Consider the following 55,896-nt stretch of genomic DNA (forward strand, 5'->3'; position numbering starts at 1 on the left):
TGGAGCGCTACCGCGAGGTCATGGACGCCTATCTGGCGGGCCTGGAGAAGGCCAAGGCGGCGGGCATCGGCCTCGCCACGATCCACTCCGTCGCCGGCGGTTCCATGGTGCTGGTTTCGCTCATGTGGAAGTGTTCACCCCGTCAACAAGATCCTTCTTTGCAGCCGGGGGATTCTAACCGGTCGCTCACGCGGGGACGGGAGCGGGTGACCTGTTCTCGCCCCCGGGCCCCTCTTCGGTCCGGACGGCCTCGTACTCCGGCGCCGGACGGGCGGAAAGGGGCCGCCTCTTCACAGGGGACTGCCCGCTCAGAGGTGCCTGTTGGAGGGGGACCGGGCGCGCCGCGGGCCGTTCCGGCGGAGGGGGCGCCTGTGACGTCACCGCGGCGACGGGTGCCGTCATCTTCGTCACCCCGCACGGCACCGCCCCCGTCGCGTACGGCAGTTGCAGGACCCCCTCCCTGGTCCACAGGCCCGTGCCCGCCAACCAGCCCTCCGGGGGTGGGAGATGGTGGACCTGGCGTTCTTCCGGCCGCCACACGCCCACCCAGCTGCCGGCCGGGCCGTCGATGCGCAGGGCCACCGCGCAGCGCTCCGGCGTCAGTACCTGCCCCGGCTGGATCGCGAACGGCGTCACCGCGCAGTCGGTGGCGCGCAGACAGTCGGGGAAGCGGATCGGCAGGGTGCTGCCGAGGACGCCCCAGCCGAGACGGTCGTGGCCCGGGGACGGCGCGTCGGAGCGGATCAGCAGCAGTCCGCTGTCGGCGTCCGCGAGCAGCAGCCGGTCGTCGCTGTCCTCGGCGATCTGCAGCAGTGGCGTTACTTCACCGCCGCGCCCCAGGTCGACGACCACCGTCTTGGTCCGGCCGTCCCGGCAGCGGTCCAGGGCCAGCAGGCGCCCCGTGCCGTCCAGCCAGACCCCGCCCGAACAGCGGCCCGGCACCTCGGCCAGGTGCTCGGGCCCGAAGGCCCCGCCCGCCACCAGCCACACCGCCGTGGAGTCCCGGCCCGTGGCGAGGGCGTACGCGTGCTCCCCGTCCGGCGCGGGCGGCAGCAGCCACAGCCGGGTGTCCTCGTCGTGGCACTCCACCGCGCCGAGAAGCAGCTCCCCGGTGCCGGGTCCGGTCGGATACAGCAGCGAGAACGTGTGCCGCCCGTCCGTGACGCGGTGGATCAGCACCCGCCCGTCGGTCATCGGCAGCACCTCGGTGCCGGGGTCCTCCGGCTGGTGGGACGGCAGCGGTACGGCGTAGGGCTCGGGGCCGTCCAGCGTCCAGCGCTCCGGGAACCAGCATTCGCCGTCGAGGGCGAGGCGGGCCGCGTAGGTTCCGTCCGCGGCGATCACACAGGTGGGGCGGGCGATCACATCTCTGGGGCGCGCGGTCGCATCCGCGGGGCGGGCGGGCACGTCTGCGGGGCCAGTGGCCCGCTCGTCCCCGGGTTCCGCCGCAGCTTCGGTGGCACAGACCGTCATCGTTCGGTCACCTCCGGCCACGAAGCTAGTTTTCGTACGCACAGACGTGGGACCGGCGGGCGGGCGCTTCACACATAAGGGTGGCCGTCCCGCGATTCGCCTGAGGGAACGGGGACGCGTGTGCTGAGCCGGGCGGGGAGAAGGCGGTGGGGCCCGGATCACCGGGCGCCGCCCGCCGCCGGGACCCCTGGCCGCGCACCCCGGGACCGGCCCGCGACCGGTGGGGCACCGGCCCAAGCCAGGTAGCCTTTTCCCCGTGCCCCGTCTGTCTGAAGTCATCGCCGCGCTCGACGCCCTCTGGCCCCCCGAGAGGGCCGAGGGATGGGACGCGGTCGGCACCGTGTGCGGCGAGCCCGACCAGGAGATCACCCGGGTCCTGTTCGCCGTCGACCCCGTTCGGGAAATCGTCGACGAAGCGGTGAAGCTGGGCGCGAACCTGCTGGTCACCCACCATCCGCTCTATCTGCGCGGGACGACGACGGTCGCGGCCGACACCTTCAAGGGCCGGGTCGTGCACACCCTCATCAAGAACGACATCGCGCTGCATGTCGCCCACACCAACGCCGACCGCGCCGACCCGGGAGTCAGCGACGCCCTCGCCGGGGCACTCGACCTCCGGGTCGTACGGCCGCTCGTGCCGGATCCCACCGACCCCGAGGGCCGCCGCGGCCTCGGCCGCGTCTGTGAGCTGGACCACCCGCTGACCGTCCGTGAACTCGCCGCGCGCGCCGCCGGGCGACTGCCCGCCACCGCGCAGGGCATCCGCGTCGCCGGTGACCTGGAGTCGGTCGTACGGACCGTCGCGGTCAGCGGCGGCTCCGGCGACAGCCTCTTCGACGACGTGCGCGCCTCCGGCGTCGACGCCTTCCTCACCGCGGACCTGCGCCACCACCCGGCATCGGAGGCCCGCGCCCACAGTCCTCTCGCGCTGCTCGACGCGGCGCACTGGGCCACCGAGTGGCCCTGGTGCGAGCTGGCCGCCGCCCAGCTCGACGAGATCTCCGACCGCAAGGGATGGGGCCTGCGGGTCCACGTCTCCAAGACGGTCACCGACCCCTGGACCGCCCACGCGGCGTCCACCGAAACACCTAACGCAATGGGAGCCCCCAACTGAACGCCGCGCCCGCCGACCAGATCCGACTTCTCGACGTCCAGGCCCTCGACGTACGCCTGCAGCAGCTCGCGCACAAGCGCAGGTCCCTTCCCGAGCACGCCGAGATCGAGTCGCTGAACAAGGACCTCACGCAGCTGCGCGACCTGCTCGTCGCCGCGCAGACAGAGGAGAGCGACTGCGCCCGCGAGCAGATCAAGGCCGAGCAGGACGTGGACCAGGTGCGCCAGCGCGCCAACCGCGACCAGCAGCGCCTGGACTCCGGTGCCGTCACCTCCCCCAAGGACCTGGAGAACCTCCAGCGCGAGATCACCTCCCTCGCCAAGCGGCAGGGCGACCTGGAGGACGTCGTCCTCGAGGTCATGGAGCGCCGTGAGTCCGCGCAGGAGCGGGTCGCCGAGCTGACCGGGCGGACCTCCTCCGTGCAGTCGAAGATCGACGACGCGACCGCCCGCCGGGACGCCGCCTTCGAGTCCCTCGACGGCGAGGCCGCCTCGGCGACGAAGGAGCGCGAGGTCGTCGCGGCCTCCGTCCCCGCCGACCTGCTGAAGCTCTACGACAAGCTGCGCCAGCAGCAGGGCGGCGTCGGCGCCGCGCGGCTCTACCAGCGCCGTTGCGAGGGCTGCCGCCTGGAGCTCAACATCACCGAGGTCAACGACGTGAAGGCGGCCTCCCCGGACACCGTGCTGCGCTGCGAGAACTGCCGCCGCATCCTGGTGCGTACGTCCGAGTCCGGTCTGTAAGGGGCGCGGGGCGTGCGGGAGTTCATCGTCGAGGCCGACGGCGGTTCCCGGGGCAACCCGGGGCCCGCGGGTTACGGCGCCGTGGTCATCGACGCGGCCACCGGGGAGACGCTGGCGGAGTGTGCCGAGTACATCGGCTTCGCCACCAACAACGTCGCCGAGTACCGGGGCCTGGTGGCGGGCCTGCGCGCCGCCCACGAACTGGACCCGGCCGCGCGCGTCCGGGTCCGGATGGACTCCAAGCTCGTCGTCGAGCAGTTGTCCGGCCGCTGGAAGATCAAGCACCCGGACATGAAGCCCCTGGCCGCGGAGGCGGCCCGCGTCTTCCCGCCGGACCGGATCACCTACGAGTGGATGCCGCGCGAACAGAACAAGCACGCGGACCGACTGGCCAACGAGGCGATGGACGCGGGCAAGCGGGGCGAGCAGTGGTCGCCGTCGACATCGACGGCGGAACTGGAGGCGCAGGGTTCGCGGGCGCCCCTTCAGGGGCGCGGGGAACTGCGCGACCAGCCCCCACAGCCCCGCACTCCTACGACTCCCGGCGGCGAAGCCGTGAAGGCCGACGCCGATGTGCGGGCCGCGCAGCACGTGGCCACCGCCCCGCAACCGACCGTAGGCTGGGGCGCGGCCCCCGACATGGGCGCCCCCGCCACCTTCGTGCTCCTGCGCCACGGCGAGACCCCCCTCACCCCCCAGAAGCGATTCTCCGGCAGCGGCGGCACCGACCCGTCGCTCTCGGACGTGGGCCGGGAACAGGCCGAGCGCGTCGCCGCCGCGCTGGCCGCGCGCGGCACCGTCGAGGCGATCGTGGCGTCGCCACTCACCCGTACCCGCCAGACCGCCGCCGTCGTCGCCGCCCGCCTGGGACTGGACGTCGCCATCGAGGACGGCCTGCGCGAGACGGACTTCGGTGCCTGGGAGGGACTCACCTTCGCCGAAGTGCAGGAGCGGTATCCCGACGACCTGAAGACCTGGCTCGCCTCCCCGAAGGCCGAACCGACCGGCGGCGGCGAGAGCTTCGCGGCGACCGCCCGCCGTATCGCCACCACCCGCGACAAGCTCATCGCCTCCTACGCGGGCCGCACCGTCCTGCTCGTCAGCCACGTCACCCCGATCAAGACCCTCGTACGGCTCGCGATCGGTGCTCCGCCGGAGTCCCTGTACCGGATGGAGCTGTCCGCGGCCTCCCTGTCGGCGGTGGCCTACTACGCGGACGGCAACGCCAGCCTGCGCCTCTTCAACGACACCTCTCACCTGCGCTGAGCGGCCCGGGTCCGGGGGTCACCTGCGCTGAGCGGCCCGGGTCCGGGGGGCACCTGCGCTGAGCGGCCCGGGTCCGGGGGTCACCTGCGCTGAGCGGCCCGGGTCCGGGGGTCACCTGCGCTGAGCGGCCCGGGCCCGGAGGATCTCGGCGGTCTCCCGGTCCGCCGGGAGGAAGGCCTCCAGGTGGAGCTCGGCGAGCGTCACGTCGACCGCGGTCGCGAACGACGTCAGCGTGGTGAGCAGTCTCAACTCACCCTCCGCGCACCGCAGTCGCAGCGGCACGGCGAAGCCGAGATAGTCGGCGCCGGGCTCACTCGCCGGTACGTAGTCCGCCAACTCATCGGCCAGGGAGCCGAGTCGGGGATCGGGACTGCGCACGGCACGGGCCCGCAGGTTCTCCACGATGTGCTGCCCCCACGCGTCCAGGTTCACCACCCGTGAGCCCATCCCGCGCGGATGCAGCGCGAGCCGCAGCACATTGACGGGCGGCGCGAGCAGCGCGGGGTCCGCGCCCTCGGTGAGCACGTCGAACGCCTGGTTCGCCGCGACGAGTTCACCCCGCGGCCCGGCCACCACCGCCGGATACGGCAGATGCCCTTCGAGGATGCTGTCCAGCGCCTCCCGTACGGGTTTCAGCGCGACCGCGTCGAGCGGTGACTCGGCGAACGCGGGCGCGTAACCGGCCGCCAGCAGAAGCGAGTTGCGCTCCCGCAGCGTCAGGCCGAGCGACTCGGCGAGCCGGATCACGATCTCCCTGCCGGGCACCGACCGTCCGCGCTCGATGAAACTGACGTACCGCTGGGTCGTCCCCGCCCGGGAGGCGAGCTCCAGCTGGCTGACCCGGCGGGCGGTGCGCCAGCGCAGCAACTCGCGGGCGAAGGGCGGTGGTTCGGTCACCGAGGCGGCCGCGGTGCTGATGGTCATGGCTCAGTTGTACGTCACGGGTACGACAGTCCCGCCATACCTCACCGGGAATTGAGCGGCCTACCCCGTCCGAGCAGCATGGACGTATCCACGGAGCACACCCCAGGGAGCCGACATGCGCGCCTACCACCTCGAAACGCCCGGCACCGTCGACGGCACCGCCGCGCGCGAGACGGACCGCCCCGGGCCCGGCCCCCGCGACATCCTCGTCCGCGTCCGCGCCGTCTCCCTCAACAAGCGCGATCTGCTGATCCTGAAGGGGACCTATCCGCTGAAGGCCGTGCCGGACGTGATCCCGGTGAGTGACGGCGCGGGCGAAGTCGTCGCGGTGGGTGCGGAGGTGGCCCGGTTCGCGGTCGGGGACCGGGTGGCGAGCACGTACTTCCCGAAGTGGACCGACGGCCGGATCACGCCCGCGCTGACCGACCAGCCCGGCGCCACCCTGCCCGGCATGCTCACCGAGTACGCGTGCCTCGACGAGAACGCGGCGGTGCGGGTGCCCGACCACCTGGGCTGGGAGGAGGCCGCCTGCCTGCCCTGCGCGGGCGTCACGGCCTGGCACGCGTTGACCGGCGGCGAGGCGGTGGTCCCCGGCGAGACGGTGCTGACACTCGGCACGGGCGCGCTCTCGCTGTTCGCCGTACAGTTCGCGAAGCTGCTGGGCGCCGAGGTCGTCGCCACGACATCGAGCCCGGAGAAGGCCGAGCGACTCAAGGCCCTGGGCGCCGACCACATCGTGCGGTACGCCGACCACCCCGCGTGGGGACAGACGGTCCGCGACCTCACGGGCGGGCGCGGCGTGGACCTCGTCGTCGAGACCGTGGGCCCGGAGACGATCGAGCAGTCGGTCCGCGTCTCGGCGCTCTACGGCAGGATCGTCCTGGTCAGCGCCAACAGCCCGCGCAAGGCCTCCCTGGAGATCACGACGGACGCGCTCGCGTCGAGCCTGGTGACGATGCGGCGGCTCTTCGTCGGTAGCCGTACTCACTTCGAGTCCATGAACCGGGCCCTCACCCTGCACGGCACCCGTCCGGTCATCGACCGGGCCTTCGGCTTCGACGAGGTCCACGAGGCGTTCCGCCACTACGAGTCAGGTGTGGCCTTCGGCAAGGTCGTCATCCGCGTGGCCTGAGCGCGGCCGCCTCGCGCGCCAGGCCCTCCACGCGCCCCCAGTCCTTCGCCGCGATCGCGTCCTCGGGAAGCATCCACGTCCCGCCCACGCAGCCGACGTTGGGGAGGGCGAGGTAGTCCGGCGCGTAGGTGGGGCCGATACCGCCCGTCGGGCAGAACCGGGCCTGCGGCAGCGGTCCGGCGAGCGACCTGAGGTACGCCGTGCCGCCCGCCGCCTGCGCCGGGAAGAACTTCATCTCCCGCACCCCGCGCTCCAGCAGCGCCACCACTTCCGAGGTCGTGGACACCCCCGGCAGGAACGGCACCCCGGACGCCTTCATGGCATCGAGCAGTACGTCGGTCCAGCCGGGACTGACCAGGAAACGGGCGCCCGCGGTCACGCACTCCGTCACCTGCGCCGGCGTGATGACGGTGCCCGCGCCGACCACCGCGCCCGGCACCCCGTCCGCGATCGCCCGGATGGCGTCGAGAGCGCAGGGCGTCCGCAGGGTCACCTCTATCGCGGGCAGCCCACCCGCGACGAGTGCCGCAGCCAGGGGTACGGCGTCCTCGACCTCGTTCACCACGACGACGGGAACCACGGGCGCGAGATCCAGCACGGAGGCGGCGGGAACCGAGGGCAGCGGTGAGCTCATGGGCTCATCGTGCCCTCGTCGTGCAACATGCGCAAAGAGCGTTGCGCATGTTGCAACCATGCCTATGGCGCACCTCTAGTGCACCTCGTTCACCAGCACATCCAGCGCCCAGGCCGTCCCCGCCCGCGCGGGCGGGGACACCTCCACCTCGTACCCGAGGTCCCGCAGTGCCTCCACGAGCTCCGCCGGACCGGCGGGCGCAGCGCCCGCTGCCAGCAGACTCCGCACGATCCGCCCCTTCGTCGCCTTGTTGAAGTGGCTGACCACCTTCCGGGTGGGCGCGTGCAGCACCCGGACCGTCGCCGTCCGCCCGGCGACCTCGCCCTTCGGCTTCCACGCGCCCGTGTACGCCGAGGACCGCAGGTCGAGCACCAGCCCGTCGCCGGCCGCCTCGGGGAGCGCGGCGGCCATCGGCGTACGCCAGTGCGCGCCCAGCGCCCCGAGCCCCGGCAGCCTGACTCCCATCGAGCAGCGGTACGACGGGATCTTGTCCGTGACCCGGACCGCGCCCCACAGCCCGGAGAAGACGAGCAGCGAGCGGCCCGCGCGCCGCTTGGCAGCCGTGTCCATCGAGGCCAGGTCCAGGGCGTCGTACAGCACTCCCGTGTAGATCTCCCCGGCCGGGCGCGCGCCCGAGGTGCGCAGCTCCGTGTTCTTGGCGATCTCGCCGCGCAGGCCCTCGCTCAGCCCGAGCACCTCGCGGGCCTTCTCCTCGTCACCCGCGCACAGCTCGGCCAGCTCGTCGAGGACCGCCTGACGTGCCTCGGTGAGCCCGGGCAGGGACAGCGACTCCAGCTTCAGCGCGGTTCCCCGGCCGGAGGGCGCCTTGCCCTCGGAAGGCGGCAGCAGCACGAGCACGGTGGTGTTCTCCTAACGGTGGGTATGGCCCGGCGCCAGCCTAAGGGGTCCTCCCGGACGTCGAACGCGCTCGGGGCGCTGCCCGTTTGTTCGGACGCTCGGGGCGCTGCCCGTTTGTTCGGATGCTCGGGGCGCTGCCCGTTTGTCCGGACGCTCGGGGCGCCGCCCGTATGTCCGCACGCTCGGGCGCCGCCCGGACGTCCGCACGCTCGGGGTGCCGCTCGCAGGCACGCGACCTACGCTCGACCCATGCCGTGCCGCCACATCCGCGCCATCTGCGTACCGGGGGCTCCTCTGCAGGCCGCCCTGTGCGCTCTGCGGACCGAGCTGGGTGTGCCCGCGAGCTTCCCGCCCGGCGTACTGGAGGAGGCCGCCCGGCCACCCCGCCTGCCTCCCCACGACGCGACGGACATCCCCTTGTTCACCATCGACCCGCCGACGTCCAGCGACCTCGACCAGGCGATGCACCTGTCCCGCCGTGAGAACGGCCGCGGCTACCGCGTCCGGTACGCGATCGCCGACGTCGCCGCCTTCCTCGCCCCCGGCGGCGCCCTCGACGCCGAGGCGCACCGCCGCGTGACGACCCTCTACTTCCCGGACGAGAAGGTCCCCCTCCATCCGGCCCGGCTCTCCGAAGGCACCGCCAGCCTCCTGCCGGACCAGACCTGCCCGGCCGTGCTCTGGACGATCGACCTGGACGCGGACGGCCGCACGGAGAGCGTCGGCGTACGCCGGGCCCTCGTCCGCAGCCGCGCCAAGCTCGACTACGCGCACGTACAGAAGTCGATCGACGGCGGCACGGCGGAGGAGCCGCTCGCCCTCCTCAAGGACATCGGGACGCTGCGCGAGCGCCTGGAGGTGGAGCGCGGCGGGATCTCCCTCAACGTCCCCGAGCAGGAGATCGTCGAGACGGACGGGACGTACGAACTCGTCTATCGCGCCCCGCTCCCCGCCGACGCCTGGAACGCGCAGATCTCCCTGCTCACCGGGATGGCGGCGGCCGACCTGATGCTCGCGCACGGCACCGGCGTCCTGCGCACGCTACCCGCCGCCCCCGATGGCGCGGTCGGCCGCCTTCGCCGCACGGCCAGGGCCCTGCACATCGACTGGCCGCACCACGTCTCGTACGCGCGGCTCGTCCGCTCCCTCGACCCGCATCTGCCGCGCCACGCCGCCTTCCTCCAGGAGTGCACGACGCTGCTGCGCGGCGCGGGCTACACGGTGTTCCGGGGTGGCGTCCTCCCCGACGTCACCTCCCACGCCGCCGTGGCCGCGCCCTACGCCCACTGCACGGCCCCCCTGCGCCGTCTCGTCGACCGCTACGCCTCGGAAATCTGCCTGGCCGCCGCCGCGGACGAACCGCCCCCCGACTGGGTTCTCGCCGCCCTCGACACCCTTCCCAAGGAGATGGCCGAGGGCTCCCGACGCGCCGGCGTCGTGGAACGCGAGTGCGTCGACATCGTCGAGGCCGCGCTCCTCAAGGACCGGGTCGGGGACATCTTCGACGGGAGTGTGGTGGATGTGATGGATCGTCGACCCACGGTCGGCACAGTTCAGTTGGAGTCACCCGCGGTCGTCGCCCGCATCGAGGGCGGCACGGTGACGCTGCCGCTGGGGGAGCGGTTGCGGGTCCGCCTCACCCAGGCAGACCCGGGCACGGCGAAGGTGCAGTTCGCGCCCGCGTGAGGGCCCGTACGAGTTCGTCGGGGTCGTCCGCGTGCAGCCGCACGAGACGGACCCGACGCTCCCTGCCCAGGAAGCTGAAGTGCGTTACGGGGGCGGCCAGTTCGATGGTCACGTCGGTCTGGGCGCCCACGGCGAGGTTCAGTTCGCCCTCGGCGTGCTCGTGCGTGGTGCGCAGCTCGCGGCGCACCACCGCGATGTCCGCCACGGGTATCCGCAGATCCACGTGCGCGCCGTCGCGGACGCGCAGGTACGTGGAGTCGAGGATGTGCGGGCGCGTCACGCAGGCCGCGTGTATGCCGACGACCATCAGCACGGTGTAGACGTCGAGGAGGAGAACGACCGCGTGTACGACCGGCCATCCGCGCAGCAGCACCGCCATCCCGGCCGTCTCGACGACGCACACGAAGGCGAGCCCCCACATCATGGTGCCCTGGCCCCGCGCGTGACCGAAGGGGCGCCCGTCGCGCGTGCCGTGCGTCCGCAGGGTCACCCACAGCAACAGGCTCGCGAACAAGCGCAGTTCATGCCGTACGAGGGCGCGCACGATCCTCATCGCCCGCGCTCCGTGAACATCCGCATCGCCCGCCGGATCGCCTCCGCCTGGGCCGGGGCGACGTCGGCGTAGAGGGCGCGCAGAAAGCTGTCGTCGAGGCCGGGAGCGAGGTCGGCCTCCTGGAGCAGGGAATCGGGCAGGCAGCCGGCGAGTACCCGGGCCGCCTCGTCCACGCGCGGGTCGGCAGGGTCGTCCGGGTCGGCGTCGGCGAGCGCGTCGAGGAGCGCGTACACCTCGTGCGCCCGCGCCACGGCGGCGGGCGTTTCGAAGGCGCTGCCCAGCGCTGCCATCAGCCGCTTCCGGTTCTCGGGCGAGGCCACGGTGTCGATCAGAGCGAGCACCTCGCGGTCCCTGGCGGCCATGGGGGACTCGGGGCCGTGCGCCATCCCCGTGAGCAGCGCGGCCAGTTCGGGGGAGACGGGGCCCTCGGCGGGCAGGTTCCCGTCCCGGTCCAGCAGGGCGCGCAGCCGCTCCCGCCGCTCCCGGATCGCCGCCTCCTGACGGGCGAGATCGGCGTCGAGCTCCTCGAGCACTTCGGCGAGATCGCGCCCCGCGTCGTCCGCGAGCACGTCCCGCACCTCGGCGAGCCCCAGTCCCAGCTCGGTCAGCCGCCGGATCCGGGCGAGCACGACGGCGTGCCGCAGCGTGTAGTCCCGGTAGCCGTTGGGGCGCCGCTCGGGCTCCGGCAACAGCCCGAGATGGTGGTAGTGCCGCACCGTCCGCGTGGTGACACCTACGGCGACGGCGAGTTCTCCGATTCGCATGCCCTCAGTAGAAACGTTGACGTTGCGGCAGGGTCAAGCGAGGAGATCCTCGGCGGCATGGAAACGCGGGCCGGCGGCGTTGCACTCCTGACGAGACCGACCGGGGAGGCGGCCATGAGTGCACGACGTGAAGAGGCCCGCTGGACCCGGGCCACTCTCGGCCGTGACGGTCCGCCCCTCGACCTGCTGACCGCACACTTCGACCAGCACCGCTACGCACCGCACGCCCACGACGAGTACACCATCGGAGTCTGCGTCGGCGGCTCCGAGATCATCGACTACCGGGGCGGCCGCATCCGCACCGGCCCCGGCTCGATCGTCGTCCTGGCTCCGGGCGAGATGCACACCGGCGGCCCGGCCGCTTCCGACGGCTACGCCTACCGGGCCCTGTACGCCGAGCCTTCCCTGCTCACCGAGGGCGTTCTGGGCAGCCCCCCGCACTTCCGGGATCCCGTCCTCGACGACCCCGAACTGGCCGCCGCCCTGCGCACCGCCCACACGGACCTGAGCGCCTGCCCCGACCCACTGGAGGCCGAGTCCCGCCTCCCCTGGCTGCTGGCCGCCCTCGCCCGCCGCCACTCCACGGCCCGCCCGGCGTGCGACACGGTCCCGGGAGCGGCCCACATAGCCCACGCCGTACGCGACCGCCTCGCCGACGAACTCCTGGCACCCCCGTCACTCGCCTCCCTCGCCACCGACCTGGGCCTCTCCCGCTACCAGCTCCTGCGCGCCTTCCGTACGACGATGGGGATACCGCCCTACGCCTGGCTCGCCCAGCACCGGGTGAACCGGGCCCGCGCCCTGCTGGAGAGCGGCCTGCGCCCCGCCGAGGTCGCCCCGCTCGTGGGCTTCGCGGACCAGGCGCACCTGACGCGCTGGTTCCGCAGGGTGCTCGGGGTGACCCCGGCGGCGTACCGGACAAGCGTGTCGCCGACGGCGTAGCGCAACAGCGTTCAAGACAGCTGACCGCCGGGCGGCCGAAACTCCCCCCATGACTGCACGCGGCTGGTTCCTGTTCTCCCTGATGGGAGTGGTCTGGGGCATCCCCTACCTGATGATCAAAGTGGCGGTGGACGGCGTGTCCCCGTCGACGGTGGTGTTCACTCGCTGCGCGGTGGGCGCAGCGCTGCTGCTCCCCTTCGCGATCCGCCAAGGGGGCCTTACCGGTTTTGGCCGGACCATACGAACCCACTGGCGCCCCATGCTGGCCTTCGCGTGCATCGAGATCATGGTCCCGTGGTGGACCCTCACGGACGCCGAGCGCCACCTCTCCAGCTCCACGGCGGGCCTGCTGATCGCCGGGGTGCCGATCGTCGGCGTGGCCGCGGCCCGCCTCTTCGGCGACACGGAACGCCTCGGCGCCCGCAGGACGACCGGCCTGGCCCTCGGCCTGTCCGGCGTCGCGGTCCTCACCGTCCCACACCTGACCGGCGGCGACGCCCGCTCGCTCGCCGAGGTACTGCTGACGGTGATCGGGTACGCCACCGCCCCCGTCATAGCCGCCCGCCACCTCAAGAACGTCCCCTCGCTCCACCTCACGGCCGCGTGCCTGACCCTGGCGGCCCTGGTCTACGCCCCCGCGGCAGCCGTCACCCACCCCTCCGGGCTCCCCTCCCCGCAGATCCTGGCCGCCCTCGCCGGCCTCGGCGTCATCTGCACCGCCGTCGCCTTCGTGGCCTTCCTGGAACTGATCAAGGAGGCGGGCCCGACGCGGGCGACGGTGATCACGTACGTCAACCCGGCCGTCGCCGTCGCCGCGGGCGCCCTCTTCCTCGACGAACGCCTGACCCCCGGCGTCCTCGCCGCGTTCGCTCTCATCCTGGCCGGCTCTGTGCTCGCCACGGCCGGCCCGAGGCGCACCCCACGCCCGGTACCATGGTCCACACGGCAGACGAGCCGGGCGGACGGCCGCGTGGAGGTCCTTGCGGACCTTCCCGAGGAACGTCCGGGCTCCACAGGGCAAGGTGGTGGCTAACGGCCACCCGGGGTGACCCGCGGGACAGTGCCACAGAAAACAGACCGCCGGGGACCTCGGTCCTCGGTAAGGGTGAAACGGTGGTGTAAGAGACCACCAGCGCCTGAGGTGACTCAGGCGGCTAGGTAAACCCCACCTGGAGCAAGGTCAAAAGGAAGCACCTCGGTGTTTCTGCGCGGACGTTCGAGGGCTGCCCGCCCGAGTCCGCGGGTAGACCGCACGAGACCGGCGGCAACGCCGGTCCTAGATGGATGGCCGTCTCCCCGGCCGCCGCGAGGCGACCGGGCGACAGAACCCGGCGTACAGCCCGACTCGTCTGCCGCCACCTGCGACTTTACCTCGGAAAGGGCCTCTGACCTGCGCCGGAGACCCTTTCCGGTCTTTCGGGGCTTGCCGTGTTAGACGGCGGAGTGGCTCACCCTCGCCGAACAGGCCCGTGCAGTGCACGCCATCTGCACCGCCTCTGGTCACGCGAGACGTCCGCACAGCTCAGAGGCCGTATCGACGAATCGCGCAGCCGTCCCCGGCATGCAACCCGCCTCGTCTGCCCTTCAGCCCCCGGAAGAAGCGGATGTCAGAGCGCGTCGACCCCGCTCACCCTCCAGCCGTCGGACGTAAGGGCCACCGTCATCCGCACCCGGTTCAGGTCCACGCGGGAGCCCGAGACCTGGGTGCTCGTGGTCACCTGGTTGACGAAGAGGAGGACCACGGCCCGGTCGGCCGAGGCCGAGATCACGGAGGCCGCCGGAGAGCCGCCGGTGGGCTGCGCCACCGTGGCCTTCACCACCCCGTGGTACTTCCTGGCCGTCGGCCCGACCACCGTCGTGGTGGTCTTCCGGTACTCGTCACGGAAGTGCCCGGTGAGCCGGGCGCGGGCCGCGGCGAAGTCACGGTCCAGGTGCCTGTAGTCGTACGACAGCACGACTGGCGCCGCCTGGAGTGCGGCCGCGAGTGCCTGACCGCGTGCCTGTTCGGCCCGCACGCCCTCCCGGTAGCGCCACCCGAGAACGGCGGCCGCGACCAGGCCCGCCAGGAGCAGGACACACAGGGCGGCGGTGAGCAGCCGCCGCCGACCGTGCCGCGCAGCCGTACCGGGGCCGGGCTCGCCCTCCTCCTGCGGTGGGTCCTCCTCGAAGCACTCCGGCGAGGGCTCGGGCGGGTCGTCCCAGCCGTCCTCATCGGGGGCCTCGATGAGCACGGTGCGTCCCGCGGTCGGTGCCTCGGGCCGTCCCGGGACCTCCTCGTCGGTGGACGCCGGGTCCGGTTCGAGGTGGCCGCGCTCCGCGCGCTTGGCCGCCGCGCGGGCGGCCGCGGTCATGGTGTGCCGGGTGCCGGATCCGGAACCGGAGCCGCGGCTTCGGGTGGTCGTCTTCGCCACGGTCTTACTCCTCATGTCCTCATGGGTCGTATGGCGGGGAGGGCGCGGTCAGCCGACGAACTCGACGTCGGAGGTCAGCCAGCGGCCGTTTCGGTGCACCAGGTCGAACTGCAGCCGATAGGTGCGCGCCTCGCCCTTGGGGGCGGCGGTGTTGGTCACCTTGCTGTCGGCGACCACCAGGACGCGGGCCGAGTGCTCGTCGGAGCGGACGATGCCCGCGTCGAGGACCTGGCCCTCGGACACGGACTCGTTCGCGGCGACGAGCTTGGTCAGCTGCTCGGTCTGCGCGGCGAACTGCTTCTTGAAGTCGCCGGTGGCGCCCTGGAGGACGTTCGCGCTGTCCCGGTCGTAGTGCCGGTAGTCGAGCGAGGTGAAGTTCAGCGCCGACTGGCGGGCCGCGGCCAGGATGTCCTGGCGCCGCTGCGCCCTGTCGTGCTGGTCGTAGAGCCCAAGGATCAGCCAGATCGTCAGCGCCGTCGTGAGGACGGTCGCCACGGCGAGCGCCACCGACCACGCCCTGCCCGACCACGCTCTGCTCGACAGGGTCTTGCCCGACACGGTCACGCTCATGGTCCTGTTCATGGTCCCGCTCATGCCATCGGCCCTACCAGCAGCCATTGCCACGACTCCTTTCCGAACACCGCCTGTTGGCCGCCCGTCGAGCCGATCTCGACCGGTCTGCCGTCCGGGCCGGTGGCGGTGCCGGTCTCCGGGTCGTAAGGCGTGATGTACGGCGTCACGTACGCCGCCTGGTTCGCATCGCCGGAAGCGGCCGACGCGCCGGGGGCGTTCTGCGCGCCCCGTACCGACGTCTTGCTTCCGCGCGGGGCCGTGCAGCGCGCGTCGGTGTTCGCCTCGCGCGGGCTGGTGTCCGAGGGGTCGCGCCGTGCCGTGCCGTACCCCTGGGTGCACGGCGGCGGGTCGTCGGCGTTCACCACCAGGCCGAAGTGGGTGGTGCCGTCGCCCGGGACGACCGTGTAGCTGCCCGCGACCAGTGCCGGGAAGGTGACCAGGGACTGCTCCACGCCGGGCAGGTTGGCCAGAGTGACCTGGCCGCCGCTGATCAGGTTGGCCAGCAGGACCGACAGCCGCGGTGAGATGTTCTTCAGCAGCGAGTTCACCTGCTGCGCGGCCGGTGTCGCGTTGCCGATCAGCTTGCGCAGGTCTCCGTCGCTCGACTTCAGCTGTGCCGTGAGAGCCGCCAGGTCGTGCGCGAACGACTTGATGGACGAGCCCTGGTCGGACTGCGTCTTGAGGACCTTTCGCGAGTCCTCGATCAGCGAGATCGTCTGGGGGAGTGACTCGGAGGCCGACTCCACGAGCGCGTTGCCCGAGTCCACCAGTCGGCTCAGATTCGGGCCGGTGCCCGAGAAGGCCTTGCCCAACTCGTCCACGGTGACCCGTAGATCGTCCTTGCCGACCGAGTTCACCAGCCGGTCCAGGCTCAGGACCAGGTCCGTCGTGGGCAGTGGCACGCGCGTGCTGCCGCGCGGGATGGCGCTGCCGTCGAGGAGGTATGGGCCATGCGAAGTACGTGGCTGGAGATCTACGTATTGCTCGCCCACCGCCGAACGGTTCGCCACCACGGCGAGGGTGTCCGCCGGGATGCGTGGCGCGCCGTCCTTGATGTCCAGAGAGACCGAGACGCCGTCGGAGCCGGTCAGCCGCAGTGCGCCGACGCGGCCCACCGGCACCCCGCGGTAGGTGACCTCGGCGCCTTGGAAGATGCCTCCGGAGTCGGCGAAGTCCGCCTGCACGGTGTAGCCGCGGCCCAGGACGTCGTCCACCAGGCCGGTGTATTCGGCGCCGACGTACGACACCCCGACGGCGGTGACGGTGGCGAAGGCCAGGAGCTGGGCCTTGACCGTACGGGTGATCACGGCTGAACCCCCTTCAGCATCAGCTCCGCGAGCGCGAGGTCTATCCCCTCGGACAGCTCCGCGTCGGTTGTGTAGCTGCTGGTGCACACCGGCGGGCACAACGGACCGCCGCCGCCCGACGGGGCCGACGGCACCGACGGCACCGAGGGGGACGACGGCAGGCTCGGTGTGCTCGGCAGCGTGGTGGGCGTCGGAACGCTCGGCAGGTCGGGGAGATGCGGTACGCCGGGAGTGCCGGGCTTCTGGGAATCGCCCTTGCCCCGCCCGGAGCTGCCGTCCGTCACGTTCCCGTACAGGTCCGACAGATCGAGGTCGGCGGTGATGTCGAGGTTGACGTAGTCACCCTTGACGGCGTCCACCACGTTGCGCGGGAAGGGGTAAGTGGTCAGCAACTCCAGAGAGTTGGGCAGATCGTCGCCTGCCTTGTTCAGCTGCTGCAAGATCGGCCGCAGCTGCTTGAGGTTCGCGACCGTGTCGTCGTGCGACGCCGTGACCACCTTGGATCCTGTCTCGCCGAGCTTCGAAAGGGCGGTGAGCATCCTCGTCAGATCGCGCCGCTGGTCGGCCAGGACCTTCAGGGCGGGTGGCATCGCGTCTACGGCCTGGGCGATCGTCGTCTTCTCCTTGCCGAGCCGCCCCGCGAGCCGGTCGACGGCCTCGAGGGCGTGGACGATGTCCTTCCGCTGGTCGTCCAGACCGCCGATGAACGTGTTCAGCTCCTTGAGCAGCGATCTGACCCGGTTCTCCCGGCCGTTCAGGGCCTTGTTCAGCTCCACGGTGATCGTCTTGAGCTGGGCCACTCCGCCGCCGTTGAGCAGCGCGGACAGTGCGGACAGCACCTCCTCGATCTCCGGATTGCGGCCGCTGCGGGACAGCGGGATGCGGTCGCCGTCGGCGAGCCGCCCCACGGGCGCCGTGCCGGACGGGGCGGAGAGCGCGACGTACTTCTCGCCGAGCATGCTGGTCTGCCGCAGCTCCGCGACCGCGTTGGCGGGCAGCTTCACCGAGTCGGCGACCCGCAGCCGTACGCGCGCGTGCCAGCCGTCCAGTTCGACCTTCTCGACCGCGCCCACGGTCACGTTGTTGACCTTCACCGCCGACTGCGGCACCAGGTCGAGGACGTCGCGGAACTCGACGGTGACGTGGTACGCGTGGCCGTCGGCGGCGGCTCCGCCGGGCAGCTGGACGTCGTACCAGCCGTTGAACTCGCAGCCGGAGAGCAGCAGCGAGCCGACCGCGGCCCACGCGACCGCCCCGGCCTTGCGCAGTGCGGTCATGCGCTCGCCCCCAGAATCCCGCCGAGCGTCCGGTCGACCGTTCCCGTCACCGCGGAGCCCTGAGGCACCTTCGGCAGGGAGTCGAAGAGATCCTTCAGCTCCTTGCAGTCGGGGTTCTTGCCGCCTTCGTCGCCGGTCGTCTTCAGCACGGAGCACAGCAGCGAGGCCGGATCCTGCGCCTGCTGGGCGTTGTTGCGGGTGTCGAGGGTGCCCGAGGACGGGTTGTAGGCGTCGTTCAGGTTCGACAGACCTGTGGGAGCGACCTCCAACAGCTCGGCCAGAGCGGCCCGTTGGGTGACGAGCACCTTGGTCACCTTGCTGAGGCCCTTCACGTTCGAAGTCAGCGACTTCTTGTTGTTCTTCACGAAGGCGGACACGTCGCCGAGCGCCGTTCCCAGGTTCCGCAGCGCGTCCGCGAGGTCCTTGCGCTCGCCCGAAAGCTGCTCGGCGACCTCGGCGAGGCTGGTGTTGAAGGACCGCACGCTCTTGTCGTCGGCGGCCAGCGCAGCCGTGAACACCTGCAGGTTCCGTACCGTGCCGAACAGGTCCCTGCGGCCGTCGGACAGCGTGGTGACGGCCTGCGAGAGGTCTTCGACCGTCTGGTTGAGGTTCTCGCCCTGGCCGTCGAGGTTGTCCGCGCTCACCCCGAGCAGCCGCGACAGCGAGCCGTCCTTGTTGGCGCCGTTGGGGCCGAGCGCGTCGGCCGTCGTGTGCAGACTGTCGAAGACGCGGTCCAGCTCGACCGGCACGGCCGTCCGCGTCTCGGGGATGACGTCACCGTCGCGTAGCACCGGGCCCTTCCGATACACCGGCAGCAGCTGCACGTAACGGTCGCTGACCACCGAGGAGTTGATGATCGCGGCCTTGGCCTCCGCCGGGACCTTGCGCCCTTCGCCGTACTCCAGCTCCACCCGTACCCGGTCGCCCTCCGGCGTGATCTTCTCGACCTCGCCGATCCGGACGCCGAGGACGCGGACGTCAGAGCCGGGATAGATGCCGACCGTGCGCGGGAAATACGCGGTCACGTGCACGGACTCGGAGCGCGGCCACAGCACGTAGGTGAGCGCGGCGACGAGGGCGAGTGCGGTGACCACGGCCACGCGCCTCTTCAGGTTCTTCACTGCGTGCCTCCCGTGCGCGGCACCACCGGAGCGGCGACCAGGTTCTGGACGTAGCTGTCGAACCAGCGGCCGTTGCCGAGGGTGTTGCTGAAGACCCGGACGTACGGCGCGAGCAGCTTGACGCTCCGGTCGAGGCTCGACTGATTCCGTTCGAGCATCCGCACCACGGTGTTCAGGCCCTTGAGCGCCGGCCCGATCTCCTTGTCGTTGTCCTCGACCAGGCCGGAGAGCTCGATGCCGAGCACCGCGGAGCTCTTCAGCAGCTTGTGGATCGCCTCGCGCCGCTTGCTGATCTCCCTGAACAGCTGGTCGCCGTCCTTGACCAGCGCGGTGAAGTCCTCGGAGTGCTCGGCCAGTACGCCCGTGACACCGTTCGCGTGGTCGAGGAGTTCGCCCAGCGCCTTGTCGCGCGAGGCGACCGTACGGGAGATCTTCGACAGGCCCTTGATGGATGCCCGTACCTCGGCGGGCGAGTCCCGGAACGTGGTGGAGATGGTGTCCAGGGCCTTCGCCAACTGGTCGGTGTCGACCTTCTCCGTCGTGGTGGTGAGATCGCTGAACGCCTGCACGACGTCGTACGCCGGAACCGTCCTCTTCAGCGGTATCTCGCTGCCGGGCCTCAGCTGTCCCGGTCCCTTGGGATGCAGCGCGAGGTACTTCGCGCCGAGGATCGTCTTGACCCGGATCGAGGCGCCGGTCTCGGTGCCGAACCCCGGATCGCCCTTGATCTTGAAGGTGACCTTGACGTGGTCACCGTCCAGATCGACGTCCTTGACCTTGCCGACCTTGACGCCGGCGATCCGCACCTCGTCGCCGGGCTTGAGGCCGCCCGCCTCCGAGAAGGCCGCACTGTACGTCTCGCCGCCGCCGATCAGCGGCAGGCTGTCGGCGTTGAACGCGGCCACGGTCAGCAGCGCGAGGAAGGTGAGACCGACGGCTCCGATCACCACGGGATTGCGCTCACGGAACGGGGTCAGCCGCGGGCGGCGTATCCGTATGCGGGGCAGCTTGGGCGGGTCGATGCGGACTTTGACCAGGGGTTCGGGGCGGCGGGGGCGGGGTGCCCGGTGCGGAAGCAGCCGTATCTTCGGGAGCTTGGGCGGGTCGATGCGGACCTTGACCAGCGGCTCCGGGCGGCGCTCACGGGTCCTGCGCGGAAGGAAGTGCTTCGTCATGCGCCGCACCTCGCCCTCGCCACGTGCAGCTCGGGAGTGAGCACCTGCTTCGTCTTCGGCAGCACGATCCGGCCGTCGAAGTCGCAGAGGTAGAAGTTGAACCACGAGCCGTAGGACGCCGTCCCGGTCAGCTCGTTGAGCTTGTTCGGCAGCCGCTTCAGGACGCCCTCCACGGTGTTCTCGTTCTTGTTGAGCGTTCCGGTGAGATCGGTCAGCTCGGCGATGTCGTCCTTCAGCGGCGGACGCGCGTCCTTGAGCAGCCCCGAGGTGGCGTCCGTCAGGTCGCCGATGCCCACCAGCGACTGCCCGATGGGCTTGCGGTCGGCGGACAGCCCCGAAATCACCCGACGCAGCTGCTTGAGCAACCCGGAGAAGCGCGAGCCGCGCTTGTCCAGCGTGTCCAGCACGATGTTGAGGTTGTCGATCACCGAACCGATCAGCTTGTCACGGCCGGCCAGCGTCGTGGTGAGCGAAGCCGTGTGCACCAGCAGGCTGTTGACCGTGCCGCCCTCGCCCTGGAGGGTTCGGATGATCTCGGTGGCGAGCTGGTTGACGTCCTGCGGGCTGAGCGCCGCGAACAGTGGCTTGAAGCCGTTCAGCAGTGCGTTGAGGTCCAGCGCGGGCTGGGTGCGCGACAGCGGGATCGTGGCGCCGGGCTTCAGCCGGGTGCCGTCTCCCGCGCCCTCGGTCAGGGCGACGTAACGCTGTCCGACCAGGTTCCGGTAGCGGATGACCGCGCCGGTGCTGTTCAGCAGCGGACGGTCCGCACCGACAGTGAAGGTGACCTCCGCCAGCGTCCGGTCCTTGATCCGGATGCCCTCGACCTCGCCGACCCGCACCCCGGCCACCCGGATGTCGTCGCCCTTCTCCAGGCCCGTCACGTCGCTGAACACCGCGCGATAGGTGTGCTCGGGGGTGAGGGAGATGTTGACGATGGTGGCCGCGAGCAGGGCCGTCGCCAGGATCGTCACCAGGGCGAAGAGGCTGAACTTGATCAGCGGGGCGGCGGCCTGCCGGGCTCCTGACGTCCTCGTGGTCCTCGTAGTCCTCGCGGTCTTCGCGGTCTTCGCGGTCTTCATGATCCTCGTGATCCTCATGCGACGCTCACCGCCGTCCCGCGCGCCATCGGTCCGAACAACAGCGTCGCGACCGGCGGTACCTCGTCGGCGGGCACGCCCATGACGGGCGCGACGAGCGAGCCGACGGCGCGCTGCTCGGCCCGGGTGGCGGAGACGCCGACCGGACTGGACGAACCGCCCTTCGCCGAACCGTCGTTGAGGTGAACCCCTGGCGCGGGCACCGGCGGATGGGGCAGGCCGCGGCAGTCGGGCCCCGACCGGTCGTCGTAGCGGGGGTACTCACCGGGTTCGTACGCCCCTTGCTGACGGACGACTTCGAGCGTGATGTGCATCTTGCCGCCGCGGAACGCCTGCTCGGATGCCTGTTCCTCGCGTACCAGGCCGGCGAGCAGGCAGGGGTACTCGGGCGAGTAGCGGGCGAAGAGTTCCAGCGTGGGGCGGGAGACCCGGCCCAGGGTGATCAGCCGGTCGCCGTTCGCGTGGAGGAAGTCGTCCGAGGTGCCCGCGGCGGTGGCCGTCGTGGTGAGCGCGGACGCGAGCCGGTCCCGTTGCTCGACCAGGGTCCGGCTGGTGGTGACGGTGTTGCGCAGGATCTCCATCAGGTCGGGAGCCGCGTCGCCGTACACCTCGGCGACATCGGCCAGCCGTGCGAAGTCCTCGGTGAGGGACGGCAGATGGGGATCGAGCCGGTGCAGATAGTCCTCCACGCGCGTGAGGTTGTCGCCGATCCGGTCGCCGCGCCCCTCGAGGGCGGTGGCGAACGCGGAGAGCGTGGCGTTGAGCTTGCCGGGCTGCACGGTCCGAAGCAGCGGCAGCAGGTCGTTCATCAGCTGCTGGAGCTCGATGCCGACGCGGGTGCGGTCCTGGGTGATGACGTCCCCTGCGCGGATGGGCCTGGCCGAGGAGCGCGCGGGCGCGACCAGGTCGACGTACTTCTCGCCGAACAGGGTCTTGGGCAGCAGGCGTGCGTGCACGTCGGACGGGATGGACGCGACGTACTCCGGCTTGAGCGCGATGTCGAGCGTCGCCTTCGTCCCGTCGGCGTGCACCGCGCGCACCTCGCCGACCAGCAGCCCGCGCAGCTTGACGTCGGCGCGGGGATCGAGTTGGTTGCCGATGCTGTCGGCCTCCAGCTCGATCCGTACGGCCGGGGTGAACACCTGTTGGTACACGGCGACGGACAGGGACAGCAGCAGCGCGAGCACGGCGAGGAACACGACGCCGTACAACCGCAGTCTCAGCACTCCCATTCGGCTCACCCCGCAATCCGTACGGTCGTGTTGGCGCCCCAGATCGCGAGCGAGAGGAAGAAGTCCAGGACGTTGATTGCGACGATCGAGGTGCGCACGGCGCGGCCCACGGCGACGCCGACGCCCGCCGGGCCGCCGCTCGCGTAGTAGCCGTAGAAGCAGTGCACCAGGATGATCAGGACGGCGAAGACGAGCACCTTCCCGAAGGACCACAGCACGTCGACCGGCGGCAGGTACTGCTGGAAGTAGTGGTCGTAGGTGCCCGCCGACTGCCCGTAGTAGCCGGTGGTGATGGTGCGGGCGGCAAAGTACGAGGACAGCAGCCCGACCACGTACAGCGGGATCACCGCGACGAAGCCGGCGATCATCCGGGTGGTCACCAGGAACGGCAGTGAGGGGACGCCCATGACCTCGAGGGCGTCGGTCTCCTCGCTGATCCGCATCGCGCCCAGCTGCGCCGTGAACCCGGCGCCCACCGTGGCGGACAGCGCGAGCCCCGCCACCAGTGGCGCGATCTCCCGGGTGTTGAAGTACGCCGAGAGGAACGCCACGAAGTTCGAGGTGCCGAGCTGGTTGAGCGCGGCGTAGCCCTGGAGGCCCACCTCCGTGCCGGTGAAGAACGACAGGAAGGCGATGACGCCGACCGTGCCGCCCACGACGGCGAGGGCGCCGCGCCCGAAGCTCACCTCGGCGAGCAGCCGCAGGATCTCCTTCTTGTAGCGGCGTACGGTGCGGCCCGTCCACGCCAACGAGCGACCGTAGAAGGACAGCTGGCTGCCCAGTTCCTCCAGACGATTCAGCAGCGCCATGACTCAGCCCCTCTGCGGAACGACTTGGAAGTACACGGCGGTCATCACGAAGTTCGTCACGAACAGCAACATGAAGGTGATCACCACCGACTGGTTCACCGCGTCGCCCACACCCTTCGGGCCGCCCTTCGCGGTGAGTCCCTTGTACGAGGCGACGATCGCGGCGATCGCGCCGAACACCAGCGCCTTGATCTCCGCCGCCCACAGGTCGGAGAGCTGGGCGAGCGTGGTGAAGGAAGCGAGATACGCGCCCGGCGTGCCGTTCTGCAGGACGACGTTGAAGAAGTAGCCGCCCGCGACGCCCACCACCGACACCAGGCCGTTGAGCAGCACTGCCACCACCATCGACGCCAGGACCCGCGGGACGACCAGCCGGTGGATGGGGTCGATGCCCAGCACTTGCATCGCGTCGATCTCCTCGCGGATCTTCCGCGCCCCGAGATCCGCGCAGATCGCCGTGCCGCCGGCGCCCGCGATCAGCAGGGCGGTGACGATCGGCGAGGCCTCGCGCAGCACCGCAAGCACCGAGGCGGCCCCGGAGAACGACTGGGCGCCGAGCTGCCGGGTCAGGCTGCCGATCTGCAGCGCGATGACCGCACCGAAGGGGATGGACACCAGGGCCGTCGGCAGGATCGTGACGCTCGCGACGAACCAGGCCTGCTGGATGAACTCCCGTGCCTGGAACGGCCGTCGGGGCATGGTCCGGACGACGTCCAGCGCCATCGCGAAGAGGTTCCCCGAGTGCCTCAGCGCCCCGCTGGGTGACAGCCTCATGCGCCGGTCACCGCCTTCCGGTGCAGCTCGGCCTCGCGTCTCGCGATCGCCTCCCAGCGGGGCGGACGGGCGATGGCCGGCCCCGGCAGCAGGCGGGGAGTCAGAGCCTGGCTGCCGGGAGTCTTTGTGTGCGCTCCGTCGCCGAGTTGGGCCAGCTCCTGCTCGACCTGGGCGGCGTCCTTCTCCTCGGCCATCCCGATGGGGCCCTGCATCCGGCCGTTCAGGAACTGCCGTACGACCGGCTCGCCGCTGGTCAGCAGCTTCTCGCGGGGCCCGAACATGACCAGCTCACGCCGGAACAACAGCCCGATGTTGTCCGGCACCTGGCGGGCCGAGGCGATGTCGTGCGTGACGATCAGGAACGTCGCGTTGATCTGCGCGTTGAGGTCGACGATCAGCTGGTTGAGATAGGCGACGCGTACGGGGTCGAGGCCGGAGTCGGGTTCGTCGAAGAGAATGACCTCGGGGTCGAGGACCAGGGCTCGGGCGAGACCGGCTCGCTTTCGCATGCCGCCGGAGATCTCGCCGGGCAGCTTCCCCTCCGAACCGATCAGCCCGACCATGTCCATCTTCTCCAGCACGATGCGCCGGATCTGGCTCTCGGACTTGCGGGTGTGCTCGCGCAGCGGGAAAGCGATGTTGTCGTACAGGCTCATCGAGCCGAACAGCGCGCCGTCCTGGAACAACACCCCGAACAGCTTCCGCACCTCGTACAGCTCGTGCTCGCGCAGCTTGGTGACGTCCCGGCCCGCGACCTTCACGCAGCCCCGGTCCGGCTTCAGCAGTCCGACGAGCGTCTTGAGGAACACCGACTTGCCCGTGCCCGAGGGGCCGAGCATGACGGAGACCTCCCCTGCGGGCAGCGTCAGCGAGACGTCCTGCCAGATGACCTGGTGACCGAAGGACTTGGTCAGCCCTTCCACACAGATCTCGACACCCATCCGGTCCACCCTTCGGCCGTGGAGCAGCTCCGACATCTGCTCTACGGGGAGGGGCCGGGCGTCCGTCGCGACGGAGGCGGTTTTTTTCGGGGGTCTTGCGGCCGGGTTTCCGGCGGCTCGACGGCGGCGCGTTTTCCGCTGGTTCTACGGCAGTCCTTTTCCCGGCGGTTCTACGACAGCTTTCCGGCGGTTCTACGGCAGCGCGGTCGGGGTCGGTACGTCGACCGGGGCGGAGGGCGTGGCGGGAGCCTCGGGGAGGGCCGGAGGCGTCGTCGGGACCGTGGACGTGGCCGGCAGATCGGGGAGGCCGGGCACGCTCGGCAGGTCGGACACGCCGGGGACGTGGGGGACGGCCGGCACCGGTGACAGCGAGGCGTCCGGCAGCGGTGGCACCGACAGAGGCAGCAGCGACCGGTCGCGATCGCCGGGCGGCACCGTCGGCGTCGCTGCGTGGGACGCCGAGGCGGCCGACAGATCACGGGCGTTCGGGGCGGCCACCCGGCCGACGCCGTCGGGCCGGACGGTCTGCGTGGTCGCCTGGGCCATGCGGGACACGGAGGGTCGGGGAGCCGTGCCCTGCCTGTCCCCGTCGTGGACGTACGGCAACACGAACCCCGCCACCACCAGGGTCGCGGCCGTCGAGGTCACCGCCACGGCCTGCGCGTGTCCGCCCGCGCGTAGCCTGCCGCGCCCCCACAGGAACAGGGCGAGGCCCAGCGTTCCGGCCAGCGAGTTGCGCAGCGTGCGCCGGGCCCGGGCGAGCAGCGACTCGACGGTGCGATAGCTCAGCCCCATGCGCACGGCGACCTGTCCGACGTCGAGGCCCTCGGACTTCAGCCGGAGCGCCTCGGCCTGGCGCCCGGGCAGCTCCCCGCTCCGCACGGCCAGCCACTTGGCCTCGGCCCGGTCGCACACCGCCTCCTCGACGGGCACCGGACCCGGCGCGGCGAGCGTGGGGCTGCGGTGCACCTCGGCCTCCCGGTTGACCTGGCGATACCGATCGACGCACAGCCGCATGGTCACGGTCGTCAGCCAGCCGCCGAGGCGCTCGTCGTCCAGGTCGGGGCGCTCCGCGGCGCGCAGCATGGCCTCGTGCACCGCGTCCTCGGCGTCCTCCGGGCTCATCGACCTGCGCCGGGCCACCTTGAGCAGTTGCTCGCGGTGGCTCCACATGCGCTGCCAACGGTCGTGGGCCGCCTGTATCTCCGCAGGCATGTCCGGCATGTCCGTCGCCATGAGGGCCCCTTTGCGCTCACCCGCCGGTCCCGTGCCGTCCGGCGGGTGGTGACATTACCGCCCGGTAGCCGCGGTTGTGGAGGGGACGGAGGTCATCGAGTCCCCGCTGTTACTGGTCAGCGGACCGCCGCTGGGCAGCAGGTCGTCGCCGGGCAGTTCGATGTCCGCGCCGGGCGAGGGGAGTTGGGGCTCCTCCGTCGGAGTGGCCCCGCCCGCCGGACGGGACGTGCCGGGGGTCGGCGAGGGAGGTGCGGACGGTGTCGGGGAGGGGACGGCGCTCGGACGGGCGGACGGTGTCGGCGAGGGCTTCGGCGTGGACGGCGGCCGCGACGGCTCCGGGTGCGCGGAGGACTTCGCGGAGCTGTCCGGCACCACCCGATACCCGTCCAGGAAGTACGCGTACCAGGCCCTGACCGTGCTCAGATACGCCTCCGAGTGGTTGTAGCCGAGGACCGCCCGGTCCAGCTCGGCCGGGTCGGAGAGGTCTCGTCCGCCCGCACACAGGTAGCGCCCGGCGGCGAGCGCGGCGTCGAAGACGTTGTCAGGGTCGGCCCGCCCGTCGCCGTTGCCGTCCGTGCCCCAGCGGGCCCAGGTCGACGGGATGAACTGCATCGGTCCGACCGCCCGGTCGTAGGCCGCGTCCCCGTCGTACGCGCCGCCGTCGGTGTCCCGCACGACGGCGAAGGCGCCGCCGTCCAGCCGCGGCCCGAGGATGGGCGTCACGGTCGTACCGTCCGCCGTCACCCGACCGCCGCGCGCCTGCCCGGACTCCACCTGGCCGATCGCGGCCAGCAACTGCCACCGCAGCCGGCAGCCGGGCGCGGTGCGTGCGAGTTCCGTCTCGGCGTGCCGGTAGGCGGCGAACACGCTCGCCGGCAGCGCGGCGCCCGCCACCGACGCCTCGCCCTTGCGTTCCCGGGCCCGCAGCAGCGGGAGGTCGGTGCGGTACCGGGTGTCGCCCGACACGCTCGGCCCCTGCTCGGCGGGCGCCTGCCGCGGCGGTACGGAGGCCCGTGCCGGGACGGCCCCCGGCGCCTGTGACGCGGTCAGCGCCGCCATGACCGCCGCCGCGACCGCCGTACCCCTGGCGCCTCTGACTCTGTGCCCTGCCACGTCGCGCTCCCCTCCCTGTGAGCTGATGTCGTCTGCTCTACGGGGCGGGGCGGCGGGTCCGTCGCACGGAGCGGGGCGATTTCGGGAAACGGGGTCCGCACGCGCGTCCGCCAAGATCTCCCCGGCGCCGTCCGGGCCGGTACGAGCAGTCATCAGGTCGAAGTGCGTGTACTCGTAGCGGATCGTGCCGCCCAGTGGGTCGGTGTGGCTGGTGCAGTTGCCCTCGCCGTCGTACGTCCACGACTCGGTCGTGCCGTCGGGGGCGATGCGGCGGGCCAGGTGTCCCTCGACCGTCCACTCCAGGCGCGTGGTCACCCCGGTCGGGTCGGTGATCGTCACACGTGCACTCACAGCTCCCCGGTCGCCCCCGGCCTGAGCAGGTGCGGCCGGTCTGACGGGCCCGAGAAGCTCGTCGAGATAGGCATACAGGTCCTCGTCGAGTTGCTGCACAGCCAGCAGCCGCGCCAGGCGGGCGCCGCGAGGCATGGTGCTGAGCAGTTGGGTGAAATGCCGGGTGGAGATTTCTGACTTCATGTCACTGGGCGTGGCCGCCTCGCTCTACCCTGACCAGGGAATCCTTCGGTACGTAGAGTGCGCGTACCGGTACGAAGGGTGTCCTGTACGGGATTTTGACGAACAACGGGGCGATACCAACGAGCAGTTCGTTACCCCTTCGCATGCCGGCAGGTCAGCTGAGTACCAACAGTTGGGACGCACCGTGACCGTCCGCCGCACGGGAGGCGGTCACGGTCTCCGGACCTGTGTGCGCAACTCCACGCCAATCAGCCAGCGCTCCGCTTGCAGAGGGCCCGTGGTCCCCATCAGGAACGGTGTTCGGACAGCGTGTGTGTCGCGGTGGTCAGAAAGTCGTCCACGTGGCCGTCGCGGCGGCCCTCGAGTACGGCGAGGCAGATCTCGGTCGGTGGGACGTCGGTCACCGGTCGGTTTGCGAGGTCGGGGCGTGAGTAGGAGCGGGCGACGCTGCGCGGCAGCAGTGCTATGCCGCGCCCGGCCGCGACGAGTTCGAGTTTCTCCTCCACCGTCGCGGTGCGGCGCGCGTGGAAGTCCAGGATCGTCTCGCCGTCGAGGGCGGCCAGGGTCAGCCGGCGGCGGGACGCCAGGGGGTGCGTGGTGGGCAGGCACACGACCTTCGGTTCGCTGCCCACCGGGACGGTGTGGATCCCGTCCTCGTCGAAGGGGCGGCGCAGGAAGCCGACGTCGGCCCGGCCGTCCCGGAGCGCCTCGCCCTTCTCGTACCAGTTCAGGTGGAGCAGTTCGATCTCGACGTCGGGGTGGGTCCGGGTGAACGCGAGGATCGCGGGGGAGACGCTCAGACCGGGGGCGAAACCGACGACCAGACGGTCGGCGCGGGCGGCGCCGTGCACCCGGCGAGTGGCCGCCTGCGCGGCGGCGAGTACGCCCGGCGCGTCTTCGTAGAGTTGCCGGCCGGCCGGGGTCAGGCGCACGCTGCGGGTCGTACGCACCAGCAGTGAGCAGCCCAACTCCTGCTCCAGCGCCCGGATCTGACGGCTCAGTACGGGCTGTGCGATGTGCAGTTGCGCGGCGGCGCGGCCGAAGTGCTCGTGCTGCGCGACGGCCGTGAAGTACCGCAGTTTGCGCAGGTCCAGATCCATGCCCTGAGGGTATCAATGTGCCCGAAGAGGTATTGGACGCGTGACACCGGGCGAGCGCAGAGTGACGGGGCACGGTGTTCGGGCAGCCCGTTCGCCGGTTGTCAGGAGGTTCCTCTTCGTGATCGTCATTACTGCGCCCACCGGGCAGATCGGCAGCCAGGTCCTCGACATCGTTCTGGGCGACGTCCTCGACGGCGGGGAGTCGGTCCGGGTGATCGCGCGCGATCCCTCCCGGATCCCGCCGCGCGTGCGCGAGCGGGTCGAGGTCGTGACCGGCTCGCACGGCGACCCCGACGTCGTCGACGCGGCGTTCGCCGGTGCGGACAGCGTCTTCTGGCTGGCGCCGCCGAACCCGCGGGCCGAGCGGGTCGAGGACGTCTATGCGGAATTCAGTCGGCCCGCGTGCGACGCCTTCGAGAGGCGGCGGGTTCGGCGGGTCGTGGGGATCTCGGCCCTGGGGCGCGGGGTGCCCGGCAACGCCGGATTGGTGTCGGCGTCCCTGGCCATGGACGACCTGATCGCGGGCACGGGTGTGGGCTACCGGGCGCTTGCGCTGCCCTCGTTCATGGACAACCTGCTGCGCCAGGTCGAGGCGATCAGGAGCCAGGGCGTGTTCTTCCAGCCCGTCGCCGGGGATCTCAAGGCGCCGACCTGCGCCACCCGCGACATCGCCGCCGTGGCAGCCGGGCTGCTGCTCGACCACTCCTGGAGCGGGCAGGGCGAGGTCCCGGTGCTCGGGCCCGAGGACCTGTCCTTCGAGGACATGGCGCGGATCACGTCCGAGGTGCTGGGGAAGCCGGTGCGGTTCCAGTACGTCCCCGTCGAGTCGTTCAAAGACACGCTGACGCAGCGCGGGATGTCCGAGGCGATGGCGCAGGGCATGGCGGACATGGCGACGGCCAAGGACCGTGGCCTCGACAACGCCGAGCCGCGCACCCCGCAGTCCACCACCCCCACCACGTTCCGCCAGTGGTGCGAGGAGATCCTCAAGCCGGCTGTTCTCGCCTGACGTCCGCGACGCGGGAGGCTGGGCCGGACGGCGCCCCGAATTTTCGGGTGCGCTGTCCGGCCCTCCCGCGTCCGGCGGTCAGGCCTCGCGTACCTCCTCCAGGCGTACGGGACGGTGCTCGGCCAGTGAAAGGGCGCAGGCCTCGGCGATCCAGCCGGCCTCGATGGCGTCGGCGACCGTGCACGGCGAGGCGGCGCGGCCCGCGACGACCTCCGTGAAGGCGGTGAGTTCGGCGCGGTAGGCGGGGGCGAAGCGGTCCATGAAGAAGTCGTGCGGCGGGCCCGCCGGGAAGGTGGCGCCCGGCTCGACGGAACGCAGCGGCAGTTTGTCCTCCAGGCCCACGGCGATGCTGTCGCGCATGCCGTGCAGTTCCAGGCGGACGTCGTAACCCCGCGCGTTGTGGCGGGAGTTGGAGACCAGGGCGATGGTGCCGTCGTCGAGGGTGAGGATCGCGGAGGCGGTGTCGACGTCACCCGCCTCGGCGATGTACTCGGCACCCCGGTTGCCGCCGGCCGCGTACACCTCGACCACCTCGCGGCCGGTGACCCAGCGCACGATGTCGAAGTCGTGCACGCTGCAGTCGCGGAAGATGCCCCCGGAGACCGCGACATACGCGGCGGGCGGCGGCGCCGGGTCCAGCGTGGTGGACCGTACGGTGTGCAGCTTGCCGAGTTCGCCGCTCACCACGGCCTTGCGGGCGGCCACACAGCCCGCGTCGAAGCGCCGGTTGTAGCCGATCTGCACCTCGACACCGCTGTCCCGGACGGTTTCCAGCACGTCGAGGCTCTCCTCGACGGTCCGCGCCACCGGCTTCTCGCAGAACACCGGGATGCCCGCCTTGACCGCGGCGAGGATGAGCGCGGGGTGCGCGTCGGTGGCGGCCGCGATGACGATGCCGTCGACCCCGGCGGCGAGCACCGCTTCGGGGGAGTCCACCGCCGTCGCCCCGAACCGCTCCACCGCCGCCGCGGTGGCCGCCGCCACCGGGTCGCTGACGACCAGGGTGTCCACCGCGTCGAGCCCGGCGAGGGTCGCCGCGTGGAAGGCGCCGATCCGGCCCAGTCCCAGGATGCCGATACGCATGAGATTGCTCCTAAAGCCAGTGAGGGTGTGCCCGCCGAGGGAGGGGCGAGAGGGGAGGGAGGGGAAGGAGAGGGGGGAGGGGAAGAGGAGGGGAGTCCGGCGAAGGACGGGGGATCAGTCGAGTCCGCCGAAGACGATCTGGTCCCAGTCGATGACCGAGCCCGTGACCACCCCGCTGCGGTCGGAGAGCAGGAAGACGACGAAGTCGGCGATCTCGTCGACCTGGCCCAGCTTGCCCATCGGCTGGGTCTTCGCCGCCTTCTCCCGCCAGTCGTCGCCCGCGCCGTGGAAGGTGCGCTGGGTCTCCTCCTCGCCCTCGGTGTCCGTCCAGCCGATGTTGAGGCCGTTGATCCGGACCCGGTCCCAGCGGTGCGCGTGGGCGGCGTTGCGGGTGAGGCCCATGAGCCCGGCCTTGGCGGCGACGTACGGGGCGAGGAAGGACTGCCCGCCGTGCGCGGAGGACGTGATGATGTTGACGACGGTGCCCGGCGCCCCGCGGTCCACCAGGTGCTGGACGGCGGCCTGCATCGCGAAGAACGGCGCGCGCAGATTGATCGCCACGTGCGCGTCGAACAGTTCCGGCGTGGTGTCCAGGAGCGTGCCGCGTGACGTCAGCCCGGCCGCGTTCACCAGGCAGTCGATCCGCCCGTGGGCGGCCACGACCTGCTCGACACTGCCGCGCGCCTGCGCGGGATCGGTCAGATCGGCCCGTACGAACGTGGCGCCGGTCTCAGCGGCGAACTTCTCGCCGAGCTCGGTGCGGCGCCCGGTGAAGGCGACCGTGGCGCCCTCGCGCAGCGCCGCGCGCACGATGCCCGCGCCGACGCCCTGGCTGCCGCCGTTGACGAGGACGACCTTGTCCTCGAGCAGTTGGTTCATGAGTGTGGTGCCGTCCTTTTCCGTTCCGGCCAGAGCTACAGCTACGGGTACGTCCACGACTTCCGGCGCGGTGACATTTCTGCCAGTCTCATGAGGCCGGGACCGTCAAGCAATCCGCAGAGAACCATCAAAAACCCCTCATTGATCTCCGCGATCACGGGACGCAGCGAAGGAAGCCATGGGACATCCGTATACGATCCGCGAGATCGCCCGGCAGGCCGGACTGAGCGAGGCGACGGTCGACCGGGTCCTCAACCATCGCGGCGGTGTGCGTGAGAGCACGGCGCGGGAGGTGCAGCAGGCCATCAAGGACCTGGACCGGCAGCGCACCCAGGTCCGCATCGGCGGCCGCACCTTCATGATCGACATCGTGATGCAGACCCCGGAGCGGTTCTCCTCGGCGGTACGCGACGCCCTGGAGGCCGAACTGCCGTCCCTGCACCCGGCGATCGTGCGCTCACGGTTCCACTTCCGTGAGACGGACCCCGCGGCGGAGCTGGTGAAGGACCTCGACAGGATCGCCGCGCGCGGTTCGCAGGGAGTGATCCTCAAGGCCCCGGAGGTTCCCGAGGTCACCGCCGCGGTCGGCCGACTGGTGACGGCCGGCATCCCGGTGGTCACGCTGGTGACGGATCTGCCCAGCAGCCCGCGGCTGGCGTACGTCGGCATCGACAACCGGGCCGCCGGAGCCACCGCCGCCTACCTGATACGCCAGTGGCTCGCCGACCGTCCTGGCCATGTGCTCGTCACGATCAGCCGGGGGTCCTTCCGCAACGAGGAGGAGCGCGAGATGGGTTTCCGCAGCGGGATGCGCGGCGGCGGGCCCCTGCGCCGACTGGTCGAGATCACGGACAGCGACGGGCTGGACTCCACCCAGCGGGCCCTGGTCCTGGCGGCTCTGGAGCGGGATCCGGAGATCAACGCCGTCTACTCCATCGGCGGCGGCAACACCGCGACCATCGACGCCTTCGCGGCGCTCGGCCGGAGGGTGCTGGCCTTCGTCGCGCACGACCTGGACCACGACAACACCCGGCTGCTGGCGGAGGGGAAGCTGTCCGCGGTGCTCCACCACGACCTGCGCCAGGACATGCGGCGCGCCTGCCAGACCATCATGCGGGCCCAGCAGGCGCTGCCGGACGAGGGTCCGTTCCTGCCGTCGGCGATCCAGGTGGTGACGCCGTACAACATGCCGCCGGGGTGAGAATCCCGCACCGGGAGGGGACGGATCCCGCATCCGCGGCGTGAGAATCCCGCATCCGCGGTGGGACGGGTCCCGCACTCGCGGGACGACGGGTCCCGCATCCACGGCGTGAGAATCCCGCATCCGCGGTGGGACGGTCCCGCACTCGGTGGGACGGTCCCGCATCCGCGGTGGGACGGTCCCGCACTCGCGGGACGACGGAGAGACGTCTACGCGGTCGGGCCCAACGGCTGTCCCGCGGGGCCGCTCTCCCGCGCGTGAGCCACGCCGCCGATGTCCGTGCCCGCCCACGTCAGCGCCGTCCAGCCCTCCTCGGGTGAGCCCTCAAGGATCACGATGTCGGTGTTGTCCAGCCGGTGTTCGGCCGCGAAGGACATGTCGACGTTGTGCGCCCGAGCCGCCGTCCATACCCGGATCGCGGCGCCGTGGCTGACCATGGCGACGCTGCCCACGCCGGTCGCCGCGGCCTCCGCGACCACCGCGTCGAACCGGCCCAGCGCCTCCTTGCCGTTCTCGCCGCCCGGCATCCGCAGCCCGGTGTCCCCGGCCACCCAGGCGAACGCCGTCGTGAAGTACGTCCTGGCCGCCTCGGTGTCCCCGCGCATCATCTCCAGGTCCCCGGCCTCCAGCTCACGAATGCCGTCCCGTACGACCATCTCGAGGCCGCGGGCGGCCGCCAGCGGGGCGGCCGTCAGCTGGGTGCGGGTCAGCGTGGAGACGTACAGCAGGTCGATGTCCACGTCCGCGAGCGTCTGGGGCAGCGCGGCGGCCTGCTTCTCACCGAGGTCGGTCAGACCCGGGCCGGGGACGGCGGTGTCCAGGAGGAACGCCACATTGGACGGGGTCTGGCCGTGGCGGATGAGGATCAGGCGCATACGGTCACCTTCTCAGACGGCGCTACGACGGACGCGGCGGCCCTGGCGGACGGGGCGGCCCTGGCGGACGGGGCGGCCCTGGCGGACGGGGCGGCCCTGGCGGTTGGGGTCGCCGTGCGGAGCAGAGCCGCCCTGCGGAGCAGAGCCGCCCTGCGGAGCAGAGCCGCCCTGCGGAGCAGAGCCGCCCCGCAGGGAACAGCAGCCCACAGGCCGAAACAGCCCACAGGCCGAAACAGCCCACAGGCCGAAACAGCCCACAGGCTGGAGCAGCCCCGTGTCCCGGCCGCCCGCCCCGTGCCTCACCCGCCGACCGTGAACCAGGTCGCCCGGGACTTCTTCCACTCGGGGTGGGTGAGGTCCTTGGCCTCCGTGCCGTCGCCGTACAGGTCGGCGGAGCCGTCGTCGGTGATCAGCTGGGCGCGGGCGCCGGGAACGGTGAGATCCGGGACATCGACGACCGACTCCCAGCCGCCCGGGTCCGAGGTGGGCAGGTCGAGCCGCTTGACCGGGGCGTGCGCCGGGTCGCCGTCCCAGGAGTAGAGGGCGTACGGGTCGGAGTTGTCGTCGGCGGCCCAGGAGCCCGCGACGATCAGGTACTGGTTCGCGGCGTTCTTGCGCAGGTCGCGCACGGAGAGGCCGCCGAGGTCCAGCTCGACCGGCGTCCCGAAGACGGCCTTGGCGCCGCTGCCGACCACCTTGTCCATGTTCGTGACGGGCACGAGGAGCGCCTTGCCGCCGGCGACCGCGGGGGCGAGCGGCGCGCGGAAGCCGAGGTACGCGGTCGTCGTCGACCCCGGCGCGAACTCCAGCCCCTCCACGTTGAACCCGTCGATCTGCTTGGGGACCTGGCCGTCGGCGGTGCCCGCCGCGAAGCCGTAGCGGTCGCCGTGGGCCTCGTCCCAGGCGACGAGGTCGTCGCGGAGCTTCCCGTACGAGCCGCCGTACGACAGCACGGTCGCCGCGCCCGAACCGCTGACCTTGGTGGTGAAGACGGTGTTGCGGGCGGACTTGTACTCGCCGTCCTTGTTGTTGCCCAGCGAACCCGTCCAGTAGATCGTGTCGCCGACGCGCGTGGCGCCCTCGATGTCGATCTCCTTCGAGACACCGATGTCCGAGCTGAAGTCCCAGGTCTTCACGGGCGCGCCCGAGGTCGAACGGTCGTACAGGCGCAGGGCGTTGGACTCGTCGTCCGCCACCACCGCATAGCCGCCCCCGACGTCCACGGCGGCGGAGGCGTCGCTGGAACCCGTGAAGTACCTGCTGTCCGCGGCCTGTTGGACGGCGGCCGACGCGGCGTAGTGCAGGGTCTTGGTGGCGGTCTTGCCGTCCACGCCGGTGACGTTCACGGTCAGGTCGGTGTAGCCCCGGCCGCGCGCGGCGACCGCGACCTGGCGGGTGGCGCCGGTGCCGGTGACCGTGACGTCGGCGGTGGTGGCCACCGAGGTCTTGCTGCTCTTGGTCACCGTGACCGTGAGCGCCCCGGCGTCCGCGCCGCTCTGTGCGACCGTCACCTTCACGACCGGATCCCCGCTCGCCCCCACCGCGCCGGACAGATAGGCCGCCGACAGCGACAGGGTCGGAGTCCCGAAACTCGCCGCTCGGGCCTGGCTTCCCAGCCCCATGACGGCGAGCGCGAGCACCCCGCCGGCAGCGGCGACCGTCCTGCGGCCACGGGGGAGAACGTAGTCCTGCACGGGGACCCTTTCGTCGGCGTGATGTCGACGAGAAGGCTCGGCCGTCCCCACCAACTGCCGACGGCCCGCACACGTCCATGGGGTGAACAAGTGCGGGCGCGGCTCACCGAGTTGGATCTGCCCCGAGTGACCGCTCCGTGACGCCCGCCAGATGGGCCATGAAGACCTCGCGCGCGTCCGGCGTCAGCGTGTGCAGGGCGATCAGAGCCGTGATGACGACGTCGCAGAGCTCGGACCGTACGTCGTCCCAGGTGTTATCTGAGGTGATCTGCATATACATGCTGGTCAGAGCTCTTCACGGTTGTCAGGCACGTGAGGCACGTTTCCCCCGGTGGCCGAAGGCCTCATCGTGCAGGGCCAGCAGGCTCGTCAGTCTGCGAGTGAATCGGTGCTGGCGCTGTCGCCGGGCCGGAGGGGCTGGCGACGCGGGCGACTGCTGCTCAGACCGTGAACCAGCGCTCGACGGCCGTCCGCAGGGCAGCCCGCTGGGCCGTGTCCGGGCGGGGTGAGCCGCATGCCCAGGCCACGTAGCCGTCGGGGCGGATCAGCAGGCCGGTGAGGTCGGCCGGGCCGCCCTGCGCGATGACGAGATCGATAGCGTCTTCAGCTTTCGCCAGTACTACTCCCAGCGACTGATCTGCAGTCAGGTCTATGAGTAACGGCCGGGCGTTCCGAGCGAGTTCGGCGAGCCGGACCTTCCTTGTCCCCGTGATCAGCTCCAGCTCCGGTGCGAAGTAGCCGACTGCGGGGTGAGGATCGGTGATGCCCATCTCGTAGCGAACGTCGGTGCCCGCGGTGAGGTCGGCGAGGTGCTGGACGACCTCCCGGTGGGTGAGCAGTTCGGTGAAGAGTTCACGCAGGGTGGTGGTGTCGCTCCCAGGTGCGGTGAGCGCGGACTGCGCCTCGGCATTGAGCACCATGCGGCGGGCGGCCTGGCGGCGCTCGATGTCGTAGGTGTCAAGCAGGCCGGGCGGGGCGGTGTCGCGCAGCGTGGCAGCGAGCTTCCATCCGAGGTTGGCGGCGTCCTGCAGGCCGAGGTTCAGCCCGGGGCCGCCGCCGGAGGTGTAGACATGGGCGGCATCGCCGACGAGAAAGACCCGGCGGTCGCGGAACCGGTCGGCGACCCGAGTGTTGCCGCCGGTCAGCCGCCGCAGGACATGCGGGCCCGGCCCGTCCGGTGGGCCGAGCGGCAAGTCGACGCCGAGGACCCGCCGGATACTCGACTCCAGTTCGGCCAGGGTCATCGGCTCGTCCGTGGCGGGCTGGTCCCACTCGGTGGTGCTGACCAGCGGCGGCTGGCCGGGGAACGGAGCGTATGAGAAGCCGCCCTGGTCGGCGCGGTGGGGCAGGAAAGGAAGGACAGGCCGGTAGCCGGGAATGGCGAGGGCGCCGTTGACCGGATCGACCCAGTCGGCCGGGACGGTGGCGTGAGCGGTGCGGTTTGTACGGCGGTCGTAGCTGACGCCGGGGAAGGCGATCCCGGAAAGCTTGCGGATCACGCTGTGGGCGCCATCTGCGCCGACCACGTATAGGGCGCGGAGCTGCTGGTCGCCGTCGGGGCCGGTGACGTCGAGGGTGACGGCGTCCTCGTCCTGGGTCACGGCGCTGACCCGGTGTCCGCGCCGAAGATCGACGCCGAGTGCGCGGGCGCGCTCCTCCAGGACCTGCACGATGCGGTGCTGCGGGGCGGCGAGGCCGAAGACCGGACTGGCGTCCAGCAGTCCGAGATTGAGGCCCATGGCGGCGAACATGAAGTAGGCAGAGTTCGGCTGCGGGGGCTCCGGGTTGCCACTGAGCGGCTCGTACAGGCCACGGTAATCGGCCAGGCGCACCACCTGGCCGAGCAGGCCGTTGGCCTTGGGTTCGGTGCTGGGCTGCGGGAGCTGCTCCAGCACGATCGGGCTGATACCGGCCAGGCTAAGTTCGCAGGCCAGCATCAGCCCGTTCGGGCCGCCTCCCACGATGATCACGTCGGCTGTCACGGTCACGTCTCCTTGGTGCGAACGGGAAAGGGTGGCACCGAGAGCCAGATGGTCGCCGCTCTCGCTATGGGACGGGCAGGCCGGCGGCGAGCTGCTCGAAGACCTGGGCCAGGACCGTGCCGAGCTGCACGGGTTCGTCGGCGCGCAGGCTGTGCTCAACGGCCACTGCGCTGCCGGCTGCGACCACGGCCGCGACCAGCTTCGGGTAGACATCGCGTTCGATGTCGGTGGCGGTGCGCAGTGCGACGGCCTTGGCCAACTCCTGCTGCGCGGCGGCGTTGGCTTTGACGATCTCACCGGCCAGTGCGGGTTCGGCCAGCATCAGCCGTACCCCCTCGCGCCAACGCTCGTTCTGCGGCGCGGAGCTGCCGGACGGTACGAACTGGTCCAGGACTGCGTAGAGAAGCGAGTCCCAGAGCGGTTCGCCGACCGGGCGGGCGAGCAGGTCGTCGGCGACCCTGAGCATTCGCTCCACGTGACTAGCGGCGATCGCCTCGGCCTTGCTCGCGAAGTAGTTGCGGAAGGTGCGGACGGAGACGTTGGCCTCGGCGGCGATTTGATCGACTGTCACATCGGCCCAACCGTGCAGGACGCAGAGCCGGATCGCCGCCTGGCTCAGCGCGACCCGGGTCTCCCGCTTCTTGCGCTCGCGGAGTCCGGGCTGCCCGGTCGTGCGGGCCTCGTCTGCAGGTGCCATGCGAGCAGCATAGGGCAAAGCTTGCCGTGACGGCAAGATTGCCAGAATGGCAAGAATTTCAGGTCGCCTGTCCGATCACGATGGCGTCGTACGCCCGCTCATCCAAGCGCCGCCAGCGGTGCTACTGGGCCGGTATGACGCCGGTGTGCTGGGCCCCGCCGGGGCGACACTCTCGCCTACCCCGAGCATGGACACCTCGATAGAGCACCCGTCGACCTGTCACGCACCCCATCAGGACGAGTCGCGGTTCTGGTCCCGCATCATGTTCCGCAGGGCTGTCCGGGCGGCAGCCAGATCGTCCTGTGCCTCGGCCAGCTCGGTCTGCAAGCTCCTTCCGTCTGCCTCGGCTTGAGCCAACTTTGCGGCGAGCTGTTGATTGCCGACCGTCAACTCCTGAATGCGGGCGACCAAGTCCTTGGTCGAGACGGCATCCACCCGCTCGCCGAGGCTGCGCTGCACAGCGGCCCTGAGCCGGTCACGTTCTTCAGTGAGTGCTCGGACCTGGGCGCGCGCGAACTCAAGGTCGGTGGTCAGGCTCGCGAGGCTGGCCACTGATCCTTCCTTGCGCTGCCGGGTCATGGCGACCGCCTGGCCCGCGCGAGCGGCTTCGATGTACTCGCGGACCCCTTCGGCGTAGACGAGCCAGTTTGAGACAGCCGCTCGCTTGGCGACTGCGAGGAACGTGATCGGGTCGCCCTCGGCCTTCATCTGGTCCACTACGGCGAGAACCTTGGCCCGCTTCTCCCGGCTGGCCTTCTGACGGGATTCAAGCAGCACCTGCGCGGGCGTGCGCGGCTCGTTGGTCATGCGACCACTTCCGGAGGACCGAATCCGGGCATGCCCAGGCTCACAGCACTCTTGGAGGCCCCAGCGCGGAGTTTTCGTAGAACCTTGCTGGCTTCCTCGACCTCGTCTCGCATTTCATCGGGCATGGAGGCCAGCTTTTCCTTCTGGCTCTCGCTGACGCCCTGGAACGCTGTGATCTGGTCGTTCAGGTTTCGGATCACGAAGTCTGCTGCCCCCATGGCGGCAGCGAGCTCGCGATCCGCCTTCAACGCACGGATGTGTTCCTCAACGGCGGGCAAGTAGGACGGATCGGGCCGATAGGAACCACAGCCGGCACACTGGAACCGGATGGGGCATGCCTTCCCGCCGGCCCTCACGTTCGTGGGTTCGATGCAGTTCCCGAACGCCACCGCCACTGACCGCATCTCGTACGCCGTGCTCGACCCCATCGGAGCAGACTTGCCGAAGCAGTCGGTGGTCAGGCTCTTGATGGTGTTGATGGCCTCCCGCTTCATCTTGATGCTCACCTTGTAGTAGGCCGCGGTGATATCAGCGGACTTGTGGTCCATCAGATCCTGGAGGACGTGCTGCGGCATGCCAGCGTCCGCGTAGCGCTGACAGAAGGAGTGGCGGAAGGCGTACGGATAGATCAGGGAGCGGTCGAAGGGCAGTGGTGTGCCGTCCGGGCCGAGCTCCTCGGAGTGGATCTCCGGGATCGAATCAGCCCACGTCCGAATGGCGCCGCCGATGTTGGCGGTGGTCAGATGGCCGGTGGCACCGTTGTCCGTGATCGCCGGGAACAGGAAGGGCAGGGCCCTTGAGGGCAGATCGAGTCGCTCTCGGACCGAGGTCCATTCCCTGATCGCGGTCACGGTTTCCCTGTCGAGGGGGAGTCGTCTCCGGAGCCTCCCCGCCTTGGTGTTGTCCCAGATCAGCTGGTACTCGCCGGCGTCGTACTCCAGGCAGCTCAGAGCGAGAGCTCCGATCTCGTTTGGGCGGCGTCCGGTGTCCCTCAGCAGCACGTAGACGGTGCGGAACATGGCCTGGATGCAGTCGGTTGACATGTTGCCGTAGGTCGTCCCGATGCCAATGAGGTCGAGCCGCTCGTCGAGTTGGGCGACTACCGACTCAGGGAGTGCCTTGCCGATGTCGTCCTCATCGGACTTGGCCCGCTTGATGCGGTGCTCGTTCGGATGGAAGACGAATCGAGGAGAGAGATCACCAAGGACGCCTTCCATACGGCCGAATTCCAGGATCTCCGTGAAGAGCTTCAGCAGTCGGGCCCGGGAGTCGTTGCTGCGGGGCGTCCCGTCCCGGCGTAGGGCCACCCTGAACTCATTGACGACGGCCGTCATGTCTGCGAAGCCCAGTGCGGCCGGGTCGGCGCCGACATCCCGGATGGCGAGGGCTTGCGAGGCGATCGTGCAGGCCAGGAGCCGGTCACGCAGTGCCGATGAACCCGGGAGTGTTGTACGAGCCCAGTGCATGGCTACTTCCCGAAGCCACGGCTGGAGGATGGGTGTGAAGTCGATCTCGCCTTCGCGCATACGGAACCCAGTCCGTGTACGTGCAGGAAGAGGGGTGTCGAGTGCGCGCAGGTCCCACACCGGTTTGGTGGTCTCGTCGACACCGCGGAACATGTCGAGTCCCCTGGCGATGTCCCGCTTGACCTCCTTGATCAGGGACTGGGTGGCGGTGCACGTGGTGTCGGCGGGCCCAGGTGTGGCGCCCACCGCAAGGGCCACGGAGGGAATACCGGCGAACAGCTTGACGATCTTCCTGATCAGAGTCGGGCGGAGGATCTGACCGCGCGTATCCCGCTTCTGGAAGGCGTACAGCAGCTCAAGGCGCGTCGTTTCCTCAAGGGGAACGAGGCTGAACTCGTTCTGGAGGAGGAACGGCACCCGTGCCTCGGTCCACTCAGCCAGGTCCTTGTTGCTGTCCCGGCCGCTTTCGCGGGCGTACGCCGCCCATAGGCTGCGGTGCTGGTGGCAGAGGTGCGTTGGAATGCTTTCCTCGCTTCGGCACCCGCGAACCGCGCAGAGCGGCAGCCCGGGAAACGGCTCCTGGGCGTTCGCCCAGGCCTCGCGCTCAGCTGCGTAACTGCCGATCCGGGCGTTGTGACCGTACGACCTGCGCACATGGTCGCGCCAGATCGAATAGTGGCTGTGGCAGAGCCGCCCCTTGATCCCGTCGCGTCCGCAAGAGGGGACACAGCAGCGCACAGGAGTCGCGTGGAACCGTCGGTTGCGCTGCGGGACGAAGGCCTGATCGAACTCCGTTGCCGTCAGTTTGGACTTGCGCCGATCGATGCTGCAGCTTCCGCAGTACGTCGGGCTCTCGGTCGGGGAGTCGCAGAGAGGATGACGGCACCGTCGCGTACCGGTGAGCTGGTTCTCCGGGTCTCCGACGAACAGCAGATGGTGAAGATGCCACTCCCCGGGCCTCCAGTTCATGTCGACGGCGTCCTGAAGCCACACCGTCCAGGATCGGAGAAGGTGATCATCGATGGGCAGAGTCCCGACGCCCGTGCCCCTCGCGAGGCCGGCCTTGCCGGTCACCGCCGTGCCGCCCTTCGCATCTCTGAGACCGCCGTCACCGCGTCACGTTTCTCCTGGTCGCTGACGTGCAGGTAGATCTCCATCGACTGCTCGCTGACATGGCCGAGGAGGTTCTGCACCACATGACGCTGCTTGCCCTGACGAATCCACCGGGTCGCGGCCGAGTGCCGGAACATGTGGGGCCGGGTGGTGAAGCCCGCCTGCTTGGCGAGCCGCGTGAACAGGTCGTACGTGGCCTGGTACTTCATCGGAGAGCCCAACGGAGCACGGAACAGGTTGACGAACGTCATGTCGCAGGACGCGGCCTCAGGCACGGCTTCCCGTTCCCACTGGTAGTCGGCGTAGAGACCGGCCAGATCGTCACTGACGGGGATCGATCGGGGCTGCCGGGACTTGGCCAGGGCACCGTTGGAGTTCTGGCGACGGCGTACATGGATGTGAGGGCCGACGGTTGGACATCCGAGCACCGCCGAATTCGACAGCAGGTGCATGTCCTCTCGTCGCAGGCCCAGGGCTTCTCCGATGCGCGCACCTGTCTCTGCCAGGAGTGATACGAGGAAACGGTCGCGAGCGTGGCGCGTGAGGTCGATGATGAGCAGGACCTGCTCATCGGTCAGGTACTCGTAGCCGGAGACCGCGACTTTGAACTTCAGCTTCCGCGCGTGGACGGTGCGGTACTGGTCGTCCTCACCTGTGTTGTAGCCGGCCGGCATGTGGTGGAGAAGCCTTGGCTCCGTCAGCAGGGCGATCAGGTCCGCAGCAACCCATCCGTGCAGGGAGCAGTGCCTGAGGAACTGGCACGAGGTGGTCATGATCGCGTTGGCGGTCTTCTTGCTGCGGTGCCGAGTCCCGGCGAGCGTCCTGTGACTCTTGGCAGGCAGCGGAACGTCAACCAGCCAGCGCAAGAACTGGGCAAGCTGCCCGATGGTGGGTGCCGACCAGCAGATGCCGAACTCCGCGCAGTAGGACAAGTACAGGGCCACCCGGCCCGCGTAGCTGCGCAGGGTGTTGACGGAAGCGTCCTCCTGGGAGGCCAGCGCGGTCAGGTAGGAGGTCGCCTCGGGGTGGACCTCATAGTCCTTGCTGACGACGATCCACGTCGTTTCCCCGTCGGAGGGCCTGATGGCCTTCTCGGCACGGTAGGCACGGGGCTCGGAACCGAGTCCGGGTAACGTCACTGAAGTCCCCCAAGATAGTTGTCTGTCACGTAGAGAACGCGCAAACGTCGCTTAGGTAACTGAACTTCAGGAATTACTAGAGATAACAGGTGTGGCTGGCACCCTTGCGCGGGTTCTGGCCGGTCGCGCCGATCACCGCCTCGGCGACCTCGCCGACCTCCTCCGACAGTTTCAGGATGCGCAGCAGCAGGCCCTCCTGGCCGCCGTGCGTGCGGTGGGCGTCCAGCCAGGAGCGCAGGCGGTCGATGGATTCCCAGACGTCGTCATCAGCCATGGGGCAAGCTTCCCGCACCGGCCGCGGGTCCCGGCCCACGCGTACCCCCGCTCCGGCGCCTACTCTTCGAACAGGGCCTCCTGCTTGCCCTCGGCCGCCTCGCGCACCCTCTTGTTCCGGGCGCCCACCACGGCCAGCGTGGCCGCCGCCGTCACGCCGAGCGCGACGGGGACCATCCAGCCGCGGTTCACGGTGTGGCCGAGCGCGTGGTCCAGCGAGAGGCGGCCGGGGCCGGCCACCGCGAGGCCCGCCGCCGTCAGGGCCAGCGACGCCGCGTACTCGTAACCGCCGTTCATCGCGAAGAACCCGTTGGGCAGATGCACCGCGGCCGCGCCCGCCATCGCCCCGGCCGCCGCCGCACCCGCCGCGGGGGTCGCGAGGCCCAGCGCCAGCAGGGTGCCCCCGCCGGCTTCGGCCAGCCCCGCCGCCGTCGCGCTCGCCTTGCCGGGCGTGTAGCCCATGGCCTCCATGGCGGTCCCGGTCCCTTCGAGGCCGCCCCCGCCGAACCAGCCGAACAGCTTTTGCGCCCCGTGCGCGGCCAGCACTCCGCCCGTGCCCAGACGGAGCAACAGCAGTCCCAGATCGCTTCGGTCGTAACAGGTCACGGTGGCTCCCAGAGCAGACGGACGGCGGCAACGGTCAACGGTCCCTCCCGTGTCTCCACCGTCGCACCGATGACGCGTGACCGACGTGTTCGGGGTGCCGTTCGGGTGGCGGGCACCGGGGACCGGTGTGAGGGTGACTCCCATGACGATTCAGGTAGCGAAACTCAGCGACCCGGCCGTCCGGGCCTTCGTCACCGCTGTGAACGCCCATGACCGTGACGCCTTCCGGGCCGTCCTCGCACCCGACGCGACCATGTCCGACGACGGTGCCGACCGCGACCTCGCCGACTGGACCGATCGGGAGATCTTCTCCTCCCGCGGCCACATGGAGGTCGACAACGAGTCGAACGGCGGCCGTTCCCTCATCGCCCGCTACAACAACGACACTTGGGGCGAGATGAAGACGAGGTGGAGCTTCACCGTCGACGACGGCGGCAGGATCACCCGCTTCGAGACCGGCCAGGCGTAGCCGGAAACGTCCGGGGGTCTTGCCTTCGCGTGCGCTCCAACTCCTAGCGTCCGCAGGCATGGAGAGCATCGGGAACAGGACGCTGGGACGGACCGGTATCGAGGTGAGCGCCCTCGGCTTCGGCTGTTGGGCCATTGGGGGCGAGTGGTCGAGTCCCGACGGGCAGCCGCTCGGCTGGGGAAAGGTCGACGACGAGGAGTCCGTACGGGCCGTCCGGCGGGCCCTCGACCTCGGCGTGACGTTCTTCGACACGGCGGACGCGTACGGGACGGGGCACAGCGAACGCGTCCTCGCGCGGGCGCTGGGCAAGCGGCGCGCGGACGTGGTCGTCGCCACCAAGTGGGGCAACGTCATCGACGAGGAGCGCCGCCTGTGCACCGGCTCCGACGACTCCCCCGCGTACGTCCGCCGTGCCCTGACCGCCTCACTGCGGCGCCTCGACACCGACCACGTCGACCTCTACCAGCTGCACCTCTCCGACGCCGACCCGGAGCGGGCCGCCCAACTTCGCGACGCCTGTGAGGAATTGGTGCGGGAGGGGCTGATCCGCTCGTACGCCTGGAGCACCGACGACCCGGCGCGAGCCGCCGTGTTCGCGCGGGGCCCGCACTGCGCGGCCGTACAGCACCGTCTCAACGTCCTTCAGGACGCGCCGGAACTCCTCGCGCTCTGCGAGGAGTCGAACCTCGCGAGCATCAACCGCAGCCCGCTCGCCATGGGGCTGCTCACCGGCGGGCAGAGCGCCGGGCGGGCACTGGAGGCCGGGGACATCCGCAGCGCGCCGCCCGCCTGGCTGCCCGGCTTCCGGCGCGACAGCGGCGCCGACCCGGACTGGCTCGCCCGGGTCGACGCCCTCAGGGACATCCTCACCAGCGGCGGCCGTACCCTCGCGCAGGGCGCCCTCGCCTGGCTGTGGGCGCGCAGCCCGCGCACCGTCCCGATCCCCGGCTTCCGCTCGGTCGCCCAGGCCGAGGAGAACGCCGGAGCGATCGCGCGAGGGCCGCTCACCGCCGCGCAGCTGGCCGAGGCCGACCGCGTGCTGGGACGGTGAGCGGCCCCGGGCCGCGCCTACTGCTGGACGTACTGCTGCTGGGACAGGGGGCGCCGGCCTCCCTGCTCGGTCAGTGTGATCTGCCCGGCCTTGATGGTCGCGAGGCGCGGCGCCCGGCGGGCGATCGACGAGTCGTGGGTGACCATGATGAAGGTCAGCCCGTACTCGTGCCACAGCCCTTCCAGCAGCCCCATGATGTCGTCGCGGGTGCCCTCGTCGAGGTTGCCGGTCGGCTCGTCCGCGAGGAGGACCTTCGGCTTCTTGACCAGCGCGCGGGCGATGGCGACACGCTGCTGCTGACCGCCCGACAGCTCGGACGGCGCATGCGTCAGCCGCTCGCCGAGACCGACCGAACGCAGCGCCTCGGCGGCCCGCTCGCGCCGCTCCGCGGGCTTCACCCCGAGCGGTACGAGCGCGGTCTCGACGTTCTCCTGCGCGGTCAGCGTCGGGATGAGGTTGAACGACTGGAAGATGATGCCGATCTTCTCGGCACGCAGCCGGGTCAGCTTGGCCTCGCTGATGGAGGCGAGGTCCACGCCGTCCAGCTCGACGCTGCCGGCGGAGGGACGGTCCAGACCGCCGATCATCTGGAGCAGGGTGGACTTGCCGCCGCCCGTGGGGCCCTGGATGACGAGCTGGTCGCCGTCCTCGATGGTGAGGTCGATGCCACGCAGCGCCTCCACCGTGTCCTTGCCCCGCGTGTAGCGCTTGGTGACGCCGGTGAGCTTGTACATGAGGTTCTCCGAAGATGAAGCAGGCGTTGAAGTGGGAGAGGAGAGAGGAGAGAGGAGAGAGAGGAGAGAGGAAGCGGTAGGGCGCGAACGGATCGCCCGAAGGGACTAGGAGACGCTGCGCAGCGCGTCCGCCGGACGCATTCGCGAGGCGCGCCAGCCGCCCATCGCACCGGCGATCAGACCGCCCGCGATGGCCAGGCCCGCGGCGAGCGCGATGGTGGTCACCGAGACCGGCGCGGAGAGCGCGATCTCCATGGTGTTCTTGACCGCCTGCCGGCCGGGACCGCCACCGCCGGGGCCGCCGCCCATGCCGCCACCGCCACCGGTGTTGCCGAGCTCCGCAGTCAGCTTCGGGCTGATCGCCGTCACCGCGTACGCCGCGCCGAGGCCGATGGCGATGCCGAGCGCGCCGCCGATCAGACCGTTCACGATGGACTCGCCGACGACCTGCCGGGTGACCTTGTGGGAGGGCCAGCCGAGCGCCTTGAGGGTGCCGAACTCACGCACCCGGCGGGACACGGCGGAGGAGGTCAGCAGCGCAGCCACCAGGAACGCGGCCACGAGCACCGCGACGGACAGCCACTTGCCGACGCTGGTCGCCAGGTTCGAGGCGGTCGACAGGGAGCCGGAGACGGTGGAGGCGAGGTCGGCGGAGGTCGTGACCGTCGTACCCGAGATGTTCTTCTGGATGGTCGCCTTGACCGTGGTGATCTGCTTGGAGTCGGTCGCCTTGACGTAGATCGTGGTGACCTTGTTCTTCGCGTCGCCCAGCGTCTGGGCCTGCTTCAGCGGCAGGTAGACGTCGGTCGTCGACTCACTGCTGTCCGGCGTCGCGATCCCGATGATCGTGTACTTGGTGCCGGAGATCTTGAAGGTCTTGCCGACGGTGTACTTGTTCTCCTTGGCGTACGACTTGCTGACCACCGCGACCTTCGCGTCGGTCTGCGCCGCCATGAAGGTCTTGCCCGAGGTGATCTTCGAGGTGGCGAGCGGGCCGAGGTCCTGGTCGGTGACGTCGACGCCCGCGACGGAGTACGAGTTCACGTCGAAGGAGGCGCCGCCGCCCTGCACCTGGGGCGCTCCCGTGCTGCCGCCGCCCTGGCCGCCGCCGGGGCCGCCCTGCTGGGAGGAGCTGCCCGACCCGGAGGACGTGGAGGACTTCGCGGTGCCCTGGGTGAAGGAGCCGTCGACCTTGGTGACGTTCAGGGTCAGCGCGCCCACGGCGCTCGCCACGCCCTTCTGTGCTGCGACCTTGGTGACGAGGGAGTAGGCCAGGGACTGCCCGCCCTGCGTCATCACGCGGTCCGAGCTCTGCTTGGTGGAGCTGTCCGACTTGGCGTTGAAGTCGAACTTCGGTCTGCCGGACGAGTTGCTCGAAGGCGCCGCCTGGGCCTTCGTCACCGTCATGTCGGTGCCGAGCCCGTACAGCGACTTCAGGACCTTGTCCTGCGCCTGCTGCATGCCGGCCGACACCGAGTTGACGGTGATGACCAGCGCGATTCCGAGCGCCAGACCCATGGCGATCACCAGGGCCGCCTTCTTGCGCCGGCTCAGCTCACGCTTGAGATAGATGCCAAACATCCCGTTCCCCAAAGGTTCTTGGCGCCCGCTGTGGGCGCGGCCACAAGCTATGGAGAAACCTTTGAGCGGGGCTGAGTAAGAGATGTGTGAGAGCTGAGAAAGTAGGGTCCGGAATCAATATTCCGTAAGACAGCTGATTCCTAAGGTCCGGAGGGGCTATTGCCAGGAAACCCCTGTTGGGTGGGGTGGTGAGGGCATGAGTCGGCCGGGCTTACGGGCGGGAGTGTTCCTTTGTCCTGCCTTTGGGCGCGCTGTGACCTTTCTTTGAGGCCCCGTCGCGTGGCGACTTCGAGACCCCGGCGTACGGACCCGCGAACTTCTTTTGTACGGTCCCGGGATGCGCGATTCTTCTCCCGTCCCCCCGCGTGCCGCTCAGCTGTCCCGCCGTGCCGCCCTCGGCCTCGTCGCGGCCGTCCCGCTGGCCGCGGCCTCCCCGGCGTCGGCCGCCACGCCCGTGATCGGCGGTGAGCGGCTCGCCCGCGCCGGCGTCCAGGTGCGCGGCGCCTCGGGGCTGCCCAAGCGGCTCACCGCCCGCTCCTGGCTCGTCGCCGACCACGAGAGCGGCGAGGTGCTCGCCTCGTACCACGCGCACACGCACCTGGCGCCCGCCTCCACGCTGAAGATGCTCTTCGCGGACACCGTGCTGAAGAACTTCGAGCGGACCGAGCGCCACAGGGTGACCGACGCCGACCTCGCCGACATCCCCTCGGGCTCCAGCATGGTCGGCGTCAAGCCCGGCATAACCTACACCGTCGAGCAGTTGTGGCTCGGCGTCTTCCTGCGCTCCGGCAACGACGCGGTGCACGTCCTCAGCCACATGAACGGCGGCCTCGCCAGGACGGTCTCCCAGATGCAGGCCAAGGCCCAGGACCTGCAGGCCCTGGACACCCACGTGGTCAGCCCCGACGGCTTCGACCACAAGGGGCAGGTGTCGTCCGCGTACGACCTGACGCTCTTCGCCCGCCACGGCCTCGCCGACGCCGACTTCCGCGCCTACTGCCACACGAAGACCGCGAACTTCCCGGCGGGCGGCAAGAAGACCTTCCAGATCCAGAACACCGACCGCCTGCTGACGGGTGCGTGGGGTGTGCCGACGTACGACGGACTCATCGGCGTGAAGAACGGCTACACCAGCAACGCCGGCAACACCTTCACCGGCGCCGCGACCCGCGGCGGGCGGACCCTCCTCGTCACCGTGATGCACCCCAAGAGCGGCGGCAGCGGCGTCTACGAGGAGACGGCCGCGCTGCTCGACTGGGGGTTCAAGGAGGGCGCGAAGGCCCAGTCCGTGGGCGCCCTCGTCGATCCGCTCAGCGAGGGCGGCGCCTCCGCGACCCCCACCCGGAAGGCGGCGAAGGCGGCGGCAGGAGCGTCCGCGACGGTCGCGGGCGACGGCTCGTCGTCGTGGGGGCTGGTCGGCGGGGCCGGGGGAGCGGTCGCGCTGCTCGCGGGTGGGGCGTACGCGTGGCGCAGGCGGCGGAGTGCGGCGGGGGACGAGGCCCTGGAAGAACCTCAGGACGGTCAGAACCAGCGGGGCCGGCGGGGTCGGCAGCAGGGCTGACCGTGGCGGCCCTTGGCGGCCGGTCGTTGTTGGGGCAGCCGTTCCGAGGCCCGGAGCTCACCTCGCGGTCCCGCGCGAGGTCCGCCCCCACCCGGGCCGCGGAACGGCTGCCACCACCCCCCTCGGTGTGGACCGTGGTCGTACCGAAGTCCTCCACTCCAAGTGTGAAGCTCTGGTGGAGAAGTCACGAGCATAAGCCCGCCACCGGCCCGAACGGTACGGAGATTCAGCTTCCGTTTGTGTAGGTTGAGCCGTTGACGAGCCGTCCGCAGCCCGTCAGCCGCGCCCGACATACGGCATCGCGGTGGCCAGTACCGTCGCGAACTGCACATTCGCCTCCAACGGCAGCTCCGCCATGTGCCGCACCGTGCGCGCCACGTCCGCCACGTCCATCACCGGCTCGGCCACGGTTTCCCCGTTCGCCTGCAGCACTCCGGTCTGCATGCGCGCGGTCATGTCGCTCGCCGCGTTGCCGATGTCGATCTGACCGCAGGCGATCCGGTACGGACGCCCGTCCAGGGACAGCGACTTGGTCAGCCCCGTCAGCGCGTGCTTGGTCGCCGTGTACGCCACCGACAGCGGGCGGGGCGTGTGCGCCGAGATCGAGCCATTGTTGATGATCCGGCCGCCCTGCGGGTCCTGCTCCTTCATCTGCCGGTACGCGGCCTGCGCGCACAGGAAAGCGCCGTTGAGGTTCGTGTTCACGACGTGCAGCCATGCCTCGTAGGGCAGTTCCTCGACCGGGACGCCGCCGGGCCCGAACGTTCCCGCGTTGTTGAAGAGCAGGTCCAGCCGTCCGAAGCGCTCGCGCGTCGCGTCGAACAGGGCCGCCACGTCGTCGGGACGCGAGACGTCGGTGCGTACGACGAGGGAGGGCGCCTCCAGGGCGAGGGCCGCCGTCTCCTCCAGCGTCTCCGGCTTGCGTCCGGCGAGCGCCACCGACCAGCCGGTGCGCAGCAGTTCGACGGCCACCGCGCGGCCGATGCCGGAGCCCGCGCCGGTCACCACCGCGATCTTCGCCTGCGAGGCGGGCAGGGCGTTCGAGTCGTTGAGGGCATTCATGGGCCCGCAGCGTAATCAGGAGGGGCGGCCGTGCGGTGTCGGCGTCCTGGTCGGACCGTCCTGGTCAGACCGTCCTAGTCGGTCTCTCCGGGGTAGCGGACGCCGATCTGGGCGCGGATCGTGTCGAGCGTCCGCATCACGGCGAGGCTGCCGTCGAGGGGGACGAGCCGGGACTCCTTCTCGTCGGCCCGCAGGGCGCGCATCACCTCGGCTGCCTCGTGCTTGAGGCTGGTGCGCGGGCCGTGCGCCGGGTCGGCCGTGAACTCCTCGGGGTCGCGGCCGTCGCGGTGCAGCACGAGCCGGTCCGGGAAGAAGAAGCCGCCCGGGATGTCGATGCGGCCCTGGGAGCCGGTGACGGAGGCCGAGACGGGGGTGCCACCGTTGACGGAGCAGTGCACCGAAGCGAGAGCGCCGCTCTCCCAGGTGAGCAGTGCTCCGGTCTGGAGATCGACGCCCTCGTCGGAGAGCACCGCTCTCGCGGTGATGCCCGAGGGCTCCCCGAGCAACAACTGTGCGAACGACACCGGATAGACGCCGAGATCGAGCAGCGCGCCACCGCCCTGCGCGGGGTCCCGCAGCCGGTGTGAGGGCGGGAACGGGCCATTTATCCCGAAGTCGGCCTGAATAGTGCGGACTTCACCGATCACACCGTCGTCGACGAGGCCCTTGAGCCGCCGGACCAGCGGATTGCAGTACATCCACATGGCCTCCATCAGGAAGCGGTCGTGCTCCTTGGCGAGCGCGACCAGTTCCTCCGCCTCGCGCCCGTTCAGCGTGAACGCCTTCTCGCACAGCACATGGCGCCCCGCCTCCAGGCACATCCCGGCGGCGGCCCGGTGCGCCGAGTGCGGAGTGGCGACGTACACGACGTCGACGTCCTCGTCCGCCGCGAGCGAGGCCCAGTCCCCGTACGCCCTGGGAATCCCGAACCGCTCGGCGAACGCCTTCGCCGAGGCGTCCGTCCGCGACGCCACGGCCACGACCTCGGCGTCCGGCATGTCCACCAGATCCGCCGTGAAGGCCGCCGCGATCCCGCCGGTCGCCAGAATCCCCCACCGCACCCGCTCGCCCGTGCCCGTCATTCCCGGCCCTTCGCTCTGCCACTCGCTCAGCCACTTGACGTTCTGTGACCCCGAACACTCCGTTCGAACTGAGAGCATAGGTGGCGGATTACTCGAAGAGGGAGGGGCTCATGCCCGAGCGCGGGCACACCAGACGGGACCCGAAGGGCCCACAGGCCCCGGAGGGGCACATACCGAACACGGCGGTGGCCGACGCACCGGCGACACCCGACGCACCGGCGACACCCGACGCACCGGCGGCGCTCGAAGCGCCGGACCCCGGTGCCCTCCGCCGCACCGGCCTTCTCGTCACCCTGATCCTCGGCGGACTCACCGCCACGCCCCCGCTGTCGATGGACATGTACCTCCCGGCGCTGCCGGAGGTCACCCGCTCCCTGCACGCACCCGCCGCCACCGTCCAGCTCACGCTGACCGCCTGCCTCGCGGGGATGGCGCTCGGCCAGCTCGTCGTCGGACCGATGAGCGACAAGTGGGGCCGCAGACGCCCGCTCCTCGTCGGCCTCGTCGTCTACGTCCTCGCCACCGCCTTGTGCGCCCTCGCCCCGAACGTCGAACTCCTCGTCGCCTTCCGCCTCGCCCAGGGCCTCGCGGGCGCGGCCGGCATCGTGATCGCGCGAGCCGTCGTACGCGACCTGTACGACGGCATGGCGATGGCCCGCTTCTTCTCCACCCTCATGCTGATCTCCGGTGTCGCCCCCGTCGTCGCGCCCCTCATCGGCGGCCAGATCCTGCGCGCCACCGACTGGCGGGGCGTGTTCGTCCTCCTCACGGCGGTCGGCATCGCACTCACCGCGCTCGTCTGGAGGAGGCTCCCCGAGACCCTCCAGCCCGCACAGCGTCACGGCGGCGGCGTCGGTGAGGCGCTGCGCGCCATGCGCGGACTGCTCGCCGACCGCGTCTTCACCGGCTACACCCTGGCGGGCGGCTTCGCCTTCGCGGCACTGTTCGCGTACATAAGTGCCTCTCCTTTCGTGATCCAGGAGATCTACGGCGCGTCCCCGCAGACCTTCAGCCTGCTCTTCGGGATCAACTCCGTCGGCCTGGTGATCGTCGGCCAGATCAACGGCAAGATCCTCGTCGGCCGGGTCAGCCTCGACAAGGTTCTCGCCGTCGGCCTCGGCCTCATCACCCTCGCCGCGACGGCGCTGCTGCTGCTCTCCACGGGCGTCTTCGGCAAGGCGGGCCTCGTCCCGGTGGCCGCGGCCCTCTTCGTCCTCATGTCCGCCATGGGCCTCGCCATGCCCAACACCCAGGCGCTGGCCCTGATGCGGGTACGGCACGCGGCCGGCTCCGCGTCCGCGCTGCTCGGCACCTCCTCCTTCCTCATCGGCGCGATCGCCTCCCCGCTCGTCGGCATCGCCGGGGAGCACACCGCGGTCCCGATGGCCGTCGTCCAACTGGCGGCGGTCCTGGTGGCCATCGCCTTCTTCGTGGGACTGTGCCGTCCCTGGCAGACGGGACACACTGTGGACGGAAAGGCGGCGGGCAGCTGAGCGCACCGAGACTGCGCGCGGACACCCCGGAACGGGCCGGACTCGACCCGACGGAACTGCGCCACCTCGTACGGGACGTCCGCACCCTCACCCGTGGGCCGCGCCCCTGGGCGGCGGGCGTCGTGCTGGTCGCAGGCCGCGGCCCGGTCATCGCCGTCGAGGAGGCGGCGGGCTGGGCTGTGCGCTACTCCTCGTACGACGAGAAGACCGACACCGGGGTCGAACTGCCGCCCGGGGATCGGCGGCCGATGACCGTCCACACCCCCTTCGACCTGGCCTCCCTCACCAAGCTGTTCACGGCGGTCGCCGCGGTGCAGCAGCTGGAGCGGGGCACGCTGGGGATCGACGCGCGGGTGGGGGCGTATCTGCCGGACTTCCGGGCGGCCTCGGCCCACGACATCACCGTACGACAGCTGCTCATGCACACCTCCGGGCTGCGCCCCGAACTCCCGCTGTACGACTGCCCGGACGACGCGGCGCGTCTGGCCCTGCTGCGGGCCGAGGCCCCCTCGTCCCAGCCGGGCGAGTACGCGTACTCCGACCTGAACCTGCTGCTCCTCCAACACGTCCTGGAACGGATCACCGGCCGTACGCTCGACGTCCTCGTCCGCGACGGGATCACCCGGCCGCTGGGGATGACCGCCACGTCCTTCGGGCCGTGCGCGGGGGCGGCGGCGACCGAGGACCAGCGGCGGCCGTGGGCCAAGGCGGACCGGGGGATGCTGCGGGGGGTCGTGCACGACGAGAACGCGTGGGCGCTCGGTGGGGTGGCCGGGCACGCGGGCCTCTTCTCCACGGCCCACGACCTCGCCGTCTTCTGCCGGACCCTTCTCGCGGGCGGCTCCTACGGCCCCGCCCGCATCCTCGGCCCCGACTTCGTCGAGCTGATGCTCACCCCGCCGGGCCTCGGCTTCGCCGTCGACCAGCCCTGGTTCATGGGTGCGCTCGCCGGGCGGGGCGCCGCGGGGCACACCGGTTTCACCGGTACGTCCCTTGTGCTGGACCCCGCGACGGACACGTTCCTGGTGCTCCTCGCGAACACGGTGCATCCCCGCCGCCGCCCACCGGACAGCGCGCCCCGGGCGGAGGCGGCGACGCGGCTGGCGCGGGCGGTACGGGGAGCGTGAGCCGGGGTTCTGTTCACTGCGGGTGCGTCGTGGCTGGTCGGTAGCCGTTGGACTGCGGCCCGGTGGGGGCTGGGCGCGCGGTTCCCCGCGCCCCTGGGCCGGGGCTGGGTTCCGGATCCCCGCCCGTCCCGTGCGCTTCGTCCGCAGGCCGGTGGGGGCTGGGCGCGCGGTTCCCCGCGCCCCTGAAGACCTCGGGTCGTCCGGCGTTCGAGGGCTGCGTCGCAGGCCGTACCCCCCGGCCCGCGTCCTTCAGCCCGTCCGGCGTTTGAGGACGAGGCCGTTCAGGCCGATGCGGGGGTCTGGGGGCGGAGCCCCCTGGGATGGGACGGGTAGGGGCGGAGGGGGCGAGGGAGCTGTTGCGGCGACCGTAGAATCGGCGGGTGAACGTCCCCGTACACCCCGCCGAGACACTGCGTACCGCCCTCGCCGGACTCCTCGACGGCCTCCCGCCGAAGGCGGCCACACAGGCGGTCGACCGGCTGATCGCGAACTACCGGGGAACGACCCCCACCCACACCCCGGTCCTCCGCGACCGCTCGGACGTGGTCGCGTACGCCGCCTACCGCATGCCGGCGACATTCGAGGCGGTGCGATCGGCGCTGGAGGCGTTCGCGGACACGGTCCCGCAGTGGACGCCGGCGAGCCACGTGGACGTCGGCGGCGGCACGGGCGCCGCGACCTGGGCGGTGAACGCGACCTGGGCGGGCGCCCGCCCCGTGACCGTGCTCGACTGGGCCGAGCCCGCCCTCGCACTGGGCCGCGAGATCGCCGCGGCGAACCCGGAGCTGAAGTCCGCCGAATGGCACCGCTCTCGTATCGGATCGGCGCTCACCATCGAGAGCACTGATCTCGTCACCGTCTCCTACGTCCTCGGCGAACTCACCGACGCCGACCGCGCCTCCGTCGTGACCGCCGCCGCGACCGCCGCCCAGGCCGTCGTGATCATCGAGCCCGGTACGCCCGACGGCTACGCGCGCGTCATCGAGGCGCGGGAGCGACTGATCGCCGCCGGGTTCCACGTCGCGGCCCCCTGCCCGCACAGCGTGGCCTGCCCGATCGTCCCCGGCGAGGACTGGTGTCACTTCTCCGCCCGGGTCGCGCGCTCCTCCCTGCACCGTCAGGTCAAGGGCGGCTCCCTGCCCTACGAGGACGAGAAGTTCAGCTATGTCGCGGCCACCCGTCTCCCGTCGGCCCCGGCCCCCTCCCGCGTCGTACGCAAGCCGCAGATCCGCAAGGGCCAGGTACTCCTGGACCTGTGCGGACCCGACGAGGCCCTGCACCGCGAGACGGTGACCAAGCGTCACGGGCCGCTGTACCGGGCGGCCCGTGACGCGGACTGGGGCGACGCCTGGCCACCGCCGCCCACGGAGGACTAGCAGCCGGGACTCAGCACCTCAGCTCCTCCGCTCCTCAGCTCCTCCGCTCCTCAGCTCCTCAGCTCCTCCGCTCCTCAGCTCCTCCGCTCCTCAGCACCGCAGCTCCTGTGTGCAGCACTTCACGCTGCCGCCGCCCTTGAGGAGTTCGCTCAGATCGATGCCGACGGGCTCGAAGCCACGCTCGCGCAGCGGACCGAGGAGCCCCGTCGCGGCCTGCGGCAGCAGCACATGCAGGCCGTCCGAGACCGCGTTGAGGCCCAACGCGGCTGCATCCTCGGCACCGGCGATCAGCGCGTCGGGGAACAGCCGCCGCAGCACCTCCCGGCTGCCGGGGGAGAAGGCGGGCGGGTAGTACATGATTTCGTCCGTCGTGTCGTCGAGGACGGCGAGGGCGGTGTCGAGGTGGTAGTAGCGGGGGTCGACCAGGTCGAGCCCGATCACCGGTCGCGCGAAGAACTCCTGGGCTTCGCCGTGCGAGAGAGGGCTCGCGCGAAAGCCGCGGCCGGCGAGCACGTAGGAGGCGGTGACCGCGAAGTCGCCCTCGCCCTCGTTGACGTGGACCGGCTCGTGGACGTGCGGGAAGCCGTGCGCGCGGAACCACTCCAGGTGGGCAGCCGCCTCCGGTTCGCGCTCCCGGTGCGCGAACCGGGCGCCAAGCACCCGGCCGTCGACGACCGTCGCCCCGTTCGCGGCGTAGACCATGTCCGGCAGGCCGGGGCGAGGGGTGAGTTCCTCGACCGTGTGGCCGAG

At 70.8% G+C, this 55,896-nt stretch carries 50 protein-coding genes, 1 other RNA gene and 3 pseudogenes (1 of these 54 only partly in view); 16 read left to right on the forward strand and 38 right to left on the reverse strand.

All coding sequences use genetic code 11. From position 1 onward, the window contains the following. Positions 1-186 precede the first annotated feature (186 nt). A complete protein-coding gene (locus tag ABZ656_RS15145) occupies positions 187-1,473 on the reverse strand; it encodes a hypothetical protein (RefSeq protein WP_360268097.1) in 1,287 nt (428 codons plus the stop codon). Between the two features lie 256 nt (positions 1,474-1,729). Here ABZ656_RS15145 and ABZ656_RS15150 point away from each other — a divergent pair, with 256 nt between their 5' ends. From ABZ656_RS15150 to ABZ656_RS15160, 3 genes are read left to right on the forward strand one after another with little or no spacing between them, the layout of a single operon-like run. Continuing rightward, complete coding sequence (locus ABZ656_RS15150) at positions 1,730-2,587, forward strand: Nif3-like dinuclear metal center hexameric protein (protein WP_360268100.1); 858 nt, start codon at positions 1,730-1,732, stop codon at positions 2,585-2,587. Continuing rightward, positions 2,584-3,327 carry a C4-type zinc ribbon domain-containing protein gene (locus ABZ656_RS15155; protein WP_101405458.1) on the forward strand — a complete coding sequence of 248 codons (744 nt, stop codon included), beginning with the start codon at positions 2,584-2,586 and terminating at the stop codon, positions 3,325-3,327. The genes ABZ656_RS15150 and ABZ656_RS15155 overlap by 4 nt, the downstream gene beginning before the upstream one ends. A gap of 12 nt (positions 3,328-3,339) precedes the next feature. Next, positions 3,340-4,593: a bifunctional RNase H/acid phosphatase gene (locus tag ABZ656_RS15160; RefSeq protein ID WP_101405459.1), complete on the forward strand. Its 1,254-nt coding sequence runs from the start codon at positions 3,340-3,342 to the stop codon at positions 4,591-4,593. Between the two features lie 111 nt (positions 4,594-4,704). Here ABZ656_RS15160 and ABZ656_RS15165 read toward each other — a convergent pair whose 3' ends face one another. Continuing rightward, the gene (locus ABZ656_RS15165; RefSeq protein ID WP_360268103.1) at positions 4,705-5,517 is read right to left on the reverse strand and encodes a helix-turn-helix transcriptional regulator; all 813 of its coding nucleotides are present in this window, start codon (positions 5,515-5,517) and stop codon (positions 4,705-4,707) included. 115 nt (positions 5,518-5,632) lie between these two features. Here ABZ656_RS15165 and ABZ656_RS15170 point away from each other — a divergent pair, with 115 nt between their 5' ends. Further along, complete coding sequence (locus tag ABZ656_RS15170; protein WP_360268106.1) at positions 5,633-6,649, forward strand: NAD(P)-dependent alcohol dehydrogenase; 1,017 nt, start codon at positions 5,633-5,635, stop codon at positions 6,647-6,649. Here ABZ656_RS15170 and eda read toward each other — a convergent pair. Together eda and yaaA are read right to left on the reverse strand one after the other, a co-directional pair. Next, entirely contained in the window at positions 6,633-7,283 is a 651-nt protein-coding gene (gene eda, locus ABZ656_RS15175; protein WP_101405462.1) for a bifunctional 4-hydroxy-2-oxoglutarate aldolase/2-dehydro-3-deoxy-phosphogluconate aldolase, read from the reverse strand. The two genes, ABZ656_RS15170 and eda, sit on opposite strands and share 17 nt — an antisense overlap. A 75-nt stretch (positions 7,284-7,358) precedes the next feature. Next, on the reverse strand, positions 7,359-8,141 hold the full coding sequence (gene yaaA / locus ABZ656_RS15180) for a peroxide stress protein YaaA (protein WP_101405463.1): 783 nt from the start codon (positions 8,139-8,141) through the stop codon (positions 7,359-7,361). A 249-nt stretch (positions 8,142-8,390) separates the two neighbouring features. On the opposite strand from yaaA, the gene ABZ656_RS15185 reads away from it, so the two are divergent. After that, positions 8,391-9,827 carry an RNB domain-containing ribonuclease gene (locus ABZ656_RS15185; RefSeq protein ID WP_360268110.1) on the forward strand — a complete coding sequence of 479 codons (1,437 nt, stop codon included), beginning with the start codon at positions 8,391-8,393 and terminating at the stop codon, positions 9,825-9,827. Here the strand turns inward: ABZ656_RS15185 and ABZ656_RS15190 are convergent. Together ABZ656_RS15190 and ABZ656_RS15195 are read right to left on the reverse strand one after the other, a co-directional pair. Then, entirely contained in the window at positions 9,778-10,380 is a 603-nt protein-coding gene (locus ABZ656_RS15190) for a hypothetical protein (RefSeq protein WP_360268113.1), read from the reverse strand. The genes ABZ656_RS15185 and ABZ656_RS15190 overlap by 50 nt on opposite strands. Next, positions 10,377-11,144 carry a MerR family transcriptional regulator gene (locus ABZ656_RS15195; protein WP_360268116.1) on the reverse strand — a complete coding sequence of 256 codons (768 nt, stop codon included), beginning with the start codon at positions 11,142-11,144 and terminating at the stop codon, positions 10,377-10,379. Before ABZ656_RS15195 ends, ABZ656_RS15190 begins: the two co-directional genes overlap by 4 nt. Before the next feature lie 114 nt (positions 11,145-11,258). On the opposite strand from ABZ656_RS15195, the gene ABZ656_RS15200 reads away from it, so the two are divergent. The 3 genes and pseudogenes from ABZ656_RS15200 (at position 11,259) to rnpB (ending at position 13,438) form a co-directional block, all read left to right on the forward strand. Beyond that, on the forward strand, positions 11,259-12,086 hold the full coding sequence (locus ABZ656_RS15200; protein ID WP_360268119.1) for an AraC family transcriptional regulator: 828 nt from the start codon (positions 11,259-11,261) through the stop codon (positions 12,084-12,086). Positions 12,087-12,135: 49 nt separating this feature from the next. After that, a pseudogene (locus tag ABZ656_RS15205) lies at positions 12,136-12,972 on the forward strand (EamA family transporter); the annotation flags it as partial. A gap of 64 nt (positions 12,973-13,036) precedes the next feature. After that, positions 13,037-13,438: RNase P RNA component class A (rnpB, locus tag ABZ656_RS15210), an RNA gene on the forward strand. Between the two features lie 255 nt (positions 13,439-13,693). Here rnpB and ABZ656_RS15215 read toward each other — a convergent pair. From ABZ656_RS15215 to ABZ656_RS15285, 15 genes and pseudogenes are all read right to left on the reverse strand, one after another. Beyond that, positions 13,694-14,512 (reverse strand): hypothetical protein, encoded by an 819-nt coding sequence (locus tag ABZ656_RS15215; protein WP_360268122.1) that lies wholly within the window; start codon positions 14,510-14,512, stop codon positions 13,694-13,696. A 33-nt stretch (positions 14,513-14,545) separates the two neighbouring features. Continuing rightward, positions 14,546-15,079 (reverse strand): hypothetical protein, encoded by a 534-nt coding sequence (locus ABZ656_RS15220; protein WP_360268125.1) that lies wholly within the window; start codon positions 15,077-15,079, stop codon positions 14,546-14,548. Between the two features lie 8 nt (positions 15,080-15,087). Beyond that, positions 15,088-16,377: an MlaD family protein gene (locus tag ABZ656_RS15225; RefSeq protein WP_101405470.1), complete on the reverse strand. Its 1,290-nt coding sequence runs from the start codon at positions 16,375-16,377 to the stop codon at positions 15,088-15,090. Beyond that, positions 16,374-17,654: an MCE family protein gene (locus tag ABZ656_RS15230; protein ID WP_360268128.1), complete on the reverse strand. Its 1,281-nt coding sequence runs from the start codon at positions 17,652-17,654 to the stop codon at positions 16,374-16,376. Before ABZ656_RS15230 ends, ABZ656_RS15225 begins: the two co-directional genes overlap by 4 nt. Then, the gene (locus tag ABZ656_RS15235; RefSeq protein ID WP_360268131.1) at positions 17,651-18,775 is read right to left on the reverse strand and encodes an MCE family protein; all 1,125 of its coding nucleotides are present in this window, start codon (positions 18,773-18,775) and stop codon (positions 17,651-17,653) included. Before ABZ656_RS15235 ends, ABZ656_RS15230 begins: the two co-directional genes overlap by 4 nt. Continuing rightward, positions 18,772-19,752: an MCE family protein gene (locus ABZ656_RS15240; RefSeq protein WP_360268211.1), complete on the reverse strand. Its 981-nt coding sequence runs from the start codon at positions 19,750-19,752 to the stop codon at positions 18,772-18,774. The genes ABZ656_RS15235 and ABZ656_RS15240 overlap by 4 nt, the downstream gene beginning before the upstream one ends. Positions 19,753-19,946: 194 nt before the next feature. Further along, positions 19,947-21,029 (reverse strand): MlaD family protein, encoded by a 1,083-nt coding sequence (locus tag ABZ656_RS15245; protein WP_360268134.1) that lies wholly within the window; start codon positions 21,027-21,029, stop codon positions 19,947-19,949. Positions 21,030-21,043: 14 nt separating this feature from the next. Beyond that, positions 21,044-22,279 (reverse strand): MCE family protein, encoded by a 1,236-nt coding sequence (locus ABZ656_RS15250; protein WP_360268137.1) that lies wholly within the window; start codon positions 22,277-22,279, stop codon positions 21,044-21,046. Between the two features lie 5 nt (positions 22,280-22,284). Next, entirely contained in the window at positions 22,285-23,088 is an 804-nt protein-coding gene (locus ABZ656_RS15255) for an ABC transporter permease (protein ID WP_054230890.1), read from the reverse strand. A 3-nt stretch (positions 23,089-23,091) separates the two neighbouring features. Beyond that, entirely contained in the window at positions 23,092-23,862 is a 771-nt protein-coding gene (locus tag ABZ656_RS15260) for an ABC transporter permease (RefSeq protein WP_360268140.1), read from the reverse strand. Then, complete coding sequence (locus tag ABZ656_RS15265; protein ID WP_360268214.1) at positions 23,859-24,803, reverse strand: ABC transporter ATP-binding protein; 945 nt, start codon at positions 24,801-24,803, stop codon at positions 23,859-23,861. Before ABZ656_RS15265 ends, ABZ656_RS15260 begins: the two co-directional genes overlap by 4 nt. A 192-nt stretch (positions 24,804-24,995) precedes the next feature. Then, positions 24,996-26,039: a sigma-70 family RNA polymerase sigma factor gene (locus ABZ656_RS15270; RefSeq protein ID WP_360268143.1), complete on the reverse strand. Its 1,044-nt coding sequence runs from the start codon at positions 26,037-26,039 to the stop codon at positions 24,996-24,998. 54 nt (positions 26,040-26,093) lie between these two features. Next, on the reverse strand, positions 26,094-27,098 hold the full coding sequence (locus ABZ656_RS15275) for a lytic transglycosylase domain-containing protein (protein ID WP_360268217.1): 1,005 nt from the start codon (positions 27,096-27,098) through the stop codon (positions 26,094-26,096). 192 nt (positions 27,099-27,290) lie between these two features. Then, positions 27,291-27,686: pseudogene (locus ABZ656_RS15280) on the reverse strand (hypothetical protein); the annotation flags it as partial. Between the two features lie 287 nt (positions 27,687-27,973). Next, complete coding sequence (locus ABZ656_RS15285) at positions 27,974-28,786, reverse strand: LysR substrate-binding domain-containing protein (RefSeq protein WP_360268146.1); 813 nt, start codon at positions 28,784-28,786, stop codon at positions 27,974-27,976. Positions 28,787-28,904: 118 nt separating this feature from the next. Between ABZ656_RS15285 and ABZ656_RS15290 the strand changes: the two genes are divergently transcribed. Further along, on the forward strand, positions 28,905-29,795 hold the full coding sequence (locus tag ABZ656_RS15290; RefSeq protein ID WP_360268149.1) for an NAD(P)H-binding protein: 891 nt from the start codon (positions 28,905-28,907) through the stop codon (positions 29,793-29,795). 78 nt (positions 29,796-29,873) lie between these two features. On the opposite strand, the gene ABZ656_RS15295 is transcribed toward ABZ656_RS15290, so the two are convergent. Beyond that, positions 29,874-30,878: a Gfo/Idh/MocA family oxidoreductase gene (locus ABZ656_RS15295; protein ID WP_101405478.1), complete on the reverse strand. Its 1,005-nt coding sequence runs from the start codon at positions 30,876-30,878 to the stop codon at positions 29,874-29,876. 114 nt (positions 30,879-30,992) lie between these two features. Beyond that, a complete protein-coding gene (locus tag ABZ656_RS15300; protein ID WP_101405479.1) occupies positions 30,993-31,757 on the reverse strand; it encodes an SDR family oxidoreductase in 765 nt (254 codons plus the stop codon). A 178-nt stretch (positions 31,758-31,935) separates the two neighbouring features. Between ABZ656_RS15300 and ABZ656_RS15305 the strand changes: the two genes are divergently transcribed. After that, entirely contained in the window at positions 31,936-32,958 is a 1,023-nt protein-coding gene (locus ABZ656_RS15305; RefSeq protein ID WP_101405480.1) for a LacI family DNA-binding transcriptional regulator, read from the forward strand. 209 nt (positions 32,959-33,167) lie between these two features. Here the strand turns inward: ABZ656_RS15305 and ABZ656_RS15310 are convergent, their stop codons facing one another. From ABZ656_RS15310 to ABZ656_RS15355, 10 genes and pseudogenes are all read right to left on the reverse strand, one after another. Next, the gene (locus ABZ656_RS15310; RefSeq protein ID WP_360268154.1) at positions 33,168-33,833 is read right to left on the reverse strand and encodes a histidine phosphatase family protein; all 666 of its coding nucleotides are present in this window, start codon (positions 33,831-33,833) and stop codon (positions 33,168-33,170) included. 299 nt (positions 33,834-34,132) lie between these two features. Further along, complete coding sequence (locus tag ABZ656_RS15315; RefSeq protein ID WP_360268220.1) at positions 34,133-35,455, reverse strand: hypothetical protein; 1,323 nt, start codon at positions 35,453-35,455, stop codon at positions 34,133-34,135. A 175-nt stretch (positions 35,456-35,630) separates the two neighbouring features. Continuing rightward, complete coding sequence (locus ABZ656_RS15320) at positions 35,631-35,801, reverse strand: hypothetical protein (protein ID WP_360268226.1); 171 nt, start codon at positions 35,799-35,801, stop codon at positions 35,631-35,633. Between the two features lie 166 nt (positions 35,802-35,967). Continuing rightward, positions 35,968-37,509 carry an FAD-dependent monooxygenase gene (locus ABZ656_RS15325; RefSeq protein WP_360268157.1) on the reverse strand — a complete coding sequence of 514 codons (1,542 nt, stop codon included), beginning with the start codon at positions 37,507-37,509 and terminating at the stop codon, positions 35,968-35,970. A gap of 64 nt (positions 37,510-37,573) precedes the next feature. Further along, on the reverse strand, positions 37,574-38,206 hold the full coding sequence (locus tag ABZ656_RS15330; RefSeq protein ID WP_360268160.1) for a TetR family transcriptional regulator: 633 nt from the start codon (positions 38,204-38,206) through the stop codon (positions 37,574-37,576). Between the two features lie 231 nt (positions 38,207-38,437). Further along, entirely contained in the window at positions 38,438-39,013 is a 576-nt protein-coding gene (locus ABZ656_RS15335; RefSeq protein WP_360268163.1) for a DUF6262 family protein, read from the reverse strand. Further along, entirely contained in the window at positions 39,010-40,539 is a 1,530-nt protein-coding gene (locus tag ABZ656_RS15340; RefSeq protein WP_360268166.1) for a tyrosine-type recombinase/integrase, read from the reverse strand. The genes ABZ656_RS15335 and ABZ656_RS15340 overlap by 4 nt, the downstream gene beginning before the upstream one ends. Before the next feature lie 1,010 nt (positions 40,540-41,549). Continuing rightward, positions 41,550-42,731 carry a tyrosine-type recombinase/integrase gene (locus ABZ656_RS15345; protein ID WP_360268169.1) on the reverse strand — a complete coding sequence of 394 codons (1,182 nt, stop codon included), beginning with the start codon at positions 42,729-42,731 and terminating at the stop codon, positions 41,550-41,552. A gap of 88 nt (positions 42,732-42,819) precedes the next feature. Beyond that, positions 42,820-43,005: pseudogene (locus tag ABZ656_RS15350) on the reverse strand (MazG-like family protein); the annotation flags it as partial. A gap of 59 nt (positions 43,006-43,064) precedes the next feature. Continuing rightward, positions 43,065-43,610 (reverse strand): DoxX family membrane protein, encoded by a 546-nt coding sequence (locus ABZ656_RS15355; RefSeq protein WP_101405484.1) that lies wholly within the window; start codon positions 43,608-43,610, stop codon positions 43,065-43,067. Between the two features lie 142 nt (positions 43,611-43,752). Between ABZ656_RS15355 and ABZ656_RS15360 the strand changes: the two genes are divergently transcribed. Then, positions 43,753-44,079 carry a nuclear transport factor 2 family protein gene (locus tag ABZ656_RS15360; RefSeq protein WP_360268172.1) on the forward strand — a complete coding sequence of 109 codons (327 nt, stop codon included), beginning with the start codon at positions 43,753-43,755 and terminating at the stop codon, positions 44,077-44,079. A gap of 58 nt (positions 44,080-44,137) precedes the next feature. After that, positions 44,138-45,130, forward strand: a complete 993-nt coding sequence (locus ABZ656_RS15365) for an aldo/keto reductase (RefSeq protein WP_101405486.1) — start codon at positions 44,138-44,140, stop codon at positions 45,128-45,130. Between the two features lie 17 nt (positions 45,131-45,147). On the opposite strand, the gene ABZ656_RS15370 is transcribed toward ABZ656_RS15365, so the two are convergent. Both ABZ656_RS15370 and ABZ656_RS15375 read right to left on the reverse strand, forming a co-directional pair. Further along, a complete protein-coding gene (locus tag ABZ656_RS15370) occupies positions 45,148-45,864 on the reverse strand; it encodes an ABC transporter ATP-binding protein (RefSeq protein ID WP_101405487.1) in 717 nt (238 codons plus the stop codon). A gap of 105 nt (positions 45,865-45,969) precedes the next feature. Further along, on the reverse strand, positions 45,970-47,445 hold the full coding sequence (locus ABZ656_RS15375) for an FtsX-like permease family protein (protein ID WP_360268177.1): 1,476 nt from the start codon (positions 47,443-47,445) through the stop codon (positions 45,970-45,972). 337 nt (positions 47,446-47,782) lie between these two features. Between ABZ656_RS15375 and ABZ656_RS15380 the strand changes: the two genes are divergently transcribed. Further along, positions 47,783-49,006 (forward strand): D-alanyl-D-alanine carboxypeptidase, encoded by a 1,224-nt coding sequence (locus ABZ656_RS15380; RefSeq protein WP_360268180.1) that lies wholly within the window; start codon positions 47,783-47,785, stop codon positions 49,004-49,006. 276 nt (positions 49,007-49,282) lie between these two features. Here the strand turns inward: ABZ656_RS15380 and ABZ656_RS15385 are convergent, their stop codons facing one another. Both ABZ656_RS15385 and ABZ656_RS15390 read right to left on the reverse strand, forming a co-directional pair. Then, on the reverse strand, positions 49,283-50,068 hold the full coding sequence (locus ABZ656_RS15385; protein WP_360268183.1) for an SDR family oxidoreductase: 786 nt from the start codon (positions 50,066-50,068) through the stop codon (positions 49,283-49,285). Between the two features lie 74 nt (positions 50,069-50,142). Then, positions 50,143-51,150 carry a Gfo/Idh/MocA family oxidoreductase gene (locus ABZ656_RS15390; RefSeq protein ID WP_101405491.1) on the reverse strand — a complete coding sequence of 336 codons (1,008 nt, stop codon included), beginning with the start codon at positions 51,148-51,150 and terminating at the stop codon, positions 50,143-50,145. A gap of 110 nt (positions 51,151-51,260) precedes the next feature. Here ABZ656_RS15390 and ABZ656_RS15395 point away from each other — a divergent pair, with 110 nt between their 5' ends. From ABZ656_RS15395 to ABZ656_RS15405, 3 genes are all read left to right on the forward strand, one after another. Next, positions 51,261-52,643 (forward strand): multidrug effflux MFS transporter, encoded by a 1,383-nt coding sequence (locus tag ABZ656_RS15395; RefSeq protein WP_360268186.1) that lies wholly within the window; start codon positions 51,261-51,263, stop codon positions 52,641-52,643. Continuing rightward, the gene (locus ABZ656_RS15400) at positions 52,598-53,770 is read left to right on the forward strand and encodes a serine hydrolase domain-containing protein (protein ID WP_360268223.1); all 1,173 of its coding nucleotides are present in this window, start codon (positions 52,598-52,600) and stop codon (positions 53,768-53,770) included. The genes ABZ656_RS15395 and ABZ656_RS15400 overlap by 46 nt, the downstream gene beginning before the upstream one ends. A gap of 380 nt (positions 53,771-54,150) precedes the next feature. Beyond that, entirely contained in the window at positions 54,151-55,146 is a 996-nt protein-coding gene (locus ABZ656_RS15405; protein WP_360268189.1) for a small ribosomal subunit Rsm22 family protein, read from the forward strand. Between the two features lie 90 nt (positions 55,147-55,236). On the opposite strand, the gene ddaH is transcribed toward ABZ656_RS15405, so the two are convergent. Further along, positions 55,237-55,896, reverse strand: partial view of a dimethylargininase gene (ddaH, locus tag ABZ656_RS15410; RefSeq protein ID WP_360268192.1) — the 3' portion only. 162 nt of this gene lie beyond the right edge of the window; only the last 660 of its 822 coding nucleotides appear in the window; the start codon falls outside the window, past its right edge; it ends in the stop codon at positions 55,237-55,239.

It is taken from the genome of Streptomyces sp. NPDC007095 (assembly GCF_040634475.1).
Classification (GTDB): Bacteria; Actinomycetota; Actinomycetes; order Streptomycetales; family Streptomycetaceae; genus Streptomyces.

Coding starts and splice junctions, on each gene's coding strand:
- ABZ656_RS15195 (WP_360268116.1), bottom strand. CDS start 11,144: ATGCGAATCGGAGAACTCGCCGTCGCCGTAGGTGTCACCACGCGGACG.
- ABZ656_RS15275 (WP_360268217.1), bottom strand. CDS start 27,098: ATGGCGGCGCTGACCGCGTCACAGGCGCCGGGGGCCGTCCCGGCACGG.
- ABZ656_RS15245 (WP_360268134.1), bottom strand. CDS start 21,029: ATGAAGACCGCGAAGACCGCGAAGACCGCGAGGACTACGAGGACCACG.
- ABZ656_RS15215 (WP_360268122.1), bottom strand. CDS start 14,512: ATGAGGAGTAAGACCGTGGCGAAGACGACCACCCGAAGCCGCGGCTCC.
- ABZ656_RS15170 (WP_360268106.1), top strand. CDS start 5,633: ATGCGCGCCTACCACCTCGAAACGCCCGGCACCGTCGACGGCACCGCC.
- ABZ656_RS15340 (WP_360268166.1), bottom strand. CDS start 40,539: ATGCGCGAAGGCGAGATCGACTTCACACCCATCCTCCAGCCGTGGCTT.
- ABZ656_RS15145 (WP_360268097.1), bottom strand. CDS start 1,473: ATGACGGTCTGTGCCACCGAAGCTGCGGCGGAACCCGGGGACGAGCGG.
- ABZ656_RS15260 (WP_360268140.1), bottom strand. CDS start 23,862: ATGAGGCTGTCACCCAGCGGGGCGCTGAGGCACTCGGGGAACCTCTTC.
- ABZ656_RS15295 (WP_101405478.1), bottom strand. CDS start 30,878: ATGCGTATCGGCATCCTGGGACTGGGCCGGATCGGCGCCTTCCACGCG.
- ABZ656_RS15310 (WP_360268154.1), bottom strand. CDS start 33,833: ATGCGCCTGATCCTCATCCGCCACGGCCAGACCCCGTCCAATGTGGCG.
- ABZ656_RS15375 (WP_360268177.1), bottom strand. CDS start 47,445: ATGTTTGGCATCTATCTCAAGCGTGAGCTGAGCCGGCGCAAGAAGGCG.
- ABZ656_RS15390 (WP_101405491.1), bottom strand. CDS start 51,150: ATGACGGGCACGGGCGAGCGGGTGCGGTGGGGGATTCTGGCGACCGGC.
- ABZ656_RS15185 (WP_360268110.1), top strand. CDS start 8,391: ATGCCGTGCCGCCACATCCGCGCCATCTGCGTACCGGGGGCTCCTCTG.
- ABZ656_RS15190 (WP_360268113.1), bottom strand. CDS start 10,380: ATGAGGATCGTGCGCGCCCTCGTACGGCATGAACTGCGCTTGTTCGCG.
- ABZ656_RS15370 (WP_101405487.1), bottom strand. CDS start 45,864: ATGTACAAGCTCACCGGCGTCACCAAGCGCTACACGCGGGGCAAGGAC.
- ABZ656_RS15360 (WP_360268172.1), top strand. CDS start 43,753: ATGACGATTCAGGTAGCGAAACTCAGCGACCCGGCCGTCCGGGCCTTC.
- ABZ656_RS15285 (WP_360268146.1), bottom strand. CDS start 28,786: ATGGATCTGGACCTGCGCAAACTGCGGTACTTCACGGCCGTCGCGCAG.
- ABZ656_RS15250 (WP_360268137.1), bottom strand. CDS start 22,279: ATGGGAGTGCTGAGACTGCGGTTGTACGGCGTCGTGTTCCTCGCCGTG.
- ABZ656_RS15200 (WP_360268119.1), top strand. CDS start 11,259: ATGAGTGCACGACGTGAAGAGGCCCGCTGGACCCGGGCCACTCTCGGC.
- ABZ656_RS15305 (WP_101405480.1), top strand. CDS start 31,936: ATGGGACATCCGTATACGATCCGCGAGATCGCCCGGCAGGCCGGACTG.
- ABZ656_RS15315 (WP_360268220.1), bottom strand. CDS start 35,455: ATGGGGCTGGGAAGCCAGGCCCGAGCGGCGAGTTTCGGGACTCCGACC.
- ABZ656_RS15385 (WP_360268183.1), bottom strand. CDS start 50,068: ATGAATGCCCTCAACGACTCGAACGCCCTGCCCGCCTCGCAGGCGAAG.
- ABZ656_RS15395 (WP_360268186.1), top strand. CDS start 51,261: ATGCCCGAGCGCGGGCACACCAGACGGGACCCGAAGGGCCCACAGGCC.
- ABZ656_RS15220 (WP_360268125.1), bottom strand. CDS start 15,079: ATGAACAGGACCATGAGCGTGACCGTGTCGGGCAAGACCCTGTCGAGC.
- ABZ656_RS15265 (WP_360268214.1), bottom strand. CDS start 24,803: ATGGGTGTCGAGATCTGTGTGGAAGGGCTGACCAAGTCCTTCGGTCAC.
- ABZ656_RS15255 (WP_054230890.1), bottom strand. CDS start 23,088: ATGGCGCTGCTGAATCGTCTGGAGGAACTGGGCAGCCAGCTGTCCTTC.
- ABZ656_RS15330 (WP_360268160.1), bottom strand. CDS start 38,206: ATGGCACCTGCAGACGAGGCCCGCACGACCGGGCAGCCCGGACTCCGC.
- ABZ656_RS15335 (WP_360268163.1), bottom strand. CDS start 39,013: ATGACCAACGAGCCGCGCACGCCCGCGCAGGTGCTGCTTGAATCCCGT.
- ABZ656_RS15230 (WP_360268128.1), bottom strand. CDS start 17,654: ATGACCGCACTGCGCAAGGCCGGGGCGGTCGCGTGGGCCGCGGTCGGC.
- ABZ656_RS15380 (WP_360268180.1), top strand. CDS start 47,783: ATGCGCGATTCTTCTCCCGTCCCCCCGCGTGCCGCTCAGCTGTCCCGC.
- ABZ656_RS15270 (WP_360268143.1), bottom strand. CDS start 26,039: ATGGCGACGGACATGCCGGACATGCCTGCGGAGATACAGGCGGCCCAC.
- ABZ656_RS15300 (WP_101405479.1), bottom strand. CDS start 31,757: ATGAACCAACTGCTCGAGGACAAGGTCGTCCTCGTCAACGGCGGCAGC.
- ABZ656_RS15320 (WP_360268226.1), bottom strand. CDS start 35,801: ATGCAGATCACCTCAGATAACACCTGGGACGACGTACGGTCCGAGCTC.
- ABZ656_RS15365 (WP_101405486.1), top strand. CDS start 44,138: ATGGAGAGCATCGGGAACAGGACGCTGGGACGGACCGGTATCGAGGTG.
- eda (WP_101405462.1), bottom strand. CDS start 7,283: ATGAGCTCACCGCTGCCCTCGGTTCCCGCCGCCTCCGTGCTGGATCTC.
- ABZ656_RS15165 (WP_360268103.1), bottom strand. CDS start 5,517: ATGACCATCAGCACCGCGGCCGCCTCGGTGACCGAACCACCGCCCTTC.